55 protein-coding genes and 2 pseudogenes are annotated in these 54,528 nt (G+C 73.3%); 33 read left to right on the forward strand and 24 right to left on the reverse strand.

Going from position 1 to position 54,528, the window contains the following annotated elements; all coding sequences use genetic code 11:
- Positions 1-200: 200 nt before the first annotated feature.
- Positions 201-1,019, reverse strand: coding sequence for a sulfotransferase domain-containing protein (locus tag ACFYZF_RS13045; RefSeq protein ID WP_387019349.1), 819 nt, complete (start codon positions 1,017-1,019; stop codon positions 201-203).
- Positions 1,016-1,792, reverse strand: a complete 777-nt coding sequence (locus tag ACFYZF_RS13050; protein ID WP_387019351.1) for a class I SAM-dependent methyltransferase — start codon at positions 1,790-1,792, stop codon at positions 1,016-1,018. Before ACFYZF_RS13050 ends, ACFYZF_RS13045 begins: the two co-directional genes overlap by 4 nt.
- Before the next feature lie 571 nt (positions 1,793-2,363).
- Here ACFYZF_RS13050 and ACFYZF_RS13055 point away from each other — a divergent pair.
- The gene (locus ACFYZF_RS13055; RefSeq protein ID WP_387019355.1) at positions 2,364-3,971 is read left to right on the forward strand and encodes an amidohydrolase; all 1,608 of its coding nucleotides are present in this window, start codon (positions 2,364-2,366) and stop codon (positions 3,969-3,971) included.
- A gap of 91 nt (positions 3,972-4,062) precedes the next feature.
- Entirely contained in the window at positions 4,063-4,929 is an 867-nt protein-coding gene (locus ACFYZF_RS13060) for a helix-turn-helix domain-containing protein (protein WP_387019358.1), read from the forward strand.
- A gap of 80 nt (positions 4,930-5,009) precedes the next feature.
- Here ACFYZF_RS13060 and ACFYZF_RS13065 read toward each other — a convergent pair whose 3' ends face one another.
- Positions 5,010-5,858 (reverse strand): SDR family oxidoreductase, encoded by an 849-nt coding sequence (locus ACFYZF_RS13065; protein ID WP_387019361.1) that lies wholly within the window; start codon positions 5,856-5,858, stop codon positions 5,010-5,012.
- Between the two features lie 236 nt (positions 5,859-6,094).
- Here ACFYZF_RS13065 and ACFYZF_RS13070 point away from each other — a divergent pair, with 236 nt between their 5' ends.
- The gene (locus tag ACFYZF_RS13070; protein WP_387019364.1) at positions 6,095-7,867 is read left to right on the forward strand and encodes an adenylyl cyclase; all 1,773 of its coding nucleotides are present in this window, start codon (positions 6,095-6,097) and stop codon (positions 7,865-7,867) included.
- Between the two features lie 176 nt (positions 7,868-8,043).
- Here the strand turns inward: ACFYZF_RS13070 and ACFYZF_RS13075 are convergent, their stop codons facing one another.
- Both ACFYZF_RS13075 and ACFYZF_RS13080 read right to left on the reverse strand, forming a co-directional pair.
- Entirely contained in the window at positions 8,044-8,640 is a 597-nt protein-coding gene (locus tag ACFYZF_RS13075) for a ClpP family protease (RefSeq protein ID WP_387019367.1), read from the reverse strand.
- Positions 8,641-9,068: 428 nt separating this feature from the next.
- Positions 9,069-9,320, reverse strand: a pseudogene (locus ACFYZF_RS13080) (helix-turn-helix domain-containing protein); the annotation flags it as partial.
- Between the two features lie 183 nt (positions 9,321-9,503).
- Between ACFYZF_RS13080 and ACFYZF_RS13085 the strand changes: the two are divergent.
- Positions 9,504-10,520 carry a potassium channel family protein gene (locus tag ACFYZF_RS13085; protein WP_387019369.1) on the forward strand — a complete coding sequence of 339 codons (1,017 nt, stop codon included), beginning with the start codon at positions 9,504-9,506 and terminating at the stop codon, positions 10,518-10,520.
- Between the two features lie 84 nt (positions 10,521-10,604).
- On the opposite strand, the gene ACFYZF_RS13090 is transcribed toward ACFYZF_RS13085, so the two are convergent.
- The 3 genes from ACFYZF_RS13090 to ACFYZF_RS13100 all read right to left on the reverse strand — a co-directional run bounded on the left by ACFYZF_RS13090 (position 10,605) and on the right by ACFYZF_RS13100 (position 15,256).
- Positions 10,605-11,639: a 2-oxoacid:ferredoxin oxidoreductase subunit beta gene (locus ACFYZF_RS13090; RefSeq protein WP_387019372.1), complete on the reverse strand. Its 1,035-nt coding sequence runs from the start codon at positions 11,637-11,639 to the stop codon at positions 10,605-10,607.
- Positions 11,632-13,476 carry a 2-oxoacid:acceptor oxidoreductase subunit alpha gene (locus tag ACFYZF_RS13095; RefSeq protein WP_387019375.1) on the reverse strand — a complete coding sequence of 615 codons (1,845 nt, stop codon included), beginning with the start codon at positions 13,474-13,476 and terminating at the stop codon, positions 11,632-11,634. The genes ACFYZF_RS13090 and ACFYZF_RS13095 overlap by 8 nt, the downstream gene beginning before the upstream one ends.
- Positions 13,477-13,831: 355 nt before the next feature.
- Positions 13,832-15,256 carry a hypothetical protein gene (locus tag ACFYZF_RS13100; protein ID WP_387019378.1) on the reverse strand — a complete coding sequence of 475 codons (1,425 nt, stop codon included), beginning with the start codon at positions 15,254-15,256 and terminating at the stop codon, positions 13,832-13,834.
- Positions 15,257-15,386: 130 nt separating this feature from the next.
- Between ACFYZF_RS13100 and ndhC the strand changes: the two genes are divergently transcribed.
- Entirely contained in the window at positions 15,387-15,764 is a 378-nt protein-coding gene (ndhC, locus tag ACFYZF_RS13105; RefSeq protein ID WP_387019380.1) for an NADH-quinone oxidoreductase subunit A, read from the forward strand.
- A 45-nt stretch (positions 15,765-15,809) separates the two neighbouring features.
- Here the strand turns inward: ndhC and folP are convergent, their stop codons facing one another.
- Positions 15,810-16,679: a dihydropteroate synthase gene (gene folP, locus ACFYZF_RS13110; protein WP_387019383.1), complete on the reverse strand. Its 870-nt coding sequence runs from the start codon at positions 16,677-16,679 to the stop codon at positions 15,810-15,812.
- Between the two features lie 168 nt (positions 16,680-16,847).
- Between folP and ACFYZF_RS13115 the strand changes: the two genes are divergently transcribed.
- The 5 genes from ACFYZF_RS13115 (at position 16,848) to ACFYZF_RS13135 (ending at position 20,265) form a co-directional block, all read left to right on the forward strand.
- Complete coding sequence (locus tag ACFYZF_RS13115; protein WP_387019385.1) at positions 16,848-17,522, forward strand: DivIVA domain-containing protein; 675 nt, start codon at positions 16,848-16,850, stop codon at positions 17,520-17,522.
- Positions 17,519-18,016, forward strand: coding sequence for an SRPBCC family protein (locus ACFYZF_RS13120; protein WP_387019388.1), 498 nt, complete (start codon positions 17,519-17,521; stop codon positions 18,014-18,016). The genes ACFYZF_RS13115 and ACFYZF_RS13120 overlap by 4 nt, the downstream gene beginning before the upstream one ends.
- Positions 18,017-18,133: 117 nt before the next feature.
- A complete protein-coding gene (locus ACFYZF_RS13125) occupies positions 18,134-18,715 on the forward strand; it encodes a DNA-3-methyladenine glycosylase I (RefSeq protein WP_387019390.1) in 582 nt (193 codons plus the stop codon).
- Positions 18,716-18,728: 13 nt separating this feature from the next.
- Complete coding sequence (locus ACFYZF_RS13130; protein WP_387019392.1) at positions 18,729-19,445, forward strand: hypothetical protein; 717 nt, start codon at positions 18,729-18,731, stop codon at positions 19,443-19,445.
- Between the two features lie 67 nt (positions 19,446-19,512).
- On the forward strand, positions 19,513-20,265 hold the full coding sequence (locus ACFYZF_RS13135) for an SDR family NAD(P)-dependent oxidoreductase (protein ID WP_387019395.1): 753 nt from the start codon (positions 19,513-19,515) through the stop codon (positions 20,263-20,265).
- 38 nt (positions 20,266-20,303) lie between these two features.
- On the opposite strand, the gene ACFYZF_RS13140 is transcribed toward ACFYZF_RS13135, so the two are convergent.
- Positions 20,304-21,095 (reverse strand): enoyl-CoA hydratase/isomerase family protein, encoded by a 792-nt coding sequence (locus ACFYZF_RS13140; RefSeq protein ID WP_387019398.1) that lies wholly within the window; start codon positions 21,093-21,095, stop codon positions 20,304-20,306.
- 3 nt (positions 21,096-21,098) lie between these two features.
- On the reverse strand, positions 21,099-21,917 hold the full coding sequence (locus tag ACFYZF_RS13145; protein WP_387019401.1) for a PaaX family transcriptional regulator C-terminal domain-containing protein: 819 nt from the start codon (positions 21,915-21,917) through the stop codon (positions 21,099-21,101).
- A gap of 189 nt (positions 21,918-22,106) precedes the next feature.
- On the opposite strand from ACFYZF_RS13145, the gene ACFYZF_RS13150 reads away from it, so the two are divergent.
- Together ACFYZF_RS13150 and ACFYZF_RS13155 are read left to right on the forward strand one after the other, a co-directional pair.
- Positions 22,107-22,274 (forward strand): DUF3117 domain-containing protein, encoded by a 168-nt coding sequence (locus ACFYZF_RS13150; protein WP_007455245.1) that lies wholly within the window; start codon positions 22,107-22,109, stop codon positions 22,272-22,274.
- Positions 22,275-22,415: 141 nt separating this feature from the next.
- Positions 22,416-23,891: a leucyl aminopeptidase family protein gene (locus ACFYZF_RS13155; protein ID WP_387019403.1), complete on the forward strand. Its 1,476-nt coding sequence runs from the start codon at positions 22,416-22,418 to the stop codon at positions 23,889-23,891.
- A 208-nt stretch (positions 23,892-24,099) separates the two neighbouring features.
- On the opposite strand, the gene ACFYZF_RS13160 is transcribed toward ACFYZF_RS13155, so the two are convergent.
- A complete protein-coding gene (locus ACFYZF_RS13160) occupies positions 24,100-24,720 on the reverse strand; it encodes an O-methyltransferase (RefSeq protein ID WP_387019406.1) in 621 nt (206 codons plus the stop codon).
- Positions 24,721-25,002: 282 nt separating this feature from the next.
- On the opposite strand from ACFYZF_RS13160, the gene ACFYZF_RS13165 reads away from it, so the two are divergent.
- Positions 25,003-26,343: a trypsin-like peptidase domain-containing protein gene (locus ACFYZF_RS13165; RefSeq protein WP_387019409.1), complete on the forward strand. Its 1,341-nt coding sequence runs from the start codon at positions 25,003-25,005 to the stop codon at positions 26,341-26,343.
- Positions 26,344-26,414: 71 nt separating this feature from the next.
- The gene (locus ACFYZF_RS13170; RefSeq protein WP_387019412.1) at positions 26,415-26,840 is read left to right on the forward strand and encodes a preprotein translocase subunit TatB; all 426 of its coding nucleotides are present in this window, start codon (positions 26,415-26,417) and stop codon (positions 26,838-26,840) included.
- Between the two features lie 153 nt (positions 26,841-26,993).
- On the opposite strand, the gene ACFYZF_RS13175 is transcribed toward ACFYZF_RS13170, so the two are convergent.
- From ACFYZF_RS13175 to ACFYZF_RS13185, 3 genes and pseudogenes are all read right to left on the reverse strand, one after another.
- Complete coding sequence (locus ACFYZF_RS13175; RefSeq protein WP_387019415.1) at positions 26,994-28,145, reverse strand: Mrp/NBP35 family ATP-binding protein; 1,152 nt, start codon at positions 28,143-28,145, stop codon at positions 26,994-26,996.
- 345 nt (positions 28,146-28,490) lie between these two features.
- Positions 28,491-28,995 (reverse strand): annotated as a pseudogene (locus ACFYZF_RS13180) (DUF1003 domain-containing protein); the annotation flags it as partial.
- The gene (locus ACFYZF_RS13185; protein ID WP_387019418.1) at positions 28,988-30,271 is read right to left on the reverse strand and encodes a magnesium transporter MgtE N-terminal domain-containing protein; all 1,284 of its coding nucleotides are present in this window, start codon (positions 30,269-30,271) and stop codon (positions 28,988-28,990) included. The gene ACFYZF_RS13185 and the pseudogene ACFYZF_RS13180, both read right to left, overlap by 8 nt.
- A gap of 33 nt (positions 30,272-30,304) precedes the next feature.
- On the opposite strand from ACFYZF_RS13185, the gene ACFYZF_RS13190 reads away from it, so the two are divergent.
- Positions 30,305-31,174 (forward strand): PhzF family phenazine biosynthesis protein, encoded by an 870-nt coding sequence (locus ACFYZF_RS13190; RefSeq protein WP_387019421.1) that lies wholly within the window; start codon positions 30,305-30,307, stop codon positions 31,172-31,174.
- A gap of 159 nt (positions 31,175-31,333) precedes the next feature.
- On the forward strand, positions 31,334-31,867 hold the full coding sequence (locus ACFYZF_RS13195; protein WP_387020357.1) for a hypothetical protein: 534 nt from the start codon (positions 31,334-31,336) through the stop codon (positions 31,865-31,867).
- A gap of 63 nt (positions 31,868-31,930) precedes the next feature.
- On the opposite strand, the gene ACFYZF_RS13200 is transcribed toward ACFYZF_RS13195, so the two are convergent.
- Positions 31,931-32,629, reverse strand: a complete 699-nt coding sequence (locus tag ACFYZF_RS13200; protein ID WP_387019423.1) for an HAD family hydrolase — start codon at positions 32,627-32,629, stop codon at positions 31,931-31,933.
- A gap of 98 nt (positions 32,630-32,727) precedes the next feature.
- Here ACFYZF_RS13200 and ACFYZF_RS13205 point away from each other — a divergent pair, with 98 nt between their 5' ends.
- Both ACFYZF_RS13205 and ACFYZF_RS13210 read left to right on the forward strand, forming a co-directional pair.
- Entirely contained in the window at positions 32,728-33,708 is a 981-nt protein-coding gene (locus ACFYZF_RS13205) for a DMT family transporter (RefSeq protein WP_387019426.1), read from the forward strand.
- Between the two features lie 87 nt (positions 33,709-33,795).
- Positions 33,796-35,955: an APC family permease gene (locus ACFYZF_RS13210; protein WP_387019429.1), complete on the forward strand. Its 2,160-nt coding sequence runs from the start codon at positions 33,796-33,798 to the stop codon at positions 35,953-35,955.
- Positions 35,956-35,991: 36 nt separating this feature from the next.
- On the opposite strand, the gene ACFYZF_RS13215 is transcribed toward ACFYZF_RS13210, so the two are convergent.
- Positions 35,992-36,819 (reverse strand): SDR family NAD(P)-dependent oxidoreductase, encoded by an 828-nt coding sequence (locus tag ACFYZF_RS13215; protein ID WP_387019432.1) that lies wholly within the window; start codon positions 36,817-36,819, stop codon positions 35,992-35,994.
- Between the two features lie 132 nt (positions 36,820-36,951).
- Here ACFYZF_RS13215 and ACFYZF_RS13220 point away from each other — a divergent pair, with 132 nt between their 5' ends.
- Positions 36,952-37,908 (forward strand): HpcH/HpaI aldolase/citrate lyase family protein, encoded by a 957-nt coding sequence (locus tag ACFYZF_RS13220; protein WP_387019436.1) that lies wholly within the window; start codon positions 36,952-36,954, stop codon positions 37,906-37,908.
- Between the two features lie 54 nt (positions 37,909-37,962).
- Here the strand turns inward: ACFYZF_RS13220 and ACFYZF_RS13225 are convergent, their stop codons facing one another.
- The gene (locus ACFYZF_RS13225; protein ID WP_387019439.1) at positions 37,963-38,505 is read right to left on the reverse strand and encodes a DUF4190 domain-containing protein; all 543 of its coding nucleotides are present in this window, start codon (positions 38,503-38,505) and stop codon (positions 37,963-37,965) included.
- 187 nt (positions 38,506-38,692) lie between these two features.
- Between ACFYZF_RS13225 and ACFYZF_RS13230 the strand changes: the two genes are divergently transcribed.
- On the forward strand, positions 38,693-39,529 hold the full coding sequence (locus ACFYZF_RS13230) for an SDR family NAD(P)-dependent oxidoreductase (protein ID WP_387020359.1): 837 nt from the start codon (positions 38,693-38,695) through the stop codon (positions 39,527-39,529).
- Positions 39,530-39,542: 13 nt separating this feature from the next.
- Here the strand turns inward: ACFYZF_RS13230 and ACFYZF_RS13235 are convergent, their stop codons facing one another.
- Positions 39,543-39,992, reverse strand: coding sequence for a DUF4190 domain-containing protein (locus ACFYZF_RS13235; protein WP_387019441.1), 450 nt, complete (start codon positions 39,990-39,992; stop codon positions 39,543-39,545).
- Positions 39,993-40,166: 174 nt separating this feature from the next.
- Between ACFYZF_RS13235 and ACFYZF_RS13240 the strand changes: the two genes are divergently transcribed.
- Positions 40,167-41,363, forward strand: coding sequence for an acyl-CoA dehydrogenase family protein (locus tag ACFYZF_RS13240; protein WP_387020362.1), 1,197 nt, complete (start codon positions 40,167-40,169; stop codon positions 41,361-41,363).
- 25 nt (positions 41,364-41,388) lie between these two features.
- Here the strand turns inward: ACFYZF_RS13240 and ACFYZF_RS13245 are convergent, their stop codons facing one another.
- Complete coding sequence (locus tag ACFYZF_RS13245; RefSeq protein WP_387019444.1) at positions 41,389-41,796, reverse strand: CoA-binding protein; 408 nt, start codon at positions 41,794-41,796, stop codon at positions 41,389-41,391.
- Positions 41,797-42,071: 275 nt separating this feature from the next.
- Here ACFYZF_RS13245 and ACFYZF_RS13250 point away from each other — a divergent pair, with 275 nt between their 5' ends.
- Positions 42,072-42,491 (forward strand): thiol-disulfide oxidoreductase DCC family protein, encoded by a 420-nt coding sequence (locus ACFYZF_RS13250; RefSeq protein ID WP_387019447.1) that lies wholly within the window; start codon positions 42,072-42,074, stop codon positions 42,489-42,491.
- Here ACFYZF_RS13250 and ACFYZF_RS13255 read toward each other — a convergent pair.
- The 3 genes from ACFYZF_RS13255 to trxA form a co-directional block, all read right to left on the reverse strand.
- The gene (locus ACFYZF_RS13255) at positions 42,455-43,384 is read right to left on the reverse strand and encodes an MFS transporter permease (protein ID WP_387019450.1); all 930 of its coding nucleotides are present in this window, start codon (positions 43,382-43,384) and stop codon (positions 42,455-42,457) included. The two genes, ACFYZF_RS13250 and ACFYZF_RS13255, sit on opposite strands and share 37 nt — an antisense overlap.
- Positions 43,381-43,821 carry a hypothetical protein gene (locus ACFYZF_RS13260; protein WP_387019453.1) on the reverse strand — a complete coding sequence of 147 codons (441 nt, stop codon included), beginning with the start codon at positions 43,819-43,821 and terminating at the stop codon, positions 43,381-43,383. The genes ACFYZF_RS13255 and ACFYZF_RS13260 overlap by 4 nt, the downstream gene beginning before the upstream one ends.
- A 169-nt stretch (positions 43,822-43,990) precedes the next feature.
- Positions 43,991-44,353: a thioredoxin gene (trxA, locus tag ACFYZF_RS13265; RefSeq protein ID WP_387019455.1), complete on the reverse strand. Its 363-nt coding sequence runs from the start codon at positions 44,351-44,353 to the stop codon at positions 43,991-43,993.
- Positions 44,354-44,900: 547 nt separating this feature from the next.
- On the opposite strand from trxA, the gene ACFYZF_RS13270 reads away from it, so the two are divergent.
- From ACFYZF_RS13270 to ACFYZF_RS13320, 11 genes are all read left to right on the forward strand, one after another.
- Positions 44,901-45,416, forward strand: a complete 516-nt coding sequence (locus ACFYZF_RS13270; protein ID WP_387019458.1) for a MaoC family dehydratase — start codon at positions 44,901-44,903, stop codon at positions 45,414-45,416.
- 71 nt (positions 45,417-45,487) lie between these two features.
- Positions 45,488-46,024, forward strand: coding sequence for a hypothetical protein (locus ACFYZF_RS13275; protein WP_387019460.1), 537 nt, complete (start codon positions 45,488-45,490; stop codon positions 46,022-46,024).
- An 88-nt stretch (positions 46,025-46,112) separates the two neighbouring features.
- Positions 46,113-46,736, forward strand: coding sequence for a TrmH family RNA methyltransferase (locus ACFYZF_RS13280; protein WP_387019463.1), 624 nt, complete (start codon positions 46,113-46,115; stop codon positions 46,734-46,736).
- A gap of 170 nt (positions 46,737-46,906) precedes the next feature.
- The gene (locus tag ACFYZF_RS13285; RefSeq protein ID WP_387020365.1) at positions 46,907-47,590 is read left to right on the forward strand and encodes a DUF6758 family protein; all 684 of its coding nucleotides are present in this window, start codon (positions 46,907-46,909) and stop codon (positions 47,588-47,590) included.
- A 117-nt stretch (positions 47,591-47,707) separates the two neighbouring features.
- A complete protein-coding gene (locus ACFYZF_RS13290) occupies positions 47,708-47,866 on the forward strand; it encodes a hypothetical protein (RefSeq protein WP_165878125.1) in 159 nt (52 codons plus the stop codon).
- Positions 47,867-47,872: 6 nt separating this feature from the next.
- Positions 47,873-48,745, forward strand: coding sequence for a PH domain-containing protein (locus tag ACFYZF_RS13295; protein ID WP_387019466.1), 873 nt, complete (start codon positions 47,873-47,875; stop codon positions 48,743-48,745).
- 105 nt (positions 48,746-48,850) lie between these two features.
- Entirely contained in the window at positions 48,851-49,687 is an 837-nt protein-coding gene (locus ACFYZF_RS13300) for a SigE family RNA polymerase sigma factor (protein ID WP_387019467.1), read from the forward strand.
- A 50-nt stretch (positions 49,688-49,737) separates the two neighbouring features.
- Positions 49,738-50,979 carry a hypothetical protein gene (locus ACFYZF_RS13305; RefSeq protein ID WP_387019470.1) on the forward strand — a complete coding sequence of 414 codons (1,242 nt, stop codon included), beginning with the start codon at positions 49,738-49,740 and terminating at the stop codon, positions 50,977-50,979.
- A gap of 47 nt (positions 50,980-51,026) precedes the next feature.
- Positions 51,027-51,905 carry a PHP domain-containing protein gene (locus tag ACFYZF_RS13310; RefSeq protein ID WP_387019473.1) on the forward strand — a complete coding sequence of 293 codons (879 nt, stop codon included), beginning with the start codon at positions 51,027-51,029 and terminating at the stop codon, positions 51,903-51,905.
- 32 nt (positions 51,906-51,937) lie between these two features.
- Positions 51,938-52,552: a MarC family protein gene (locus ACFYZF_RS13315; protein WP_387019476.1), complete on the forward strand. Its 615-nt coding sequence runs from the start codon at positions 51,938-51,940 to the stop codon at positions 52,550-52,552.
- A gap of 88 nt (positions 52,553-52,640) precedes the next feature.
- On the forward strand, positions 52,641-53,552 hold the full coding sequence (locus ACFYZF_RS13320) for a RecB family exonuclease (protein WP_387019478.1): 912 nt from the start codon (positions 52,641-52,643) through the stop codon (positions 53,550-53,552).
- Positions 53,553-53,667: 115 nt separating this feature from the next.
- On the opposite strand, the gene ACFYZF_RS13325 is transcribed toward ACFYZF_RS13320, so the two are convergent.
- Entirely contained in the window at positions 53,668-54,516 is an 849-nt protein-coding gene (locus ACFYZF_RS13325; protein WP_387019481.1) for an oxygenase MpaB family protein, read from the reverse strand.
- Between the last annotated feature and the right edge of the window lie 12 nt (positions 54,517-54,528).

A 54,528-nucleotide genomic window follows, 5' to 3' on the forward strand; every position in this document is an offset into this window, starting at 1 on the left:
TCCGCTGCTGCCCTCGACGCGCCACCGCGATCGTCCAGGCCATCCTCGTCCTACATCACATCCACACCAGCCGAAACCCACGATGAAAAGGGCTCCCTGTACGAGGTCGTTACCCTGCGTCCCGCCGACCGTGCGCGAGGTCGTAAGTCAAACTGAGCCGAACGCCAGCGTCGTCGGTCACGGGCATCAAGGGAGCGGCCTCAGAGATAGGAGTACTTGGCCAGTACGTCGGCGTGCCGAGCGAGGAAGTAGCGGAGGTGGTCATCGGTGAGGTGGTTCCGCCAGTCTCCAGCAACTCCTTTCCGGAAGTGGCTGCCGTCGTCGGGGACACCCGGCTTCCGGCCGCCGCTCATCCGGGAAAAGCTGTTCGCGTCCAGTACCTCTGCCAGCCTTTCCGTGCCGACCTGCGGCAGGAGCCCGAGGAAACGAAGGATCCCGGTGAACCCGCCGACCTCGTCCGCCATCAGGTCTTCCAGTTTTACCTCGAGAACGTCTGGTCGCTGCGACCACTTCCGGAGGTCGTCGAACAACGGTTCGAGGAAGTCCATCACGGCATAGAGGCCCTGTTCCTTGGAGATCTCGGCGAGCTGTCGACGGTGCCGGGCCAGGGCCGGAAAATCGTCGATGTCGTGTGAGAGAAGATGCGAGAAATAGGCGGAGACCACGATGTCGCGAGGGTCCCGCACCACGTGGAACGATCGCGTGCCCGGTGGGAAGAGATCCACGTGGCGCGGATGGGCGTCGGTGAACGCGAAGGACCGGGCGCCGAGACTGAGCCCTGCGGCCAGAAAATCCGTAGCGTAGAGCTGGTCGATCGGTTTTTCATCGGGGTCGAAGACCAGCCATGAACTGTAGGCGACGTACTTGAGCCCCAACCCGGCGCTCAGTTCCTCGAAGACGCGCCGGATCCAGAGGCTTGCGCACTTGTGATGGCCGAAGTACGCGTACACCTGCCCGAACTCCCGCGACACCGGCGCCTGTGTGTGCGCCATCAGGCCGTTTCCTTTCTCGACAGTCAACTTGCCGGGTGGTAACCGAGGAGCAGTTGTTGGCGGTATCCCGACTCACTCGGCGACAGCCACCGGCATTCGGCGAACCCGGCCGCCTGGGCCAGCGACAGCAGTTCAGCGCGAGGCCAGGCCCGGTAGCGGACCACCCGTTCCTTGACCGTCCACTGCGCCTCCGCCTGGCGTGACATCAGGAAGTAGCGGAGCCGGTACACGTCCGTTGACTGCCATTCCCACGCCTGGAAGGCCAGACGATTGCCGTCGTCCATGATCCTTGGCGCCGTCCCGGTGATTTTGGCCGCGCGGTCGGAATCGTAGTCACGCGTGCTGATCAGCATTACTCCGCCAGGTCGGAGTCGGCTACGCATTGACGAGAAGGCCTGCAGGACATCCTCTGGTTCGAGCAGGTGCGGGAGCGCGTTTTCAAGCGCCAACACAGCGTCGTAATCGGCCGGCACGACCTCTTCCAGGTGCCGGAAGTCCGCTTGCCGGAACTGGATCTGCGTCCCGAGGCGCTCAGAATTCTTGCCCGCCCGGGCTATGGCCGTCTCGCTGAGGTCGGTTCCGGTTACGGCATAGCCCAGGCCGGCGAGCCCGACAGCCTGCGTTCCGATACCACACGCGCAGTCAAGTATCCGGTGGGCCGGAAACGGCAGCGCGGATCGAAGAATGGCGTCGATCCTGCCGGCTTCGTCACGCGTATGATCCTCCCAGTCCGAGTACAGAAGTTCGTAGTCCAGCGCGAGGTTGTCGTAAAAGTCGGTTACTTCTTCTTGCTGTTCCACGGGGCCCTTTCTGTCACGCTGCGCGACTGTTCCCTGACTCGTGACGCAGTTCCGGACCAGTGATCCAATTGATAACATCTTTCCGTGAAATCCGCGAGCCATCCCTCCTTGTCGCTTCCGGCTCCGGCCTGCTCGGGAACGCCGGCACGCCTCGTTCGCATCCTCCGCCCGGAGCGGCGCCGCACGCCGCAACGCGTCACCGGCTCGCCGGGCTACTGACACGGCTACCCGTGCCACGGGTCTCGTCCACGGGAGTGATGGGCGACGTGCCCGCGATGGGCGTATTGCGTAGATAGGGAGCGGCCATCGCGTGATCCTTCAAGACAGTCAGGTCAGCGAAGGAAGAGGAACGCGATGGCCGCAGCTGCGAGCGCGACCCCATACCCAGCGCCCTTGGACGTACCGGTCGAGGCGTTCCGCACCCGATTCCTCGACGCCGGCCCCGGCACCGCCAGCGAGACGGCCCCGGCACCGCCGGCGACATGCGGCACTCTGCCGACGGCACCTCGCGTCGGGGAGTGTGTCCTCTAGCATGGTTGGCCCCCGTCCAACCGTCGAAGCAGGCAGCCCCATGACCGGTACGGTTTTCGAGAACGCCCGGATCCACACGCTCGACCCCGGCCGGCCGCGCGCCGAGGCCATGCTGGTGCGCGGCGAGCGGATCGTCGCCGTCGGAAACCGCGACGAGTGCCGGGACCGGGCCGGCGGCGGAGCGCGTCGGGTCGACCTCGCCGGGATGACCGTGCTGCCCGGGCTGATCGACAGTCACATCCACTCCGCGCTCTACGTGCGTGGTCTGGAGCAGGTGGACCTGCGCGGCACCGCCAGCCTCGACGAGGCGCTGACCCGGATCGGGCGGCACGCCGCCACCCTGCCGCCCGACGCCTGGCTCTTCGGCGGACGCTGGGACAGCCACAAGTGGGCCCGGCCGGTGCAGCCGACCCGGGCCGACCTCGACCGGGTCTGCCCGGACCGCCCCGCCGTGCTGCCCAGCATCGACGGGCACACCACCTGGGTCAACAGCGCCGCCCTGCGGCGGCTCGGCATCGACGCCGACACCCCCGACCCGGTCGGGGGGCAGATCGCCCGTGACGAACGCGGCGAGCCGACCGGCATCCTGCGGGAGGCGGCCGGGGACGCGGCCTACGACATCCTGCGCTCCTCCGTCGCCGGGGACATGGTCGAGCAGTTGCGCACCCACCTGCCCCGGCTGCTCGCCGTCGGCCTCACCAGCATCCACGACCTCGACGGGCAGGACTGCCGGGCCGCCTACGAGACCCTGTACGCCCGGGGCGAGCTGCCGCTGCGGGTGCACAAGTCGATCCCGTCGACCGCGTTGGACGAGGTGATCGACCTGGGCTGGGCGACCGGCGACGGGGACCGGTGGCTGCGTACGGGACCGGTGAAGATCTTCACCGACGGGGCGCTCGGCTCGCACACCTGCCTGATGAGCGAGCCGTACGACGGTGAGCCGGACAACCACGGCATCGCGGTCACCCCGGCGGAGGAGTTCGAGCGGCTGGTGGCGAAGGCGGCCGGGGCCGGCATCGCGGTGGCGGCACACGCCATCGGCGACGCGGCGAACCGGATGGTGCTGCGGGCGTACGCCCGCTGGCAGGAGTCGGCGCGCACCGACCCGACCGTCGCCGGGTCGGCACGGCGGCTGCGGCACCGGATCGAACACACCCAGCATCTTCGGCCGGAGGACGTGCCGCTGCTCGCCCGGCTGGGCGTGATCGCCTCGATGCAGCCGACCCACTGCACCAGCGACATCCCCCTGACCAGCAGGATGCTCGCCGGCCGGGACCTCGCCTCGTACGCCTGGCGGAGCCTGCTGGACGCCGGCGCGACGGTGGCGTTCGGCTCGGACGCGCCGGTCGAGGACCCGGACCCGTTCTACGGCATCCACGCCGCGGTGACCCGGCAGCAGCCCGACGGAACCCCGCCCGGTGGCGTGGACCCGCACGAGCGGCTCAGCCTCGACGCGGCGCTGCGGGGGTTCACCGTCGCCGGCGCGTACGCCTCCTACGAGGAGCACCTGAAGGGGCGACTCAGCCCCGGCATGCTCGCCGACTTCATTGCGCTGCCCAGCGATCCGTACCAGGTCGAGCCCGCGGACCTGCGTGACCTCACGGTGGCGCTCACCGTGGTCGGCGGCGTCGTGCGCTGGCAGCGCTGACCCCCACAGCCCGACCGGATCGGGCACAGGATGTCGGGTCCGGCCGGGGCCGTCCTTCCTAGCGTGGCGGGCATCAGGAAGGGAGATTCGGGTGCTGGACCGGCTGAACGAGGCGATGACGTACGTCGAGCGGCATCTCGACCAGCGGATCGAGGCGGCCGAGATGGCACGGATCGCCGTCACGTCGGAGTACCACCTCCGGCGGATGTTCTCCGCGCTGGCCGGCATGCCGCTCTCCGAGTACGTCCGGCGTCGACGGCTCACGGTCGCGGCCGCCGAGGTACTCGCGGGGGAGGCGACGCTGCTCGACATCGCAGTCCGGTACGGCTACGGCTCGGCCGAGGCGTTCGGCCGGGCGTTCCAGGTGGTGCACGGGGTCGGCCCGGGCGAGGCCCGGCGGACCGGCGCGGTGCTGCGGTCCCAGCCCCGGATCTCCTTCCGCCTCATCGTCGAAGGGAGCACCAGCATGCGCTACCGCGTCACCGAGAAGGACGCCTTCCACCTGGTCGGGCGGAAGGCCCGCGTCCCCCTCGTGCACGAGGGGATGAACCCGGCCATCGTGGCGTTCGTCAGGGGCATCGACGCCGGGACGGTCGAGCGGATCGAGGCCCTCTCCGACCAGGAGCCGCGCGGGATCGTCAACGTCAGCGACAAGCTGGGGGACAACCGGGAGGAGGGCGTCGAGCTGGACTACTGGCACGGCGTGGTCACCGGCGTCACCCCGCCGGAGGACCTGGACGCCATGCCGGTGCCAGCCGGCACCTGGGCGGTCTTCTCCAGCTCGGGCGAGTTCCCGCAGACCCTCCAGAACATCTGGCGGGACGTCTTCACCGAGTGGTTCCCGGCCAACCCGTACCGCAGCCGGCCGGGCCCGGAGATCCTCCAGGCCCGGGTCTCGGCGGACGGCACGCGGGCCGACGCCGAGCTGTGGATCCCGGTGGAGCGGGTCACGGCCTGAGCCGTCCGTCGCCCCGCCGCCCCGCACCGACAGGGCGCGGGGCGGGGCGGCGGACGCCGGCAAACGAATCGAAGAAGGGCTCAGAGCGCCGCGCGCAGCGCCTCGGCGAGGGTGGTCGGCCGGCGGCCGATCAGCTTCGCCAGGTCGTCGCCCTCGACGTACAGGTCGCCCTGGGACAGGCCCCGGTCGCTGTCGGCGAGGAGGGTGGCGAACCTCGCGGGGACGCCCGCGCCGGCCAGCACCTCGGCGTACTTCTCCGCCGGCAGGTCGGTGTACCCGACGGTGCGGCCGGTCTGCCGGGACAACTCCTCGGCCAGCGCGGTGAGGGTGAACGCCTCGCCGCCGAGCTCGTACACCCGGCCGGTCTCGCCGGCGCCGGTGAGCGCCGCGGCGGCGGCCTCGGCGAAGTCCGCGCGGGTGGCGGCGCTGACCCGGCCGTCGCCCGCCGCGCCGGTCACCCCGTACCGGAGGTACGTCGGGAGCTGGTCGGTGTAGTTCTCCAGGTACCAGCCGTTGCGCAGGATCACGTACGGCAGGCCGGCGGCGGCGAGCTCCCGCTCGGTGGCCAGGTGCTCCCCGGCGAGGATCAGGCTGGACCGGTCGGCGTTGGTGACGCTGGTGTAGACGACCAGCCCCACGCCGGCCTCGCGGGCGGCGGCGACGACGTTGCGGTGTTGGGTCTCCCGCTGCCCGACCTCGCTGCCGGAGACGAACATCAGCTTCTCGGCCCCGGCGAACGCGGCGCGCAGCGATGCGGGGTCGGTGTAGTCGGCCCGCCGGGTGATCACCCCGCGTCCGGCGAGGTCGGCGAGCTTGCCGGTGTCCCGGCCGAGCGCCACGATCTCCCCGGCCGGTACGCCCCGACGCAGCAGCGACTCGACGATCAGGCGGCCGAGGTGGCCGGTGGCGCCGGTGACGACGATGGGCATGGTGAACTCCTCGAAGGTGTCGATGATCCGTCGTCCGGTACCAACAGGACGCTCTTCCCATCGCTTCCCGTTGGACGCCCGCTGATCCTCGCCGGCGGTCGGGGCTGGCGTGTCCGGGCGGAAGAGGGTAGAAACATCTCGATCCCCCGACTCGTGAAGGGGTGCCGGACGGCAGATCGAGAGAGCGCTCTCACACTCGCCGCCCGGCCTCCCACCGCCACCCGACAGGCAGGCCGATGACACCTCGCACCCGCCGCCACCTCCTGGCCCTGGCCACCACCGTCTCCCTCGCAGCCGCCGGCCTCGCCCCGGCGTCCGCCCTGGCCCATCCCGGCCACCCCGACGACCGCGACCCGGACCTCGGCCCGTACGTGCACGTCTACGACCCGTCCACCCCGACCGCCGAGATCCAGGCCACCCTCGATGCGATCTTCACGAAGCAGGAACGCAACGAGATGGGCACCGACCGGCACGCGGTGCTGTTCAAGCCCGGCCGGTACGACGTCGACGCGAAGCTCGGCTACTACACCACCGTGGCCGGCCTCGGCCGCTCCCCGGACGACGTCGACATCCACGGGGCGGTCCGGGTCGTCGGACAGCCCGACCCGAACTCGCCGGCCGGCATCTCCGCGCTGACCAACTTCTGGCGCTCGGCGGAGAACCTCTCCGTCACCCCCACCGACTGGTCGAACCAGTGGGCGGTCTCCCAGGCGTCCCCGATGCGCCGCGTGCACGTGCGCGGCACCCTCTGGCTCGAACCGGGCAACGGCGGGTACTCCAGCGGCGGTTACATCGCCGACTCGAAGGTCGACGGGACCACCATCAACGGCTCGCAGCAGCAGTGGCTGACCCGGGACAGCGAGCTCGGCGGCGACTGGAGCAACGGGGTCTGGAACCAGGTCTTCTCCGGCGTGACCGGGGCACCCGCCCAGGGCTTCCCCGACCCCCCGTACACCACGCTCCCGACCAGCCCGGTCACCCGGGAGAAGCCGTACCTGTTCGTCGACGGCAACGACCGGTGGCGGGTGGCCGTACCGGGCCTGCGGCACGACACCGCCGGCATCACCTGGGCGGCCGGCGGCCGGCCGACCCCCTCGCTGTCGCTGCGCGACTTCTTCGTCGCCCGGCCCACCGACAGCGCCCAGCGGATCAACCGGGAGCTGGCGCGGGGGCGGCACCTGCTGCTCACCCCGGGCGTGTACCGGCTGGACCGGGCGCTGCGGGTCACCCGGCCGGGCACCGTCGTGCTCGGACTCGGCATGCCGAGCCTCGCCCCGACCAGCGGCGACGCCGCGCTGCGGGTCGCCGACGTCGACGGGGTACGCGTCGCCGGGTTGCTGGTCGACGCCGGCCAGCGCGGGTCCGACGTGCTCGTCGAGATCGGCCGGCGCGACGGTCGCCGGGACCACGCCGCGAACCCGACCTCGTTGCAGGACGTCTTCTTCCGCATCGGCGGCCCCTGGGTCGGCCGGGCCCGGACCAGCCTCGCCGTGCACAGCGACGACACCCTGCTCGACAACATCTGGGCCTGGCGCGGCGACCACGGCAACGGCATCGGCTGGACGGCGAACACCGCCGACACCGGCGTGCTGGTCACCGGCGACGACGTGACGGCGTACGGGCTCTTCGTCGAGCACTACCAGCGGTACCAGACGGTGTGGACCGGCGAGCGCGGCCGGACCGTCTTCTACCAGAGCGAACTGCCCTACGACCCGCCGAGCCAGGCCGCCTGGGCCAGCCCGACCGGTCGCGGCTGGGCGTCGTACAAGATCGCCGACTCCGTGCGCCGACACGAGGCGTGGGGGCTCGGGGTGTATTCGTACTTCAACCAGGGGGTCGACATCCGGGCGGACCGGGCGATCGAGGCGCCCCGCCGGCCGGGCGTGCGGTTCCACGACATGATCACCGTCTTCCTCGACGGCAGCGGCGGCATCGAACGTACGGTCAACGACGCCGGCACCCCGGTCGTCGGCACGTTCGGCACCAGCCCGGTGGTCAGCTACCCCTGACCGGACGCCCGCCCGGGCGGACCCGGCCCCCGGGTCCGCCCGGACGCGGCTTCAGATGCGTGTCGGACACGGCCGAGCGGCGCGCCCGCCGGCCCATCGGTGACCACCGAACGGGCCGCCCCCGGCCCGCAAGGGTGCACGCCGGGCCGCCCCGTGCCGGCCCGCCGCCGGGGCCGTCACGCCGAGAGCTGGTCGACCCGGGTGAGCACCTTGTCGATCAGGCCGTACTCGCGGGCCTGCTCCGCGGTGAACCACCGGTCCCGGTCCCAGTCCTGCTGGATCTCGTCCAGGCTCCGCCCGCTGTGTCGGGCGATCAGCTCCTGCATGGTGCGCTTGACGTGCAGCATGTTCTCCGCCTGGATGGTGATGTCGGCGGCCGTGCCACCCATCCCGCCCGACGGCTGATGCATCATGATCCGCGAGTGCGGCAGCGCGTACCGCTTCCCGGCCGTCCCCCCGCAGAGCAGGAACTGCCCCATCGAGCCGGCGAAGCCGAGCGCCAGGGTGGCCACGTCGTTGCGGATGTACCGCATCGTGTCGTACACGGCCATCCCGGCGCTGACCGAGCCGCCCGGTGAGTTGATGTAGAGGTGGATGTCCCGCTCGCTGTCCTCCGCGGCCAGCAGCAGGAGCTGCGCACAGATCTGGTTGGCCGACTCGTCCGTGACCTCGGTGCCGAGGAAGACGATCCGCTCCCGCAGCAACCGTTGGAACACCTGGTCGCCGAAGGCCGGCTGCCCGCCGTCCAGCATCCGTACGTCGTACCTGATCATGTCGACCTCCGCCGCGCCGGTGGGCGATTTCGACCGCCCCGGGGACCGGCCCGTCCAGCGTGCGCCCGCCGGGGGTGGCGACCCCAGCGCTTCTGCCGCTGGCAGATTCGCCGACGGCAGAACCGGGCGGGACGCCGGCAGCCGGGCGAGGCAGCCGGGCGAGGCGGTCGGGCGACAAGGTCGGGCGACGCGGTCGGGCGACGTCCCTAGACGGTCACCGGCCGCCGCAGGCCCGCCGGGGCCCGCCCGCAGTGCACCAACCCGGCGGTACGCGGACCGACGGCGAGCGGCGTCCCGGGTAGCGCCCGGTGCACGTCGGCCCCCCGCCGGGTGCCGGTCAGCCGGTCACCAGGCCGCTCCAGCCGGGCCATCCGGTCGCCGTACCGGGGCAGCGGCACCGCGACGGTGTGCGCCACGGCAGCCCGGGGGCCCACCGGGGTGCGCGGCTCGACTCGGCGCAGGTCGTCCCGGGCCTCCTCCAACAAATCGGACAGGCGGATGCCGAGGGCCCGGCAGATCGCCGCGAGCACCTCCGACGACGCCTCCTTGCGGCCCCGCTCGACCTCGGACAGGTAGGGCAGCGACACGCCGGCCGCCTGGGCGACCTCACGCAGGGTGCGGCCCTGCCTCGTCCTGATCCGGCGGAGCACCCCGCCGATGATCCGTCGCAGCAAAGACATGCGGCCTCACCCCCGGTCGTCTCTCCGCAGACAGCCCCATCATGCCCGGTGCGGGGCCGCCGGGCAGCCCCGGTCCGGCGAGCCGGTGCGGCCGGACGCGTCCCGGTGCACCCCGGGGTGCGGATCCCCGCGTACCGGCTATGTTGTGCACGTGCAGGCGACGGAGGCGGAGCAGGTTCGACGGTGATCCATTTTCCCGCGCAACGACGGGGCCCGCTGAGCGCGTTGAGCTTGCGCCTCGCCGCCGCCCTGGGCTTGGTCCTCGCCGTGGTCGCCGCGGTCTATCTCGACCGGGACGGCTACCGCGACGTCAACGAGGACGGCCTCACCCTCCTCGACTGCTTCTATTACGCGGTGGTCTCCCTCTCCACCACCGGCTACGGCGACATCACCCCGGCCGCCCCGTCCGCGCGGCTGGTCAACGTCCTGTTCGTCACCCCCGCCCGGGTGATCTTCCTGATCATCCTGGTCGGCACCACCCTGGAAGTCCTGACCGAGCAGTACCGGACCGGCCGTCGCCTGTCGCGGTGGAGGAGAAGCGTGAAGGACCACGTCATCATCTGCGGCTACGGCACCAAGGGCCGCAGCGCCGTCTCGGCGCTGTTGGAGAACGGCCTGGACAGGTCCCGGATCGTGGTGGTCGAGCGCAGCCCGACCGCCCTGCGGCAGGCCACCTCGGCCGGGTTGGTCGCGATCGAGGGTTCGGCGACGCGTTCGTCGGTGCTGATCGAGGCGCACGTGAAGAACGCCAAGTCGGTGATCATCGCGACCGACAGCGACGACGCCTCGGTCCTGGTGGCACTCACCGTCAGGCAGCTCACCGCCGGCCAGGTGCGGATCATCGCCGCGGTTCGGGAGGCCGAGAACGCGCCCCTGTTGAAGCAGAGCGGCGCCCACCACGTGATCGTCTCGTCCGCCACGGCGGGGCGGCTGCTCGGGCTGTCGACCTCCGCGCCGCCGCTGATCGACGTGGTGGAGGACCTGCTCACCCCGGGCCAGGGCATGGCGCTGGCCATGCGCTCGGCCGAGCGCAGCGAGGTGGGCCGTTCGCCCCGCGAGCTGGAATCCCTGGTCATCGCGCTGGTCCGCCGGGGCAAGGTGGTCACGCTCAGCGACCGGGCCGGCGCGCTGATCGAGACCGGCGACATGCTCGTGCACGTCCGTGACGACCGCCCCCAGCAGGCGAGCACGTCGGGCTGACGAAAGTGCCCGCAACCTGCGAAGGTTGCGGGCACTTCCCGTGTCACGGGGCGGCGGCGACGCCGTGCCGCCGTCAGCGGCGGGTCAGCGGATCGTCCAGGTGTCGCCGCTGGCGAGCAGGCCGGCGAGCTGCTGCTCCGGGGTCTCGGTCACTGCGGCCTTCGCCGCCGCGAGCTGCTCCTGCACCACGCTGTCGTAGGACGGGCGGTCGACCGAGCGGAACACGCCGATCGGGGTGTTGCGCAGGTCGAGCCCCGGCAGCCGGGACAGCGCGAACGCGTACGCCGGGTCGTTGACCCTCGCGTTGTGCACGACGATCTCCTCCGGGCCTACCGAGGCGGTCTCCCGAACCTCCAGGCCGAAACCGCCCGGGGGGTGCACGACGCAGAACTGCCCGTCGGAACCGAAGGTGATGGGCTGCCCGTGCTCCAGCCGGATCAGGAAGTCGTCCCGGGTGCCCGGCTCCTTGAGCTGCTCGAACGCGCCGTCGTTGAAGATGTTGCAGTTCTGGTAGATCTCCACGAACGCCGAGCCCTGGTGCTCCGCCGCGGCCCGCAGCACCGACTGGAGGTGCTTGCGGTCCGAGTCGATGGTGCGGCCGACGAAGCTGGCCTCCGCGCCCAGGGCGAGCGAGAGCGGGTTGAACGGCGCGTCCGCCGAGCCGGCCGGGGTCGACTTGGTGATCTTGCCAACCTCGGAGGTGGGCGAGTACTGCCCCTTGGTCAGGCCGTAGATCCGGTTGTTGAACAGCAGGATCTTCAGGTTGACGTTGCGGCGCAGCGCGTGGATCAGGTGGTTGCCGCCGATCGACAGCGCGTCGCCGTCGCCGGTGACCACCCACACCGACAGGTCCGGGCGGGACACCGACAGGCCGGTGGCGATCGCCGGGGCGCGGCCGTGGATCGAGTGCATCCCGTAGGTGTTCATGTAGTACGGGAAGCGCGACGAGCAGCCGATGCCGGACACGAAGACGGTCCGCTCCCGGGGAATGTTCAGCTCCGGCATGAACTGCTGCACGGCGGCCAGGATCGCGTAGTCACCGCAGCCGGGGCACCAGCGCACCTCCTGGTCGGACTTGAAGTCCTTCGCGGTGAGTTTGAGGGCGACGGGCTCAGACATTCTTCAGGACCTCTTCCAACATCGTCTCCAGCTCGACGGCGGTGAACGGCAGGCCGCGGACCTGGTTGTAGCCGATGGCGTCGACCAGGTACTTGCCCCGGATCACCTGGGCGAGCTGGCCGAGGTTCATCTCGGGAATGACCACCCGGTCGTAGGAGCGCAGCACCTCGCCGAGGTTCGCCGGCATCGGGGACAGGTGCCGCAGGTGCGCCTGGGCGACGGACAGGCCGCGCTGGCGCAGCCCCCGGCAGGCGGCGCCGATCGGCCCGTACGTCGAGCCCCAGCCGAGCACCAGCACCCGGGCGTCGCCGTCCGGGTCCTCCACCTCGACGTCCGGCACCGGGATCGTCTCGATCCGGGCCGCCCGGATGCGCACCATGAAGTCGTGGTTCGCCGGGTCGTACGAGATGTCGCCGGTCTTGTCGGCCTTCTCCAGGCCGCCGATCCGGTGCTCCAGCCCCGGTGTGCCGGGGACGGCCCACGGCCGGGCCAGGGTCTCCGGGTCCCGCAGGTACGGCAGGAAGGCGCCGTTCTCGCCGTTGGGCTCGGTGGCGAACTCGACCCGCAGGTCGGGCAGGGACTCCACGTCGGGCAGCAGCCACGGCTCGGAGCCGTTCGCGACGTAGTTGTCTGACAGCAGGATCACCGGGGTGCGGTACGTCAGCGCGATCCGGGCCGCCTCGATGGCCGCGTGGAAGCAGTCCGAGGGCGACTTCGGGGCGATCACCGCGACGGGAGCCTCGCCGTGCCGGCCGTACAGGGCCATGTTGAGGTCGGCCTGCTCGGTCTTGGTCGGCAAGCCCGTCGACGGGCCGGCCCGCTGCACGTCCACGATGACCAGCGGCAGCTCCAGCGCCACCGCGAGCGAGATCGTCTCGCTCTTGAGCGCCACGCCGGGGCCGCTGGTGGTGGTGACGCCGAGCGACCCGCCGTACGACGCGCCGAGCGCCGCGCCGACGGCGGCGATCTCGTCCTCCGCCTGCATGGTGATCACGCCGAGCCGCTTGTGCTTGCTCAGCTCGTGCAGGATGTCCGACGCCGGGGTGATCGGGTACGCCCCGAGGAACACCGGCAGGCCGGAGCGCACGCCCGCGGCCACCAGGCCCAGCGACAGCGCCGCGTTGCCGGTGATGTTCCGGTACGTGCCCGGCAGCATCTTCGCCGGCTTCACCTCGTACCGCACCGAGAACGAGTCGGTCGTCTCGCCGAAGTTCCAGCCGGCCTTGAAGGCCGCGATGTTCGCCGCGACCAGCTCGGGACGCTTGGCGAACTTGCGCTCCAGGAAGCGCAGGGTCGAGGAGTACGGCCGGGAGTACATCCAGGACAGCAGGCCGAGGGCGAACATGTTCTTGGCCCGCTCGGCATCCTTCTTGGACACCGCGTTCTCGGCGAGCGCCCGGACCGTCATCGAGGTGAGGGCGACCGGGTGCACCACGTAGCCGGCGAGGGAGTCATCGTCCAGCGGGCTGGACTGGTATCCCACCTTGGCCAGGTTGCGCTTGGTGAACTCGTCGGTGTTGACGATGATGTCGGCGCCGCGCGGCAGGTCGGCCAGGTTGGCCTTGAGCGCAGCCGGGTTCATCGCCACCAGCACGTTCGGCGCGTCACCCGGGGTGAGGATGTCGTAGTCGGCGAAGTGCACCTGGAAGCTCGACACGCCCGGCAGGGTGCCTGCGGGGGCGCGGATCTCGGCCGGGAAGTTGGGCAACGTGGAGATGTCGTTGCCCAGCTGCGCCGTCTCCGAGGTGAACCGGTCGCCGGTCAGCTGCATGCCGTCGCCGGAGTCACCGGCGAACCGGATGACCACCCGGTCGAGTTGACGGATCTGCTTGGTCACGCCTGAACCTCGCTTCGCTCGGCGCGGTGGCGCGGGCGGCTGAACATGATGGTGACCTTGCCTTGCCCGGCCACGCGACCTCCTTGACGCACCGCTGCCCCGCACCGCCCGTGGCCGGTCCGGTCCGCTGTAGTTCCTCACCCGAGAGCCTACGTCGATTGGGGGGTCGAACTCGCCCTGTGGTCCGCCGAATGGGATCGAATTCGGTGCGCTTATGCCCTGTTTGATGCTGTTTTGACGCGCCCGCCGTAATCAGAATCACCGGTCCGCCTCGGCTTTCGGCGGAGGACCGTGGGCGGGCCCGGACCCACCGGGGCGACCGGAGTCGGGGGGTCGGTGGCGGGCGGGTTCCGGGTCAGTCCGACGGGGCCGGGGCGGGATCGGCCGGGCCGGCGAGCCGGCGGCGCAGCGAGGTGGTGGCCAGCACGAGCGCCAGCACGACCAGCAGCACGGAGACCACGATCAGGATGACCGCGTTGCGTTGCACCGAGGTGAGACCGCCGGCCGGGCCCGGACCCACGCCGGCCGCGGCCAGCACGCCCTGGGAGCCGCCCGGGGCAGGGGTGGCGATCGGGGTGGACATTGCGGCCGCCGCGGTGATCCGGAAGCTCATCTGGAGCTGCCGGGCCTGCCCGCTGCGTGGGTCGACCCGGCCGATCACGGCGCCGGCCAGCGGCGCCTTCCGCTGGGCCTCGGCGGTCGCGCTCACCGGGAGCCGGACGGTGACGGTGCCGCCGGCCGGCACCGTGCCGACGTCGCAGCGGGTACGGGCGGGGCTCAGCGCGACGCAGCCGGCGGGCGGGGTCGGCACGGTCACCCCGGCGGGCAGGACCACCTCGACCCGGCCGGCGGCATCGACCTTGCCCGTGTTGCCCAGCCGGACGCCCAGCTCGCTGGCGGCCCCGCTGATGTCGAAGGCCACCCCGTCGGCGTCCAGGGAGATGCCCGGCACGGGCGGCCCCGGCGGGAAGAGCACCGCGAAGCCCTCGTTGTCCTCGGGCGAGCCGGCCACGCCGGGGGCGCTCGCGCTCACCCGGACCGCACCGCTGAGCGGCATCTGCCGCCAGGCGGCGCCGTCGACGCGCACCTTGACCAGGGCGCTGAACCGGTCGCCGGGCGCGGCCTGCCACCCGCCGCAGTGGTGCTCGCCGCCGCCGGCCTCGGCGCACCCGGGGGTGCCGGCGTCGGTCAGGCCCGCCGGGAGGGTGTACGAGAGCCGGATCAGCTCCGCCACCTCGCCGGTGTTGGTCACGGTGACCCGCAGGGTGGTCGTCGTGTTCTCCGCGTTCCAGTACGCCTCGGTCAGCGTGACGTCCTCGGTGCTGACCCGCACGCCCAGCCGGCTCGGCGCCGGTGCACCCGCGCCGGGGGCCGACGGGCGGGGCGGCGGGGCGGAGGTCGCCGGCGGCGGGAGCGACGGAGCGGTGGCTGCTGGAGCGGTGGTGGCCGGCGGATCGACGGGCGCGGCCGGCGTGGTGGCCGCAGGCTCGGTGGGCGTGGGCGTCGGGGCGGTGGTCTCCGCTGGTGGCGGCACGGTCGGCGGTGCCTCGGTGGGCGCCGGGTCGGTCGCGGTGGGCTCGACCGGAGGCGTCTCGCCGCCGGGCTCGCCGGCCGGGTCCCCGGGCGGGTCGGCCTGCGCGACCGCCGCGCGGGCCCCGGCGGGGGCGGCGGTGGCCCAGCCGGGCAGCGTCGCGACACCGAACGCGATGGACGCCGCGAGCAGTACGGCGACACGTCGATCGGCTACCCGCCGAACGGGGCGTACGTCCACGCGGGCCATCTCTCTTCCGGGACCATCAGGGCGAATTCATTATTCGGTAATACTTGCCGCAGGACACCAGTCCCGCCGGGAAACATTTCCGTAACATGTCCGGTATGCGGCCGGGTGGGACACGGTAGGCTGACTCACCGTGACCGGCTACCTGGGCTCGTATGCGACGCTCGGGCTGTTGCTGCTCGCCGGCGTCCTCTTCTTCGTCATGGCGTTCTCCGCGAACCGGGTGTTACGCCCCGCCCGCCCTGCGGATCCCCCCGGCAAGCGGGCGAGCTACGAGTGCGGCCTCGACCCGGTGGGCGGCGACTGGGCGCAGATGCAGATCCGCTACTACGTCTACGCGTACCTGTACGTGCTGTTCGCGGTCGAGGCGGTCTTCCTCTTCCCCTGGGCGGTGGTCTTCGACCGGCCCGGCTTCGGCCTGGTCACCGCCGCCGAGATGGGCATCTTCGTGGCGGTGCTGGCGCTGGGCATCCTCTACGCCTGGCGTCGGAACATCCTCCGCTGGACCTGACCCGCCGGCCGCGCGTCGACCCGTGCGCCCGGCACCGGCGGGCGCTCAGGCCAGGCCGCGTCGGGTGGCGGCCGGCGGGCGGTCGCCGCGGATCGACGCCACCATGTCCAGCACCCGGCGGGTGGGCAGCACCTGGTGGGCGCGGAACACCCGGGCACCCAGCCAGGCCGACACCGCGGTCGCCGCGAGGGTGCCCTCCAGCCGCTCGGCGACCGGCAGGTCCAGCGTCTCGCCGATGAAGTCCTTGTTGGACAGGGCCACCAGCAACGGCCAGCCCGTGCCGGACAGCTCGGCGAGCCGACGGGTGATCTCCAACGAGTGCCGGGTGTTCTTGCCGAAGTCGTGCGCCGGGTCGATGAGGACGCCGTCGGGGCGTACCCCCAGGGCGACCGCGCGCTCGGCGAGGCCGGTCACCGTCGCGACCACGTCGGCCACCACGTCGTCGAAGGCGGCCCGGTGCGGGCGGGTGCGCGGCGCGAGCCCCCCGGCGTGCGAGCAGACGAGCCCGGCGCCGGTCTGGGCGGCGACCCGGGCGAGCGCCGGGTCCGCGCCGGACCAGGTGTCGTTGAGCAGGTCGGCACCGGCCGCGATCGCCTCCACCGCCACCTCGGCCCGCCAGGTGTCGATGGAGATCACCACGTCCGGGAAGGCGGCCCGGACCGCGGCGATGGTGCCCACCGTGCGCCGGATCTCCTCGATCACGTCCACCTCGTCGCCGGGGCCGGCCTTCACCCCGCCGATGTCGATGATCTCCGCCCCGTCGGTGACCGCCCGCTCCACGGCGCGCAGCGCGCTGTCCTGGGCGAAGGTGGCGCCCCGATCGAAGAACGAGTCCGGGGTGCGGTTGACGATGGCCATCACCGCCAGTTCGCCCGGCGCGAACGTGCGACTTCCGAGCCGAAGCGCCCCGGTCATGCTCGCCTCCCGATCTCGCCACGGCCGTGTGACCCGGCCCGCCCTGCGACGCTAGCCGGTCGGCCGGAGTCCGGTCCGCCCGGTACGACCGCACAGATCCGCACCGATCTGTGGGAGGACCGCCCGGCGGGGTCGCTCCGGGCGCGTCCGCATGCCACGATCTCCTACATGGGTCAGGTGCTGCTCCTGCTGGTCGTCGCGCTCACCGTCGCGGCGGTGGTCTTCGGGGTGACGGTTCTGGTCACCGGCCGAGATTCCGGCCTGGCGCCGGTCGAGCCGGACGGGCGGGCGGTCCCGCTGCCCGCCAGCCGGCCGCTGCGCGAGTCCGACGTGGGCGACGTCCGTTTCGACACGGCGGCGCGGGGGTACCGGATGGCCCAGGTCGATCAGGCGCTGCGCCGGACGGCCTACGACATCGGGTACAAGTCCGAGCTGATCGGCGTGCTGGAGGCGGAGGTCACCGCGTTGCGCGAGGGACGGGCCGCGGACGCCGACGAGCTGCGCCGCACCCGCGAGCAGGCCGCGTCCGCCGCCGAGGCGGCCGACGCCACCCCCGTCGGCGACCCCGGCGAGGTCGCGTCCGCCGACGTCGACGCCGACGGCCCGCCGACGGCGGGTGCTGGGGCCGACGGCCCGGCTGCGGCGTCCGCTGGGGCCGACGGCCCGGCTGCGGCGTCCGCCGATGACGACGAGCCGGCTGCGGTGGGCCCCGCCGACGAGCCGGTAACGGTGCCCGAGCGGGCCATCGACGCCGACGCCCCGGAGGCGGCCCCTTCCAGGGCCGGCGAGCCGGCGGACCCGGCCGGTGGGCGGGGGCCGGCGGCCCGGTCGGAGCCGGCGTGACCGGCGGGGCGGACGGCGACAGCCTGCGCGAGGCGGCCCAGCCCGGCGCGGGCGAGGTCACCGCGACGGTCATCGTCAACGCCCCGGCCGAGCGGGTGTTCGCCGCCCTCGTCGCATGGGAGCGGCAGTCGGACTGGATTCCGTTCACCACGGTCAAGGTGGTCGAGGGCGACGGTGGTGAGGGCAGCCTCGTGGAGGCGGTCACCGTGCTGGGCCCGGCGGTCCTGCGGGACGAGATGCGGGTGGTGCGGGTCGACGCGCCCTACGAGGTCGGCGTGGTGCACTGCGGTCGGCTGCTACGCGGCCCCGGGGTGCTGCGCTGCACCCAGATCGAGGGCGGCCGGACCCAGGTGGTCTGGCACGAGTGGTTCCACCTCCCCGCCGGCGCTGCCGGCCGGGTGGCCTGGCCGGTGCTCTGGCCCGGCTCCAAGGTCGGCCTCACCCAGGCGCTGAAAAAGTTCGGCCGGCTGGTCGAGCAGGGCCGCCTGCCCTGACGGCCGGCCCCCGGGGCGCCCGCCAGGTCGGTGACAACGCGGTTTCCCGGTGCCCGGACACCCCGGTTACGGCGGCACGGCGGCGGGCCGTCGGCATTCCGGTCTAGCGTGTACGCCGTGACTGACCTGGTGATCGACGCGGACGGCCTGCCCCGTTGCGCATGGGGGGCGAGCACCCCGGACTACGCCGCCTACCACGACGGAGAGTGGGGTCGGCCGCTGCGCGGCGACGACGCGCTCTACGAGCGGATGACCCTGGAGGCGTTCCAGTCGGGGCTGTCCTGGCTCACCATCCTGCGCAAGCGTCCCGCCTTCCGGCTGGCCTTCGACGAGTTCCGCATCGAGGCGGTGGCGGGCTACGGGGAGGCGGACGTGACCCGGCTGCTGGCCGACGCCGGCATCGTCCGGAACCGGGCCAAGATCGAGGCGACGATCGCCAACGCCCGGGCCGCCCTGGACCTGCCCGACGGGCTCTCCGCCCTGCTCTGGTCGTTCGCGCCGTCTCCCCGGGCCGCCCGGCCGGAGACGCTCACCCAGGTGCCGGCGCTGACCCCGGAGTCCACCGCGATGGCCAAGGCGCTCAAGAAGCGTGGGTTCCGGTTCGTCGGCCCCACCACGTCCTACGCGTTGATGCAGGCCACCGGAATGGTGGACGACCACCTGACCGGCTGCCACGTCAGTGCGGCAGAGCCGGCGTGATGGGATGGTTTACATGACCGACACCGATCGCCGCGTGAGCGGCACGATCCACGTCCGGGGTGAGGGCGGGCCGGGTGACGGTGCCTGGGCCGTGCTCCTCCCACCTGGGCGGTACGACGCCGAGCGGCTCGTCCACCACGACACGCTGGAGCTGGCCGGGCTCGACGCCGCCGGTGCGGCCTACCGGGCGGATGCGGCCCCCGCCGGGCCGACAGCGCCCGCCAGCCCTCGCCCCGCCGGGCCGACAGCGCCCGCCGGGCCCTGTCCCGGCGATCCGGTGGCGGTGCTGGCCGAAGGGCCGCTGCGGCTGGTGGCGCTGGGTCGGGTCGCCCGGCCCACCGTCGAGCGCCGGGAGGACCCGGACGACCCCCAGTCCGATCCCGCCGCCGGCCCGCTCGTGGTCGCGTACACCCGAAGGGCCTTCGACGAGCCGGTGGCGGCCGAGGGGCTGACCCTCGACGGGCCGGTCACCGCGCTGCCCGCCGGCGCCTACCGGGAGCTGGCCGAGCGGCTCGGGCCACCGCCGGCGCGCCGGCGGTGGCTGGTCAGCCTCGACCTCCCGATCGAGGCGGAGACCCCGGCCGAGGCGGTCCGGTTGTTCTGGTCGTACGTGCGCGACCTGGGCCCGCAGGAGCTGCCCGCGTTCGTCTCGCCGTCCGGGAACGAGCTGGCCATGCAGGCGTTCGTGCTCGGCGCCGAGGCCAACCAGGACCCGGAGGAGGACGACTAGGCAGGGGCTCGCCGGGTAACGAGGGCTCGTGACGGGCCGGCATCGACGCCCGGCCGGGGGAGGTGCGATGCGGTTTCAGGACAAGGTCGCGTTCATCACCGGTGGCGCCTCCGGGCTCGGTGAGGCCGCCGCCCGGCGGTTCGCCGCCGAGGGGGCCAGGGTGGTGATCGCCGACATCAACGCCGCAGGCGGGCAGCGGGTGGCCGGCGAGCTGCCCGACGCGCTCGCGGTCACCGTCGACACCGGTGAGGCGGCGTCGGTCGAGCAGGGCTTCGTGGACGCCGTGCAGCGTTACGGCCGGATCGACGTGATCTTCAACAATGCCGGCATCGACGGCAGCCAGCAGCCGCTGCACGAGATGGACCCGAAGAACTGGGAGCGGGTCAGCCGGATCAACGGCGACGGCGTCTTCCACGTTCTCAAGTACGGCATTGAGGCGATGCTGCACGGCGACGGGGGCGCGATCGTCAACACCTCCTCGACCACGGGGCTGGCCGCCCAGGAGAACATCTCCCCGTACACGTTCACCAAGGCCGGCATCATCGGGCTGACCCGCTCGGCCGCCGTCGAGTACGCGACCCGAGGCATCCGGGTCAACGCGGTCGCCCCGTCGGTGGTGATGACCCCGCTGGTGGAGCACTTCATCGCCAGCGCGCCGGACCCGGCGCAGATGCGCCGGCAGATGGAGTCGTTCAACCCGAAGCCGGGCATCCCCACCCCGGACGACGTGGCCGGGGTGGTGCTCTTCCTCGCCTCCGACGACGCGGCCTGGATCACCGGCCACACCGTCCCGATCGACGGCGGCTACGTGGCCCGCTGACCGCCGGCCCCACCGGGCCGCCCGCCCACGGATCGCGTTCAGCGTCCCTCGAAGACCGGTTTCTGCTTGTTCACGAAGGCCGTGGTGGCGGCCCGATGGTCGGCGGTGGCGCCGCAGATCGACTGGGCCTGCGCCTCAGCAGCCAGGGCATCGGCGAGGGTGCCGGCGTCGGCGACGGAGAGCTGGCGCTTGATCGCCCCGTACGCGACGGTCGGTCCGGCGGCGAGCCGGGCGGCCAGTTCCTGCGCGGCGGGCAGCACCTGCTCGTCGTCGTCGACCAGCCGGGTCAGCAGGCCCAGCCGGTGCGCCTCCTCGGCGGACACCGGCTCGGCGAGCATCAGCAGCTCGACGGCCTTGGCGTGGCCGACGAGCCGGGGCAGCGTCCAGGACGCGCCGGTGTCGGCGGCGAGCCCCACCCCGGCGAAGGCCATCAGGAAGCGGGTCTTCGGCCCGCCGACGCGGAAGTCGGCCAGGAGGGTCAGCGACGCGCCGGCCCCGGCGGCCATTCCCCGGACCGCGGCGACCACCGGCTTGGGCAGGCTGGCCAGCCGGGCCGCGATCGGGTTGTAGTGAGCTTGGACGGTGGCCAGCGGGTCCACCCCGGCCGATTCGAGGGTCTGCACGTGCTCGCGCAGGTCCTGGCCCGCGCTGAACGACCCGCCCGCCCCGGCCAGCACCACGGCCCGGCAGCTGCGGTCGGACTCCAGCCCGGCCAGGGCGTCCCGGAGCGCCTCCTTGAGCGCCACGTCGAGCGCGTTCATCGCCGTCGGGCGGTTCAGCGTCAGGGTGACGACGGAGTCGGTGCGGTCGACGAGCAGCGGCTCGGTCACGTTCTAACGACCCTTCTGACGGGGGGTGCGGTTCGTGGCGTCGAGGCACTGCTCGACGTACCGGTCGGCGGCTGGCCGCAGCCGGGTGGCGTGCCGGTCGAAGAAACTGGCCGCGGCGGTGCCGGGCCAGCGCTCGGGCAGCAGCGCCGGGGGGAGCTGAGGGTCCCGGAAGAGGAAGGTACGCCACGCGTGCACGAGCCGGAACCTTGCCGCGTACGCCTCCTCGTCGTCGCTGCGGGTGGTCACCATGGCCAGCAGCGGGCGCTGCTCGGCGACGAACTGCTCGTAGGCCCGCCCGATCTCGCTGAGGTCCCACGCCCGGCGGACCACCTCCACCGCGCCCCGGGTGCCGGCGGCGTGGGACGCGGTGAACCGCTCGTACCGCACGCCCGCGTCGTCGAGCAACAGGTCGACGTCCTCCGCCGGCCGGGTGGCCACCCACGTCTGCTCGTCGAGGGTGCCGTAGCCGAGGAAGCTCAGGTTCGCGGCGAGCCGCTGCCGTTCCCGGCGGGAGGTGGGGGTCGACAGGACGAGCAGGTCGAACCGTCCGTCCCAGCTGACCCGGCCGGTCCGGTAGATCCGGGCAGCCGCCTCGTCGAGTCGTCGGGCGGCTTTCGGTGTGATCGAATATCCCGGCCCGGAGACCAGGCGGAGCGGGTCGAGCCAGCCCTGGCGGACCATCCGGCTCACCGCCGTCCGCACCGCCGGAGGTGCGATCCTGAGCGGAGCGAGCAGCTTGACCAGGGCGGCGACCGGCGCGCGGCCACCTCGGGGTCGGAGGTGGTCGCCGTACAGGTCGAAGAGTGCCGACCGTGCCTGCATGACCGCACATTGTGACAGGCCTTCTCAGGATATGCTAGATGCTGTTACATCAAAGCTGCTTCGGTTTGGGTCCGGCGGTGTCCATCAGGGAAAATCGTCATCGGTGCCGCCGTGCAAGTTGCGGCGGGCGATGGCGAAGAGGCTGTGGGGCAACCCACCGACCCTGGCGTAGGTCTGAGGGGAGACAACATGGCGGCGATGAAGCCGCGGACGGGCGACGGTCCGCTGGAAGTCACCAAGGAGGGCCGGGGCATCGTCATGCGGGTTCCGCTGGAGGGTGGTGGCCGGCTCGTCGTCGAGATGACTCCCGACGAGGCCAACGCGCTCGGTGACGCACTGAAGGCAGCTGCCGGCTGACCGAGGAGCGGTCCGGCCGACGGTCGTCGAGCGGACGGTTCGTACAACCCTGAGCCACCGGCCCCGCCGGTGGCTCAGGGCCTTCATCTTTGGTACGGGTGCCGGGCCCGTTCTCCCGGTCGTTCTGGAGGTCCTTGCAGCGTGCTGGCCATCCGTCTGGTGAGCGGGCCCGAGCGGTCCGACTCCCTGGCCCTGCCCATCCGACCCGCGCAGGCCGCCGAGGGCGGGGACGCCCCAGCCACGCTGCCGGCCGGCCTGCCCGTGCCCGACGACGACGTGCTGGCCGAGGCGGCCGCCCTCGCACCTGCGGCCCGGGCCACCGGCCGGGCCGGCGAGGTGCACCTGCACCTGCGCCCCGGGCGCACCCCGGGGCGGCTGCTGCTGGCCGGGATCGGGGCCGGCGACGAGGCCGGATGGCGTGCGGCGGGGGCCGCATTGGCCCGGACTGCGGGAGGTGAGACACATCTCACGGTCGGGCTGCCGGGCGACGCCCCGGCCGAGGCGGTGCGTGGCCTCGTCGAGGGGCTCCTGCTGGCGTCCTACCGGTTCCGGCTGACCGAGGCCGGCGAGCGCCCCGCCCTGGCCGGCGTCGACCTGCTGGTGACCGACCCGTCCCGGTACGCCGGCGTGCTGACCACGGCCGAGGTCACCGCGCGAATGACCCACCTGGCCCGGGACCTGACCAACACCCCGTCCTCGGTGAAGAACCCGCAGTGGTTCGCCGAGCAGGTCGAGGCGGCGGTGGCCGGCCAGCCCGACCTGCACGTGCGCGTGCGGCAGCCGGACGAACTGGCCGCCGAGGGCTTCGGCGGCATCCTCGCCGTCGGGGGCGGCTCGGCCAGCGGCCCCCGCCTCGTCGAGTTGGACTGGCGGCCGGCCGGGGCGCGTACTCATGTGGTGCTGGTCGGCAAGGGGATCACCTTCGACACCGGCGGCATCTCGATCAAGCCGGTGGCGGCGATGAAGCTGATGCGGAAGGACATGGCCGGGGCCGCCGCGGTGGTAGGCGCCACCCTGGGCGCGGCGGCGCTGGGGCTGCCGGTCCGGGTCACCACCCTGGTGCCGCTGGCGGAGAACGCGGTCAGCGGGTCGGCGTTCCGCCCCGGCGACGTCGTCACGCACTACGGCGGCGTCACCAGCGAGACCACCAACTCCGACGCCGAGGGTCGGCTGGTGCTCGCCGACGCGCTGGCGTACGCCGCCGCCGAGCTCAAGCCCGACCTGCTGCTCGACCTGGCCACCCTGACCGGCGCGAACGCGGTGGCGCTCGGCAAGCGCACCGGCGCCCTCTACTCCGACAACGACGAGCTGGCCGCCGACCTGCTGGCGGCGATCGACGCGGCCGGCGAGGCAGCCTGGCGGATGCCGCTGCCGGCCGACTACGTCGAGCACCTCGGCAGTGAGGTGGCCGACCTGTACAGCGCCCCCAACCAGGGCGCCGGCTCGGTGCTGGCCGCGCTCTATCTGCGCGAGTTCACCGGCGATCTGCGGGGGCGCTGGCTGCACATCGACATGTCCGCGCCGTCCTGGGCCGACGGCGACGCCGCCGAGCTGGCCCGGGGGGCCACCGGCTGGGGCGTCCGGGGCCTGCTGCGCTGGCTCGGCACCCTTGACTGACCGCCCCGCCGTCGCGCCCACCGGCCGGCGTCCCTGACCGGCCCGGCGTTCCCGATCGGCCCGGCGTTTCCGACCGGCTGGCTTTCGCGCCGGGCGGCCCGGCGTCGCCGCTGAGCGGTGCACCCGGCTGCGGATGGCGGGGCCGCCTACCGAACCGGGGCGGTCCGTGAGGCTCAGCGGCCGACAGGGGCGCGCGGGTGGTGGCCGCTCAGCACTTGACCGCGGCGAGCAGGCCGTGCCCGACGGGGAGCAGCGCCGGCGTCCAGTGCTCGGACTCCCGGATCGCCTTGATCGTCTCCCGGGTGGTCACCGTCTCCACGTCCCGGGCGGACGGGTCGCCGATCCGACCGCCGGCCAGGGTGCCGTGCAGCGCGAGCACCCCGCCGGGGCGCAGCAGCCGCAGCGCCGCGTCCACGCAGGAGCTGAAGCTGGTGGCCTCGGTGTCGACGAAGACCAGGTCGTACGCGCCGTCGGCGAGCCGAGGAAGGACGTCCAGCGCCCGGCCGGTGATGATCCGGGTACGCCCGGCGGGGAAGCCCGCCTCGGCGAAGATCCGGCGGGCGATCCGCTGGTGCTCCACCTCCACGTCGATCGTGGTGAGGACGCCGTCCACGCGCATGCCGCGCAGCAGCCACAGCCCACTGACCCCGGTGCCGGTGCCGATCTCCACCACCGCCCGGGCACTGCCGGCGGCGGCGAGCAGCCGCAGTGCCGCCCCCGCACCTGGGGTCACCGCGTCGAGGCCCACCTCGTGGGCGAGGCTGCGGGCGGTCCGCAACACGAGGTCCTCGGTGACGTACGACTCGGCGAACTGCAACGTTTGGAGCATCGAGCTGCCGGAACTGGCGGCCGTGGCGATGGGACACCTCCGTCAGGGGCGGGTTGGCGCTATGAGCCTAGAGGCGGGGCCGGACGGATGCAGCCGCGAGTCCGGTCTCGGACGATCATGTGGACGTGCCGGACGGGGGTTGCTGGCCGACGATCACCGACGGCAACCGCTGACTGCACGCGCGGCGTTCGTGTAATCCTGGATGCGGTATCCCCCGTCGTCGGGATCGGCCTCCCGTGCCGGTCCGAAGCGGGGGAGCCGGGGGACGACTGGGAGGCCTACGTGACCGACGGCTGGGACTGGCGCCAGCCCGGGGGAACTCCGACGCCGGCGGGCCCGCCGGGGAGCGGGGCGACGCCGGCGGGGTCCCCGAGGGCGTCCGACGGCCCTCCGGGCGGCCCGACGAGTTCGCCCTGGTGGTCCGATGCGCTCGCCGACCCCTGGCGGGATCCGTACGCCCCCGCGGCGGTGGTCGTGCCCGGCCCGGTCGGGGGTGCCGACACCGAGCCGGAGCGGGTCACCGACCCGGACGCGCCCGGCCGGCCGGCTCTGCGCCAGTTGCTGCTGATCCCGCTGATCACCGCGCTGCTCGCCGGCACCCTCGGCGGCGCCCTCGGGTACGCCTTCGCGGTGCGCGGCGGCGTGGCCGGCGGGTCCGTGCTCGGCGCCGGTGCCGGCGCCGCCGACCCGCCCGCGCTCGCCCAGCGCCGGCCGGAGTCGCTGGCCGGGGTCGCCGAGAAGATCCTGCCCAGCGTGGTGACGGTCCGGGTGGCCGGCCTGGGCGGCACCAGCGAGGGTTCCGGCTTCATCGTCAGCACCGACGGACACGTGGTCACCAACGACCACGTCGTCGCCGGCGGCACTGGCAAGGCGACGGTGGTCCTCAACGACGGCAGCACCGCCACCGCCACCGTGGTCGGCCGGGACCCGGAGTCCGACATCGCGGTGATCAAGGTGTCCCGTACCGGCCTGCGGCCGGTGGAGTTCGGCGACTCGGACGCACTCGCGGTCGGCGATCCGGTGTTGGCCGTCGGCTCGCCGCTGTCGCTGGCCAACACGGTGACCGCCGGCATCGTGAGCGCCGTGGACCGGACGATGCAGGCCGGCGAGCCCGGCGGCCCGACCCGCTACTACGCGGCCATCCAGACCGATGCCGCGGTCAACCACGGCAACTCCGGCGGCCCGCTGGTGGACGGGGCGGGGCGGGTGGTCGGGGTGAATTCGACGATCAAGTCGCTGGTGGCGAACGGCCAGGAGGCCGGCAACATCGGGCTCGCCTTCGCCATCCCGATCAACCAGGCGAAACGGGTCACCCAGGAAATCATCGGCACCGGCAAGGCCCGGCGCACGGTGATCGGCGCCCAGGTCGGCGGCACCGGCGCGGCCAGCGGCGGCGCGGGCGGCGTACGGCTGGCGGCGGTGGAACCGGCCGGCCCGGCGGCCGGGGCAGGGCTGCGGGCGGGGGACGTCATCCTGCGGCTCAACGGCCGCCCGATGGCCGACTCCACCGACCTGATCGCTCTGGTGCGGAAGTTCGCCCCGGGGTCGGTGGTGACGGTGGAGTATCGACGGGGGTCGAACCGGCAGAACGCGTCGGTGACCCTCGCCGCAGACGCCAAGTGAGACCCGTTACCCCCTCCCGGTCGGGCGTCCGACGTGCGTAGTCTTGGCTGACGCCGACGAGGAGGCCAGCAGTGTTCGACAACCTGAACTGGTGGGAGATCGGTGCGCTGCTGCTCCTGGCGCTGCTGATCTTCGGTGACCGGCTGCCCGTCGTGATCAATGACGGGCTGCGGATGGTCCGCAACCTGCGCGCCATGGCCCGCAACGCGACCGGCGACCTCAGCCGCGAACTGGGCACCGACATCCAGCTTGAGGACCTGCACCCGAAGGCGTTCATCCGCAAGCACCTGCTCAGCGAGGAGGACGAGCAGGCGATCCGGAAGCCCCTCCAGGGCGTGTACGACAACCTGCGGGCCGACGTCACCGGCGTGCACGACGACCTCAAGGACGTGGCCGCCGCGGCGGACCTGCGGACGAAGACCCCTGGCGGTTCGACCGCGGGTGGCCCCGCGACGGCCCCCGCCCCCCGCACGGCCAGCTACGACGACGCCACCTGACCGGCTAGCGCAGCCGGCCCTTGCCGAGCAGCTCCGACTGCCGCCGGCCGGTGCTGAAGCCGACGTCCGGCAGCCCCCGGGCTGGGAGCCGAACGGGGGCGGCGCGCCCCGTACGGAGCGCGCCGCCCCCGTTCGATACGACGGCTGGCCGGGTCAGCGGCCGGCGGGCTTCAGGCCGAGCGGCTTGCCGAGCAGGGACTCCCGCCGCACCGCAAGCCGGTCGGCGACCCCGTTAAGGGCCTTCGCCGCCGGCGACTCCGGCTCGGCCAGCACGATCGGGTTGCCGGCGTCGCCGGACTCCCGGACCCGGGTGTCCAGCGGGATCTGCCCCAGCAGTGGCACCTGGGCGCCGATCGTCCGGGTCAGCGACTCGGCGACCACCGCGCCGCCGCCGGAGCCGAAGACCTCCATCCGGGTGCCGTCGGGCAGTTCCAGCCAGGACATGTTCTCGATCACGCCGACCACCCGCTGGTGGGTCTGCACCGCGATCGCGCCGGCCCTCTCGGCCACCTCGGCGGCGGCGGCCTGCGGGGTGGTCACCACGAGGATCTCCGCGTTCGGCAGGAGCTGGGCCAGCGAAATGGCCACGTCGCCGGTGCCCGGGGGCAGGTCCAGCAGGAGCACGTCCAGCTCGCCCCAGTAGACGTCGGCCAGGAACTGCTGCAACGCCCGGTGCAGCATCGGGCCGCGCCACACCACGGCGGCGTTGCCGGCGGTGAACATGCCGATCGAGATGACCTTCACGCCGTGCGACTGCGGCGGCATGATCATGTCCTCGACGCGGGTGGGACGGGCGTCCGTGCCGAGCATCCGGGGCACCGAGTGTCCGTAGATGTCGGCGTCCACCACGCCCACCGACAGGCCCCGGGCGGCCAGCGCGGCGGCCAGGTTGACCGTGACGCTGGACTTGCCCACGCCGCCCTTGCCGCTGGCCACCGCGTAGACGCGGGTGCGGGAGCCGGGCTGGGCGAACGGGATCACCGGCTCCGCGGCGGCGCCACCGCCGCCCCGCAGCTTCGCCTGGAGATCCTGGCGCTGCTCGGGGCTCATCACCCCGAACTCGATCTCCACCCCGGTCACCCCGGGCACCGCGCCCACGGCGGCGGTGATGTCGGTACGCAGCTTGTCCTTCAGCGGGCAGCCGGCCACGGTGAGCAGCAGCTCGACCCGGACCACGCCGTCGTCGCCGACCTGGGCGGAGCGGACCATGCCGAGATCGGTGATGGGCCGGCGGATTTCCGGGTCGTCGACGGTGGCCAGGGCGGCCTGGATGGCGTCCTCGACGGTGCTGACGGGTGCTGACATGCCCGCAATGCTACGTCGGGGGCGATCCGTGCCGGCCGCCGCCGGGACCGGTGTGAGCGAATCGATGGACAGGGTTCCCGTCCCGTCAGCGTTCCCGGGCTGGGCCCTCCGGGCGGCCGTCCCGGGCAAAGTCGCCGTCCAGTTCGTCGATCGGCTCGTCGAGCGGCTCCCCGGCCCCAGGCGTCTCCCCGGCCTTGAGCGTCTCCCTGGCGTCACGCGTCTGCCTGGACTCAGGCGTCTCATCGGACCCCTGGCCCTCCCTGGAACCACGAGGCTCCCCGCGACCACGTCGTTCTCCGCGAGCGCGGGGCTCCCCGGCCTGGTGGGGGGCCGGCTTGTCCTGCTGCCGGCGATCCAGCCGTTGCCGGCGCTGGCCGGCCTCGTCCAGCTCCTCGGCCAGCCGGGCCAGCTCCGAGCGGAGGAAGTCCCGGGTCGCCACCTCGCCCAGCGCGATCCGCAGCGCGGCGACCTCCCGGGCCAGGTACTCCGTGTCCGCCTTCTGCATCGTCGCCCGGCGCCGGTCCTCCTCCATCCCCACCCGGTCCCGGTCCGTCTGCCGGTTCTGCGCGAGCAGGATCAGCGGCGCCGCGTACGAGGCCTGGAGGGAGAGCACCAGGGTCAGGAAGGTGAAGGTGTACGGGTCGAAGCGCAGGCTCGCCGGGGCCAGCGTGTTCCAGACGAACCAGGCGGCGATCACCACCGTCATGTAGACGATGAAGTTGGCCGTGCCCATGCCCCGGGCGATCCCCTCGGACCAGCGGCCGAACGCCTCCGCGTCGAACCGGGGCAGCTTCACACCCCGGGGCTCGCGCGGTTGGTCCAGCCGCTCGGCCCGACGCTGCTCACTCATCCGCGCCGTCCAGCACCACGGGCCCGCTCGGGGCGGACTCGGCGTCCCGGTCCCGCCAGTCGCGCGGCAACGAGTGGTCCAGCACGTCGTCGACCGTGACCGCGCCGACCAGGCGGTTGCTGCGGTCCACGACCGGCATGGCGACCAGGTCGTACGTGGCCATCCGGCGGGTGATCTCCGGCAGCGGCGTGGCGGGGCGCAGCGGGTCGATGTCGTTGACCACCACCCCGCCGAGCAGGTCGGCCGGCGGCTCGCGGAGCAGCCGCTGGAAGTGCACCATGCCCAGGAAACGCCCGGTCGGGGTGGTCATCGGCGCGCGGGTCACGAAGACCTGGGCGGCCACCGCAGGGGAGAGGTGCTCCTCCCGGATCCGGGCGAGGGCCTCGGCGACCGTGGCGTCCGGGGGCAGGATCACCGGCTCCGAGGTCATCACACTGCCGGCCGTGCCGGAGGTGTACTTCAGCAGCTGGCGTACCGGGTCTGCCTCGTTCGGCTCCATCAGGTCGAGCAGCATGTCCTGCTCGGACGGGGGCAGCTCGTTGAGCAGGTCGGCGGCGTCGTCCGGGTCCATCTCCTCCAGTACGTCCGCGGCCCGCTCCCGGTCCAGCGCGGCGAGGATCTCCACCTGGTCGCGCTCGGGCAGCTCGCTGAGCACGTCGGCCAGCCGCTCGTCGTCCAGCGCCGCCGCCACCTCGTTCCGTCGGGCGTCGGGCAGGTCCTGGAGGGCGTTGGCCAGGTCGGCCGGGCGCATGTCCTCCAGTACGGCGAGCAGGTTCGCCGTACCCCGGTTCTCGCCGATGCCGCTCAGGCCGCGCACCCGGTCCCAGTCGACCTGCTGGAGGTGGCCACGGCGGGTGAGTCGGCCAGTGTGTTCGCGGACTGCCACCCGGCTCAGCGACCACTCGCCGCCCCGGCTGCACTCCATCGCCACGTCGACCACCGCGCCAGGCTGGCCGCCCGGGTCGATCTGCACCCGCCGGTCCAGCAGCTCCTGGAGCACCAGCAGCTCGTTGGGGCGCTTCTCGAACCGGCGCAGGTTGAGGGTGCCGGTGCCGAGCACCACCGCGTCGGCGTCGATGGAGGTGATCCGGTTGATGGACAGGAAGATCCGCCGGCGCATCGGCATCTCCGCCACCAGACCCACGACCTCGGGGGGGCGCTGGGTCGGCCGGATCCGGGCAACCGCGTCCCGCACCCGTCCTACCTGGTCGCCGTTCGGGTCGAAGACGGCGACTCCGGCGAGTCGGGCGATGTAGACCCGGTTCGGCGTGCTCACGGGCACCAGCCTAAGCGCCTACTGTTTATCAACATGTCGACCTTGGCGTACGAGATCGTGGACGTCTTCACCGACCGCCCCTTCGCCGGTAACCCGCTGGCCGTGGTGTTCGGCGCCGAAGGGCTGGCCACCGAGCAGATGCAGGCGCTCGCGCTGGAGTTCAACCTGTCCGAGACGGTGTTCGTGCTGCCTCCCACGCAGGCCGGGGTCACCTACCGGGCGCGGATCTTCACCCCGACCGACGAGCTGCCGTTCGCCGGGCACCCCAGCGTCGGCGCGGCGGTGACCGCGAGCCGGCGCGGGATGTTCGGCGTGGGACAGGTCACCCAGGAGTGCGGGGCGGGGGCGCTGCCGATCGAGGTGACCGCGACCGGCGCGACGCTGACCGGCGGCATTCCCACCCTCGGCCCCGAGCTGGACCTGGAGCCGCTGCTGGAGACGACCGGCCTGACCGCCGACGACCACGCCGGCCCGGCCCCCCGGGTGGCCGGCTGCGGGCTGGAGTTCCCGTACCTGCCGGTGCGGCCGGACGCGGTGGCCCGCGCCCGGGTCAACGCGGCGGCGGCGGAGCGGTACGGGATCGAACATGTCAGCGTCTTCTCCTGGGAGGCCGACTCGCAAACCGCTCACGCCCGGGTGTTCGTGCCCGGGCACGGTGTCCCGGAGGACCCGGCGACCGGGTCGGCCGCCCTCGGGCTCGGGGTGTGGCTGGTCGCCAGCGGCCTGCTGCCGGGCGACGGCCGTTCCTCCTACGACGTCCGGCAGGGCGCCGAGATCAACCGTCCGTCCTTCCTGGCCTGCACGGTCACGGCGGCCCACGGCGCCGCGGTCGGCGCCACGGTGACCGGCGACGTGATGGCGGTGGCCCGGGGCGAGATCGCCGTCCCGCCCTTCGTCGGCTGAGCGGCGCGCCGGGCCCGCGTCGACGGTGCGCTGCGGTGCGCGTGCAGTTCACTGTGGTGTGGTGCGTGTGCGGTGCGGTGCGGCGCGGTGTGTGTTCGGGTGCGGCGGGCCGGCAAGGTCCGACCCGTGGTGGCGGTGCGGTCGCGCGGGCCCGAGGACATGCGGGAGGATGCCGGGGTGACGGACGAGGTGGACGAGCGGGTCGCGACGCCCCTGGTCGACGAGGCGGTGAAGAAGGCGGCTGTCGCCTGGGTGGGCGTCGCGGGCGAGCCGGCGCGGGCGCTGTGGTGCGTACCGTTCGAGGGGTCGCTCCTGGTGGTGAGCGGTCCCGGCGAGCAGGCGGCACCAGGCCTGGCGGAGGCGGCCGAGGCGCAGGTCACCCTGCGTGGCGACCACGGCGGGCGGATCGTGGCCTGGCCGGCCCGGGTGGCCCGGGTGACTCCCGATAGCGAGGAGTGGACGGCCCTGGCCCCGACGGTGGCCGCCAAGCGGCTGAACGCCCCCGGCCCCACGGCCGACCTGGTGCGGCGGTGGGCCGCCGAGGGCTGCGCCCTGGTCCGGCTGGTTCCGACCGGCGAGCCCACAGCCGGCGCCCGGCTCCCGGACTCCTCGCTCGCTGAGCCGCCCCGACCGGCCCCGGTGGTCCGGGTCACTCGCAGTCCGTTCCGCCTGCACCGGGTCCGCCGCCGCTGAACCGCCCCCGCTTGCCGCAGTGGGGCACTGCCAGCAGGTCAGAACGGCCGGCCGGGTGGCGGGTCAGGCCGGCACGGCGGCCGGGTCGACCAGCTCGATGACCTCGGTCAGCGAGCGGAGCACCGGCCCGGTCCAGTCCGGTTCGGCGTCGAACACCATGTGCTCGGCCAGGTCCGGGGCAGCCAGCCGCACCGCCGTCAGGCCCGCCTGCTCCGCGCCGGTGAGCTCCCGGCTGCCCCCGTCGCCGACGTACAGGCAGTCGGTCGGCGGCAGCCCCAGCAGCCGGCACGCGGCCAGGTAGAGCGCCGGGTCGGGCTTGCAGCGACCGAGCTCCACCGAGAAGACCCGCACGTCGAGCAGCGGGTCGACGGCCAACTGGGGCAGGAACGCCGGCAGTTCGTGGGTGCAGTCGCTGACCAACCCGGTGCCCAGGCCGCGCTGGCGCAGCGCCGCCAGCACGGGCACCGCCTCGTCGCGCAGCCGGGTGTCGGCCCGGACCGCCCGGTGTCGGGACCGGACCGCCGCGCGCAGCGCGCTCTCCGGCGGGTTCACCCCGGCCTGGTCGCAGACCCAGCGCAGGGTCGCCTCGGCGTCGCCGAACCGACCGCTGGCGCGCTCGTAATAGCTGCGGTCGAGCACGGCGGCGAGTGCCTCGACCGGGCAACCGAGCAGTTCGGCGGTGGACCGGTGGGCCGTGCCGCGCTGTACGGAACGGGTGAGTGTGCCGAAGAAGTCGAACAGCACCGCATGAAAGACGGGCATGGGGAGGTGCCTCCGGGCGTCGAGGGGAGGGTCGCCGACGGAATTCCATGATCGTAACGGAGTGCTGACGTTCTGTGCTGTCCCGTGCCGTGTGAGGATTGCTTTCCGTGTCCGTACCCCCGCAGCACCGCCCGCCGGTCGACGCGCCGACCGTCGGCGTCGTCGCCCTGGCCGTCGTCGCGGTCTCCTCGTCCGCGCCGCTGATCGCCTTCGCGGCCGCGCCGGCCCTGGCGATCGCCTTCTGGCGGAACCTGCTCTCGGTCGGCGTGCTCGGCCCGTTCGCGCTGGCCCGGCGGCGGGCCGAGTTCCGGGCGCTGACCGTCGGCGCGGGCCGGCGCGAGGGCTGGTACTGCGTGCTCTCCGGGGTCGCGCTGGCCGCCCACTTCGCCACCTGGATGCCGAGCGTCCGACTCACCTCCGTTGCCGCAGCCACCGCTCTGGTCGCCACCCAACCGGTCTGGCAGGGGCTGATCGCCCGGGGTCAGGGGCGCCGGCTGCCGGCGGCGGTCTGGGCCGGCATCGGGGTGTCGGTTAGCGGCGCGGCGCTCGCCTCGGGGGCCGACTTCGGCGTCTCCGGCCCGGCGTTCGCCGGCGACCTGCTCGCGCTGGCCGGCGGCATGTTCGCCGCGGTCTACACCGCCCTCGGGGAGCGGGCCCGCAGCACCGTCAGCACCACCACGTACACCACCGTCTGCTACGGGGTGTGCGCGCTGGTCCTGCTGGCGGTCTGCCTGGTCGGCGGGGTGCGGCTGGGCGGCTGGGACGTCGACACGTGGCTGGTGATCCTCGCCCTGGTGGGCGGCGCCCAGCTCCTCGGTCACTCGATGTTCAACTACGCGCTGCGCCGGATCCCGGCGACCACGGTCAGCGTGCTGATCCTGCTGGAGGCCCCTGGGGCCGCCCTGATCGCCTGGGCCTGGCTCGGCCAGCTCCCCCGGGCCACCGCGTTGCCCGGGCTCGCGCTGCTGCTGGTGGGCGTCGTCGTGGTGGTGCTCGGTGGGGCGCGGGCCGGCCGCCGGGTCGTCCCCACCCCGCTGCCCGCTGACGCCACCCCGCTCGCCGAGCGTCCGCCGGCCTGACTCCGCGTACTTTCGCGGCGAGTGTCGCGGTTCCGCCCGCCCCGGCGCACCTCTTCGGCGACAGTGCGAGGGGAGAGGGGCGGTGGGATGGGCGAAGGCGGTGGGGAGGGGACGGTCGTCACCCCGGCGGCGGAGTTCCCGCCCCTGGGGCCGGAGGAACTGGGATCGCTGCGCCGGATCGGGGAGCGGTGGCAGGTGACCCGGCCGGACCGGCCGGGGCCGGCGGGTGAACTGCCGGTGGACCCGACCCTCGGGCGGTACCGCCGCCGACCCCTCCCGAGCCGGTTCGGCCGGCTGGCGCCGATCGAGATGTTCCAGGCCGGGGAGCCCGACGAGCTGGTCGCCACCGAGCCGGCGAACCTGCCCGGATCCCGCCTGGGTCGCGGCCTTGGCCGGCTCCGCCGGGTGCTGCTCGGCCCACCGCTGAGCAGTGCGGCCGTGCTGTACGAGCGGATGCGCAAGCTGGTCGCCCTGCCGGTGCTCTCCTCCGACCTGCTCAGCTCGGTGGCGTACGGGCCGGAGGCCATGCTGACCGTGCTGGTGCTGGCGGGCGGCGCCGCGTTGGGGTTGTCGTTGCCGCTGGGCGCGTTGCTGGTGCTGCTGATGGTCGCGGTCGGGATCTCCTACCGACAGACCATTCCGGCCTACCCGCACGGTGCCGGCTCGTACATCGTGGCCGGCGACAACCTGGGCACAGGTGCCGGGCTCGCCGCGGCGGCCGGGCTGATGATCGACTACGTGCTGACCGTGTCGGTGTCGGTGTCCGCCGGCATCCACGCCGTCACTTCGGCCCTGCCGGGGCTCACCGGGCTCGCCGTTCCGCTCGGTGTGCTGATGATCGCGGTGCTGCTCGCCGGCAACCTTCGCGGCGTCCGTACCGCCGGGAACATTTTCGTGCTCCCCACGTACGCCTTCGTCGTCGCGCTGCTGGCGGTGCTCGGCGTCGGCTTCCTCCGGGCAGCCGGCCGGGGGTTCGCGGTGCTGCCGCCGCCGGACGTGCCGGTGGCCGAGGGGTTGGGCCTGCTGCTGGTGCTGCGGGCGTTCTCCTCCGGGGCGGTGTCGATGACCGGCATCGAGGCGGTGTCCAACGCGGTTCCGGCGTTCCGGCCGCCGGAGTGGCGCAATGCGCGTACCACCCTGAGCTGGATGGTCGCCATGCTGGTGGTCCTGTTCGCCGGCATCGTCGTGCTGATCCACCTGAACGGCCTGGCACCCAGGCCGGGGGAGACGATGCTGTCCCAGCTCGCTCGGAGCAGCTTTCCCACCGGCCCCTGGTACGCCCTGGTGCAGGCGGCCACCGCGCTGATCCTGCTGCTGGCCGCGAACACCGCCTTCAACGACTTTCCCCGGCTGCTGTTCTTCATGGCCCGGGCCGGGCACGCCCCGCGCCGGTTCCTGCACATGGGGGACCGGCTGGCGTTCGGCAACGGCCTCGTCGCCCTCTCCGTCACGGCGGCGCTCGTCTTCCTCGCCTTCGGCGGGCACACCGAGGCGCTGATCCCGCTCTACGCGGTCGGGGTGTTCCTGGCGTTCACCCTCTCCCAGGCCGGGATGGTGGTGCACTGGCGACGTCGGCGCGGGCCGCGCTGGGGACGCCGGCTGGCGGTCAACGCGCTCGGCGCGACGCTGTCCGGGTTGGTCCTGCTGACCGCCGCGGTCGCCAAGTTCGCCGAGGGCGCCTGGGTGGTGGTCGTCGCCGTGCCGTTGCTGGTGCTGCTCTTCCACCGGGTACAGCGGCACTACCGGCGGCTGGACGGGGCACTGGCGCCGCGCCCGCCCGGAACTCCTTCGGCGTCCCCCGGGCCGTCCCTGCCGGCCGAGGGGCAGGAGGTGCCACAGCAGATCCGGCACCTGGTGGTGGTGCCGGTGGCCCGGCTCAACCGGGCCTCGCTGCGTGCCCTCGCGTACGCGGCGTCGCTCGGGCAGCCGACCCTGGCGGTGCACCTCGCCCCGAACGAGGAGGAGGCCGACCGGTTCCGTGGCCAGTGGGAGGCGTGGGGGGACCACCTGCGACTGGAGACGATCGTGTCGCCGTACCGGGCGGTGATCGGGCCGCTGGCCCACTACCTGGAGGCGCTGCACGCCTCCAGGGCCGATCTGGTGCTCACCGTGATCGTGCCCGAGGTGGTGCTGCGCCACCCCTGGCACCGGCCGCTGCACAGCCAGGTGGAGCGGCGGCTGCGCCGGGCGCTGCGGGAACTGGCCGGGGTGGTGGTGACCAGCGTCCCGGTGCACCTGCCCGGGTGAGGCGGGCGCGACCGGCACCGCGTGGCGGCTGGCGGGCTACCCGGCGTCGACGCCGACCGCCTTCGCGCTGGCGGCCCAGAGGCGGGCGGCGAGCTGTGGGTCGGCGGCCTTGCGCAGCGGGCGGCGGGGCCGCCGGTCGGCGTAGTAGCCGCCGGACGTCAGCCTGGCCGGCTCCTGGTCGGCGAGCCAGACCAGCGTCTCGGCACCCTTCTCCGGGCTGCGGAACGGCAGGATCCGCATGCCCAGGGCCACCAGCCGGCTGTCCGCGCCGAACCGGGTCCGCACCACCCCCGGGTGGAAGCAGTACGCGGGGATCTCCGGCCACCGCCGGGCCGCCTCGGCGGTGAACAGGATGTTCGCCTGCTTGCTGGTGCCGTACGCGCGCATCGGCCGGTAGCCGCGCAGCGTGGCGTTGAGGTCGTCCGGGTCCAGTACGCCGCTGCGGTGCGCCCCGGAGGCGGTGACCACCAGCCTGCCGACCCGATCCCGTAGCAGGGTGCTGAGCAGGAACGGGGCCAGGTGGTTGGCCTGCATCGACAGCTCGAACCCGTCGATCGTGGTGACCGGACGCAGCACGATCGCCCCGGCGTTGTTGGCCAACACGTCGATCCGGTCGTACGCGGCGCGCAGCCGTTCCGCCAGCCCCCGCACGTCGTCGAGGACCGCGAAGTCGGCCCGGAACAGTTCGGGCCGCTCGCCGCTGGCGTCCCGCACGCGGTCGCCGGCCGCCTGGAGGCGGGCCGGGTCCCGGCCGACCAGTGCCACCCGGTCACCACGGCGCGCCAGGTCCACGGCGGCGGCCAGTCCGATGCCGGAACTGGCTCCGGTCACCACCACGATCCGACGCCCAGTGAGATCTTCCACAGGTCCATTCACCCCGGTCACGGCACGAGGCTACCGTGACGTCACAAACACCTTTGCGATCGTTAAGTCCGCCGGCGCGGCGGGCCCCGTCAGCCCGTCGGCCGGTCCGCCGACGCGGGAAGGAGCGCATCCATGGCCGCTGTCGGTCGTCCCCGCCGATCCTGCCTCGCCGTGCCCGGTTCCAGCGTCAAGATGCTCGGCAAGGCCCAGGGCCTCCCCGCCGACCAGGTCTTCCTGGACCTGGAGGACGCGGTGGCCCCGCTGGCCAAGCCGGACGCGCGCAAGAACATCGTGGCCGCGCTCAACGAGGGCGACTGGGCCGGCAAGACCCGGGTGGTCCGGGTCAACGACCTCACCACCCCCTGGACGTACCGGGACGTGATCGAGGTCGTCGAGGGGGCCGGCGCCAACCTGGACTGCGTCATGCTGCCGAAGGTGCAGAACGCCGCCCAGGTGCAGTGGCTGGACCTGACGCTCACCCAGATCGAGAAGACCCTCGGCCTCCAGGTCGGCCGGATCGGCATCGAGGCCCAGATCGAGAACGCCGCCGGCCTGGTCAACGTCGACGCCATCGCCGCCGCGTCGCCCCGGGTGGAGACCATCATCTTCGGGCCGGCCGACTTCATGGCCTCGATCAACATGAGGTCCCTGGTGGTGGGCGCGCTCATCCCCGACTACCCGGGCGACCCGTACCACTACATCCTGATGCGCATCCTGATGGCCGCCCGGATGCACGACAAGCAGGCCATCGACGGCCCGTTCCTGCAGATCCGGGACGTCGACGCGTTCCGGGAGGTGGCCGGGCGGTCGGCCGCGCTGGGTTTCGACGGCAAGTGGGTGCTGCACCCCGGGCAGATCGACGCCGCGAACGAGGTCTACTCACCGGCCCAGGCCGACTACGACCACGCGGAGCTGATCCTCGACGCGTACGAGCACTACACCTCGGAGGCGGGCGGCCGGCTCGGCGCGGTGATGCTCGGCGACGAGATGATCGACGAGGCGTCCCGCAAGATGGCCCTGGTGATCGCGGCCAAGGGGCGCGCGGCCGGGCTGACCCGCACCTCCAGCTTCACGCCCGAGGCGGGATGAGCCGGTGCCACCCCGGGGCCCGGGGCGGCACCGGACCGTCGTGCCGGCCGCGCGTCAGTAGGTGCCGCTGCTGCTCGTGCTGCCCGCGTAGATCGCGATGCCGATCATCACGAGGTAGAAGATGATCCCCAGCACCATCAGGCCGGTGAGGATCCAGCCGACGATGATGGCCGCCTTCGCCATCCCCTCACCGCTCTCGCCGGTCTGCCGGATCTGCTTCTGGGCGACGTGACCCATGATCGCGCCGACCGGCGCGGTGATGCAGGACGCGATGCCGACCAGGGCGAGCACCAGTGCCGCGATGGCCAGGCCGTTGGTCCTCGGCGGCTGCGGGTACCCGTACCCGGGGTAGCCGGCCGGCGGGTAGCCGGCGGGTGCGTAGCCGGGCACGGCGTACGGGTCGGCGGCGGGCGCGGGCTGCCCCGACTTCATCCCCGCGTACGGGTCGACGGGCGCGTACGGGTCGACGGGCGCGTACGGGTCCGCGCCCGTCGGCTGGCCGGGGATCGGCTGCCCGCTGACCGGCAGGATGGGGTCGACGGGTGGGGTGGACGGCTGGGACCAGGGGTCGGTGCCGGACGGCGGCGGATATGTCATCGGTTCTCTCCGTCTGTCGAGGGTGCGCGGTCAGGGTAGCCAGGCCCGCCCAGAATGAGAGGCCCCCGTTACCGGGTGCCGCGTTGCCCGGCGGGGGCGTAGCGGGCAGGATCTCGGCATGGCAGCAGACGCGCGGTCCGCGGACCGTTCCGGGAGCCGACCGCGGCGGGACGCGAGCCGACCGGGCCTGGCCCGGCGCGGCCGGGTCACCGCCGCGACAGCCCCGGCCGACCAGGACGCCCCGGCGCCGCTGGCCGACCCCGTAACCATGCGGCTCGACGGCAGGGTCGCCCTGGTCACCGGGGCTGGCAGCCCCGACGGCATCGGGTACGCCACGGCCCGCCGGCTGGCCGACCTGGGCGCCCGGGTGGCCATCGTGTCCACCACTCGGCGCATCCACGAACGGGCCGGGGAGCTGGGGGTGACCGGGTTCGTCGCCGACCTCACCGACGAGTCGGAGGTCGGGGCGCTCGCCGACGCGGTCGCCGAGCAACTCGGCGACGTGGAGGTGCTGGTCAACAACGCCGGGCTGGCCAGCCGGGCCAGCCCCGAGGTGCTACGCCCGGTGGCCCAGCTCAGCTACGCGGAGTGGCACGGCGAGATCGAGCGGAACCTGACCACCGCGTTCCTGTGCAGCCGCGCGTTCATCGGCGGGATGGCCGAGCGTGGCTGGGGGCGGATCGTCAATTTGGCGGCCACCGCCGGCCCGGTCAACGCCCTGCCCACCGAGGCGGCGTACGCCGCCGCGAAGGCGGGCGTGGTCGGCCTGACCCGGGCGCTGGCGATGGAGATGATCGCCGACGGGGTGACGGTGAACTCGGTGGCCCCGGGGACCATCCACACGGCCGCCTCCACGGTGGCGGAGATCCGGCAGGGGCTCGGCACCCCGGTGGGCCGCCCCGGCACCCCGGACGAGGTGGCCGCCGCGATCGCGTTCCTCTGCTCGCCCGCCGCGTCGTACATCACCGGGCAGATGCTGGTGGTGGACGGCGGGAACAGCGTGCGGGAGGCACAGTTCCGCTGACCCGCCCCGGGCGTCAGTTGTAGGAGCTACCGCCACCGGAGCTGCCCCAGATCGCCAGCGCCATCCAACCGCAGCAGGCCAACAGGCCGATCGCGGTGAAGAGGTAGCCGAGGATCAGGCCCCAGGTGGCGAGCTGGTCGCCCTCCTCGCCGGTGCGCCGGAGCTGCTGCTTGGCCACGTGCCCGAACACGATGCCGGCAGGCGGGAAGACGAACGCGAAGACCAGCGACAACACGGCGAGGATGTTCGTCGCCCGGCCGGGCGGCGGCTGGCCGGGGTACTGCCCAGGCTGGCCGTACTGCCCTGGCTGGCCGTACTGCTCGTATCCCGGGGGCGGGCCGTACTGGCCCGGTTGCCCGTACTGCTGCTCGTATCCCGGGGGCGGGCCCGACCGGCCGGGCTCGCCGGGCGGCGGCTCGTACGGCGACGGCGGCTGGTCCGGCTCCTGCGGTGGACAACTCATTCGGCCCCTCCCGCGCACCCTCGGTGACCTGCCCTGTTGCGGACGCTACCCGCAGCGGTGAACCTTTTCACAGCGGTTGTGTGGACAGGTTGCCTTGGCCTCGCCGGCCGGGAGGCCGATACTTACCGAGCGTTCAGTTACCCATGAGTAATGCGCCGATCCCCGGAGGCTGAGATGGCCCGACTCGCCCAGACGCCCGGCCTGACCGACGTACAGCGCTCGATCCTGGAAACCGTCCGGGAATTCGCCGACAGGGAGATCATCCCGCACGCGCAGCGGCTGGAGCACGCCGACGAGTACCCCACCGACATCCTCGACGGGATGCGCGAGATGGGGCTGTTCGGCCTCACCATCGCCGAGGAGCACGGCGGGCTCGGCGAGTCCCTGCTGACCTACGCCCTGGTGGTCGAGGAGCTGTCCCGGGGCTGGATGTCGATCTCCGGCATCGTCAACACCCACTTCATCGTGGCGTACCTGATCTCCCAGCACGGCTCGGCCGAGCAGCAGGCCCGGCTGCTGCCGCGAATGGCGACCGGCGAGGTGCGCGGCGCGTTCTCCATGTCCGAGCCCGAGTGTGGCTCCGACGTCTCGGCGATCAAGTCCAGGGCGGTCCGCGACGGCGACAGCTACGTCCTGAACGGCCAGAAGATGTGGCTGACCAACGGGGCGTACTCCTCGGTGGTGGCGACCCTGGTCAGGACCGACACCGGCGCCGACTCGGTGTACGGCAACATGAGCACCTTCCTGCTGGAGAAGGAGCCCGGCTTCGGCGAGACCGCGCCCGGCCTGACCATCCCCGGCAGGATCGAGAAGATGGGCTACAAGGGCGTCGAGACCACCGAGATGGTCCTCGACGGCGTCACCGTCCCCGCCGCCGCCGTGCTCGGCGGACCGGACAAGGTCGGCCGCGGCTTCTACCAGATGATGGACGGCATCGAGGTCGGCCGGGTCAACGTCGCCGCCCGCGCCTGCGGCATCTCCATCCGCGCCTTCGAGTTGGCCGTCGCGTACGCCCAGCAGCGGAAGACCTTCGGCCAGCCGCTGGCGAAGCACCAGGCGATCGCCTTCAAGCTCGCCGAGATGGGCACGAAGATCGAGGCCGCGCACGCCCTGATGGTCAACGCCGCCCGGCTCAAGGACGCCGGCCAGCGCAACGACGTCGAGGCCGGGATGGCCAAGCTGCTCGCCTCCGAGTACTGCGCCGAGGTGGTCCAGGAGGCGTTCCGCATCCACGGCGGCTACGGCTACTCCAAGGAGTACGAGATCGAGCGGCTGATGCGGGAGGCCCCGTTCCTGCTCATCGGCGAGGGCACCTCGGAGATCCAGAAGACGATCATCTCGCGTGGCCTGCTCAAGGAGTACAAGCTCTGAGCCGGTCGCCCCGCCGACGCTGGGATCAGCCGAGGCGGGTCAGCCCGGCGGCGGCGCGCTCGACGATGAGGCAGCGGTCCTCGACATAGTCGATGCCGGCCTTCTCGGCGATCCGCCGCGCCTCGGGCGAGACGATGCCGAGCTGCAGCCAGACCGCGGGCGCGCCGATCGCCACCGCCTCGCGGACCACCTCGACCGCGTCCCGGGCGGGACGGAACACGTCGACCAGGTCGACCGGGTGCGGAATGTCGGCCAGCGACGCGTACGCCCGCTCGCCGAACAGTTCGTCGACCATCGGATTGACCGGGATGATCCGCCAGCCGTGCCGCTGCATCTGCGCCGGCACCCGGTGCGCGGCCTTGCTCGGGTCGCGGGACGCGCCCACGACGGCGATCACGGCGGAATCGGCGAGGATCTGCTGAGCGGTACGCACCCGCCGACTCTAACCCCGTCGCTCAGCCCTCCGGCCGCGAGCACGCTACGCAGCCGGGCGTGCTCCTGCGGCGCGTGCCGGACGGGTCGCGCCGGGCAGCGCCGGCGGCAGGGGTGGGGCCGCCGGCGCTGCCCGCTCGGAACCGCCCTCGTCCGGGGGAGCGGAGAGGTTGTCCCAGCGCATGGCCATTATTCGAACACGTGTGCGAAATAAGCGCAAGTGACCTACCGGACACCAGAACCCCGGCGGTCATCCGGCCGGGGGAGGATGGAGCCATGGAGACGTCGACCTTCGTCTACGACGGCGACTGCGCGTTCTGCACGAAGTGCGCCCAGTTCATCGAGCACCGCATCCCCACCGGGGCGCGGGTGCTGCCCTGGCAGTTCGCCGACCTCGAAGCGCTGGGCCTGACGGAGGCCGCGTGCGAGGAGGCCGTGCAGTGGGTCGGCGCGGACGGCTCCCGGGCCGCCGGCCCGGACGCGATCGCCAGGCTGCTCGGCGACAGCGGTCCGCTCTGGCGGGTGGCCGGGGCCGGCCTGCGGTTCCCGCCGGTCCTCGCGGCGGCCTGGCCGGCGTACCGCTGGGTGGCCCGCAACCGGCACCGGCTGCCGGGCGGCACCGCCGCGTGCTCGTTGCCCCAGGAGGCGCGGGAGCGGCTCTACGGGCCGGCCGGCCGGCCCACCACGGACGCCTGACCCGGACTGGCCGTGGCCGGGGCCGCCTGCGCCGGCTCCGATCCGCCGTTCCCGCGCGGGCCGGGTCGGCGGCGCCCGCCGAGCCGTCGGGCCCAGAGCACCGGGCGCACCCGCTCCAGCGGCAGGAAGCCGGCCATCGCCACCAGGTGCGGCGCGAACGAGATGGTGATCGTCGCCATGGTGACCAGGTGGAACGAGTAGAAGAAGCCGATCATGGCCTGCCGCCAGCGCTCGGACAGCAGGAAGACCACCGGGCTGAGCAGCTCGAAGGCGAGGATGCCGAACTGCGCCACGAGCAGCAGGTACGGCACCCCGGCGATCAGGTCGGCCAGGTCGGTGCCGCGCCGGATGATCGCCCGAGCCAGCACCGAGCCGGTGGCCCAGTCGAGCCCGCCGAACCGGAACTTGGCGAACGCGGCCAGAAAATACGTGCAGATCACCGCGATCTGGGTGACTCGCAGCGCCCAGCCGCCGGCCTCGGTGCGCGTCGGGTCGCCGTGCCGGGCCCGCCCGGCGGCGGGGAGCACGGCGAGCGCGACGAGCAGGCCGAACCGGTCGTGGTCGACCTTGCCGTAGCTCATCGCGATGATCATCCACTGCAGGTAGAGCGCGAAGACCGACCAGCCGAGCAGCCGGTGGGCGCGCCCCGTCGCGGCGAGCGCGGCGAGGAGCAGCAGGGCCCAGAAGATCGCGGCGACCAGCGCCGGGGTGGGGGTGGGCAGCGGGAGCGCCCGCCCGACGAGCAGTGGCTGGTAAAGCTCGCCGGGCACGCTGGCCCGGGTGCGCACCCAGGGGGTGAAGAACACCAGGTCGGCGGCCACGAAGAGGTAGATCAGGGTGCGGAAGGCGGCCACCCGGCCGCGCGGGACCGCCTCGGTCAGCCAGCCGATCACCGGTCCGCCTGCCAGCTGACCACCGTCTCGTCGGCCCAGCGGCCGGTCGGCCGGCCGCCCTCGATGCCGTACCAGCGGATCACGATGCGCACCTCGACGAGCCCGGCGGCGTCGGGGTGGCGCTCGGCGTACGCGTCGGCGACCTGGCGCAGCCGGTCCGGCTCGGCGACGTACCGGCTCTGCTGGCCCTCGATCTCGGCGCGGCGGATGCCGGTGGCGTCCTGGCCCAGGTCGACCACCGCGCCGGTGCGGTCCACGCCCTCGACGCGGGTGTCCGGGGCGGGGGCGTCGGGCGGGTCCGAGGTGGAGTACATCCGGAACGGGCCGAACGGGAAGTGGTCGTCGCTGCCCCAGGCCGTGCCGGCGAGCAGCATGGCGAGGCCGAGCGCGGTCGCGCCCAGCCGGACCGCCCGGCCACGCCGGGTCAACGTCTCCATCGGTTCAGGACCATACGGGATGGATCGGCTGGCAGGGGTCCCTCCGTCGGCCGGTCGGCACCGGCCGTAACGGTACTTTCCGACCACCGCGACGACCGGTCCCGGCGACGGCCCTACCCGGGACGCGACGACGGCCGGGCCCGGGGGCCCGGCCGTCGCGGTGGTCGGTTCAGTGGTTGTGCTCGGCCAGCTTCTTGCGGACGTCGTCCATGTCGAGGCCCTGAACCTGCTCGATGAGGTTCTCCAGGGCGGACTCGGGCAGGGCGCCGGGCTGGGAGAAGACGATCACGCCGTCCCGGATCGCCATGATCGTCGGGATGGAGCGGATGTCGAACTTGGCGCCCAGTTCCTGCTGCGCCTCGGTGTCGACCTTGCCGAAGACGATGGCCGGGTGCTTCTCGGAGGAGCGCTCGTAGACCGGGGCGAACCGCTTGCACGGGCCGCACCACTCGGCCCAGAAGTCGACGAGGACGATGCCGTCGCTGCCCGCCACCTCGTCGAAGTTCCCCGTGGTCAGCTCAACGGTTGCCATTTGCACTCTCCGATCACCGAGGAATCAACTACGCCTCCTGAAACCAGGACGGGTACCCACGAATTCCCGGCCGACCGGTGCCGAAACCCGCAGGCCGGCGGGGAGGGAGCCCGGGGCATCGATCCGCATCTGTCGGCCCCGGCGTGTGGCATGCACATGCATGACGCATTTGCGTGACGAGCCGTGATGGGAGCGCTTCCACGATCGTCTGCCCAGGCGGCGGCACTGCGCTGGTGATCTGATGCCTGACTAGCGCCGATCCGACCTGCGGAGATCGCTCCGGAACCGGTTGACGGTCACGCAGAGTATTGTTACGAAAAGATAAATGTGACGTCGGTCTCTGTTCGTTTGGCACCGCCGTACGGCAGAATCTGTCGCATCAGAGCGTGGGCGGCGGGTGCCGGGGAGGGCCCCGCCGCTCATTGCGTCTCCCCCCAAGTGCCGCCGCCGGTGTGACATTTCCTCGGCCGGCCGGCCTCGGCCCCCGCCTTAACACTCGATAAGGCATGCTGGCCCGAACTCTGTCGCCGCCGTTAAGGGGACATCGATGCAGTTCGGCCGCTACTACGAGGAGTTCGAGGTCGGCGCGGTCTACCGGCACTGGCCGGGCAAGACCGTCACCGAGTACGACGACCACCTCTTCTGCCTGCTCACCATGAACCACCACCCCCTGCACCTGGACGCCCACTACGCCGAGTCGGCGAGCCAGTTCCAGCGCAACGTGGTGGTCGGCAACTACATCTACTCCCTGCTGCTCGGCATGTCCGTCCCCGACGTCAGCGGCAAGGCCATCGCGAACCTCGAGGTCGAGTCGCTGCGGCACGTGGCCCCGACCTTCCACGGCGACACCATCTACGGCGAGACCACCGTGCTGGACAAGCGCGAATCCGGCTCGAAGCCCGACCGGGGGGTCGTCTCCGTGGAGACCCGCGGTTACAAGCAGGACGGCACCATGGTCTGCGTCTTCCGCCGCCGGGTGATGGTCCCCAAGCGGGAGTACGCGGCCAACGCCGTCGGAGAGGGCGTCGACCCGGAGCGGCCGAGCTTCCCCGAGCCGCGCTGACCCTCCCGTCCGGCATCGGGCCCCTCCCGCCCTCTTCCGCGGGTTGGGGCCCTTTCCCTGGTCGGAGGCTTATGCTGGCGCCGGAGGTCCCCATGAGCCACTCCGTCGCCGGAGAGCCGCCCTCTGCCGGCCGCCGCGCCGCACCGCTGACCACCGCCGTCTACTCCGCCGCCGAGTGGGATCTGCTGACCGGGCTGCCCGGCCGCGTGCTCGTCGCCGCCGCCACGCCCGCCCCCGGACGCCCGGCGCGGGGCGTCGTCGCCGGGCTCGCCGGCCTGGACGCCGTGGCGGCGGGCCGTGCCTCCGACAGCGACCTGGTCCGTGCCGTGGTGGCCGCCATCTACGCCCGACACGACGGGGCACCCGCCCCGGCCGGCCGGCTCACCGACCTCGTCGATCTGCTGGCCGCCTGCCGGGCCTCGGTGCGGGTGCTGCGCCGCCGGGCCGACCCCGCCGACTCGGCCGCGTACCGGCAGTGGGTGCAGTCGGTGGCGGCCCGGGTCTGCCGGGTCACCGTCGGCGGGGTCCCGGCCCCGGCGGACGTGCCCACCGCTCCGGCCGACCGGCGCTTCCTGGACCGGCTCTGCGGTGCGCTCGACCTGGGCTGATCAGGCCGCCGTCCCCGCCGGCCCGCGACCGGCCCCGCGGGCACCCCACGGCCGGCGGCCGGCGGGCGGACCGTACCCTCTTCAGACCGTGACGGGTGACCAGCTCGAAGTCGGCGTGGGGCCGTGGCCCGGCGACCGGCCGGACGACCCCCGGTACGACCCGGAGCTACTGTCCGAGGGCGACCGGCGCAACGTGGTGGACCGGTACCGGTACTGGCGGCGGGAGGCCGTGGTCGCCGACCTCGACCGGCGCCGGCACGACTTCCACGTGGCCGTCGAGAACTGGCAGCACGACTTCAACATCGGCACGGTGGTCCGCAACGCCAACGCCTTCCTCGCCGCCGAGGTGCACATCGTCGGGCGGCGGCGGTGGAACCGGCGCGGTGCCATGGTGACCGACCGGTACCAGCACGTCCGGCACCACGAGACGATCGACGAGTTCGTCGCCTGGGCGGTGGGGCGGGACCTGCCGGTGGTCGGCATCGACAACCTGCCCGGCTCCCGACCGCTGGAGACGACCACCCTGCCGCGCCGCTGCGTGCTGCTCTTCGGCCAGGAGGGCCCGGGGCTTTCCGAGACCGCCCGGACGGCCTGTGACCAGCTCTTCTCGATCGCCCAGTACGGCTCGACCCGATCGATCAACGCCGGGGTGGCCAGCGGCATCGCGATGCACGCGTGGGTCCGGGCCTACGCCGGCCCGCCGCCCGACTGAGCCGGTGTCCACACCGGTCCGCCGCCCGGATCCGGGCGGGGCGCCGGCCCGGTGACCCTGCGCCGCGGTCGGGCACGGTCGGTGGAATCCCGCCCCGACGCGCCGGGGAAACGGCCGCTCGACTTGACTGCCCGGCCGTCCGGGGTGACGGTGGAAACGTGAGTGTCACGGTGAGTTGTCCGAGGTGTGGTGGATCCGTGCGGGAGCCGGACCTCATGCACACCGAATGGCGGTGCCTGCGCTGCGGCCCGGTGCCACCGTTGCACGTGCCCGAGAACATCGGCGCGGAGATCATGGCCAGCGTGGTGGACCGGGTCGCCGCCGCCGCGCCCGGGGCGGAGCCGGCCACGCCGGTGTGGTGCCCCTGGCCACTGCCGCCCGGCTGGACCCTGACGGGCGTGGCGTACGCGGGCGACGAGCGGACCGGGGTACGGGCCACCGCGATCGCCTGCGCCGGTCCCGAGCCGCTCGGCGGCGGCCCCGCCGATCTGGTCTTCGTGGCCGAGGAGCCGGGCGTGGGCCTGGGCACCCGGCTGGCCGGGCTGGCGGGCCCCGATCCGGGCCCGCAACTCGCCGAGGCGTTGAACGAACCCGGCCCCGGGCATCCGGAGCACATCGGACAGGCCAGGATCCGGGTGGCCGGCCATCCGACTCCACTGTGGCTCGTGAATTCTCCGACAGATCGAAGCGCGTACGCCGGCGAGGCTCGGGGAATGTGGCTCCATGCGATAGCCTGGCCGGCGAGTGCGGGGCATCTGCTCGCCGAGGACGTGGAGTTGCGCGACCTCACGGAGTGGACGCCGTCCGAGCTCGTGTACGGCGCACCGTCCCCGTACCTGCACGGGAAGGCCTGACAAGTCTCCCGTTCTGTCGGGGAACGGACGCAAAGATTCACTGTACGACACCTTACTGATACTCTGGGTGCCGCTGCGGTAAATGGACCCGGCGCCAGCGCGAGAGGATGGCCCGCCATGGTCAAGAAGGTCCTCACCTGGGCCGGTATCGCATTCTTGATCTTCTTTGTCGCCTACCGGCCGAACTCGGCCGCAGACGTCTTCAAGTCGATCGGTGGCGGCATCATGGACATCGCCCAAGGCTTCGGCGACTTCTTCACCAGCCTCATCGCCTAGCCGCCGATGGGAAGCCCCTCCGGCCCCCCCTTCGATCCCGACGACCCCGACCGGGGGCGCCGGGAGCGAGACACGGAGCCGATTCCCCGGGTCCGGCCCGACGACGTGCCGGGTTCCCGTTCTGGTCCCTCAGACGGCCCCCCGTTCTCCGACGACGTCGGCTACGGCGACGGTCCGTACGCGGGCGAGGAGCGCTCCGGGCGTGCCTGGGTCCGCGACCCCGAGGCCGGCTACCAGGCGCCGCAGATCTCCGAGGAGGAGCTGGCCGGCCTGCGGGTCGACGCCTCCGGCATGCCGCTGGGCCCCCGGCGGGTCCTCCCGCTGGAGGACGAGCCCAGCTCGCTCGTCGCCCGCTACCTCTTCCCCACCGAGCGGTACCGGGGCGAGTGGAAGCGGCACTGGATCCACCTCACCACGCCGATCCTGGTGGGCATCGCCGCGACCTTCGTCCTCGGCTACCTCTCCGGCTTCCTCGCCGGGCGGGACGTGGGCGCGCTGACCACCATCGCGGTGCTGCTCTGGTTCGCCGTGATGGGCTGGGTCGCCTGGCGGGTCGCCGACTGGTGGTACGACCGCTTCATCCTGACCAACAAGCGGGTGATGGTCGTCAACGGCATCATCACCCGCAAGGTCGCGATGATGCCCCTGGCCCGGGTCACCGACATGAAATACGAGCAGAGCCCGACCGGCCGCGCGCTCAACTACGGCACCTTCGTGCTGGAGTCCGCCGGCCAGGACCAGGCGCTCCGCGAGATCAAGAACCTGCCCAACCCCAACGAGCTCTACCTGCGCGTCGTCGAGGAGATGTACGAGCCGCAGGCAGTCGAGGCGCGGTTGGGCAAGGAGGCGGACGAGGCCAAGGCCGACGACGGCGCCTGACAATTCCGTCCGAACATCGGAGAACAAGGCACCAATCGCCGTCGACCGACGCGCCCCGGCGTGGCAGCCTGCCAGCAGGGCACGGGGGCGCGGCGGGAGGTGGGCGTGGCCGGTAGGGACCCGCTGGAGGAGGATTTCCGTGAGTTCGTCGAGGCCCGTTCCGGTGCCCTGCTGCGCACCGCGTACCTGCTCACCGGGGACTGGGCCACGGCCGAGGACCTGCTCCAGACGGCCCTGACCAAGACGTACCTGGCCTGCCGGCGGCTCGGCGGGATCGACGCGATCGAGCCGTACGCCCGCCGGGTCATGGTCAACACCTCGACGAGCTGGTGGCGGCGACGCTGGCACGGGGAACGGCCGACGGAGGTGCTGCCCGAGCGGGCCGGGACCGACGAGATCGAGCAGCAGCTCGACCGGGACGTGCTCTGGCGGCACCTCAGGGCGCTGCCCAGCCGGCAACGGGCGGTGCTGGTGCTGCGCTTCTACGAGGACATGTCGGAGGCGCAGACCGCCGCGCTGCTGGAGATCTCCCCGGGAACGGTGAAGAGCCAGACGTCCCGGGCGCTGGCCACCCTGCGCCGCCGACTGGGCGAGCAGGCGGCCCTCGACCTGCCCGACCTGCCCGGGTCGGCGCGGTCCGCCGGCCGGGAGGCGCCGCGTCGCCCGTCCCGGGCTGCGGCGTCCGACGCCCCCGTCCCGGGCCGCGCCGGGCCGCGCCCCGGCGCGTCCCGGACGCCGCCGCTCCGTCCCGCCCCGGCCGGGGAGCCGTCCCGCGTGCCCGCGCCCGCCTCGTCCCGCGTGCCGGCCGATGCCCAACGTGCCGCCGGGGCCCCACGCCGCAGCGGCCACCCGAAGGACTCGGCGCCGGTGGCCGCACCCACCCCGCCGGTCGCCGACGCCGTCGGGGCGTCGACCCGGGCCGTCGGCGCGGAGAGGCGGTGAGCGGCGTGCCGATCCCCGCTGACAACCGGACGAGGGGCCCCGGGCGTCCAATGGATGTGCCGACAGAGGAGCTGGAGCGCGCGGTCCGGGAGACCCTGTCCCGGCAGGCCGCCACGCTCCGACCCCTCGCAGTGGACCCGGCCGGGCTGGCCATCCGGCGCGCCAACCGCACTCGTCGCCGCCGCACCCTGACCGGCATCGCCCTCGCCGGGGCGACCACCGCGCTGGTCGGTGCCGGCATGGCACAGTTCGGTGCGCAGGCGGGCCACCCGACCACCCCGACGGTGGTGCTCGGCGACCCGCGTGGGGCCACCGCCAGCCCGACCACGCACCTGGTGGCGAGCCCGTCGGCCGGGTCCGCCCGACCGCTCCCCGGCCCGGGCGGCACCGCCGTTGACCTGATCGTCGGCACGACCCTGCGCACCACCCGGGGCGAGAGCATCCCGCTCGGGCTGGGCGCGGTCGACCGGGCCCAACGCATCCCCGACCAGGGCGGCTGGCTGGTGGTGAGCGGTCCGACCGCGGCGGGCCGGACCCTGCTCTCCGTGCGGCCGGACGGCAGCAGCCAGGCGCTCCTCGCGGGCGCGGAGGCCATTGCCGTCGCCACCACCGGCCGGCAGGTGGCCTGGCGGGACGGGGACCGGATCACCCTCGCCGGAATCGTCGGCGACCGGCTGGTCGCGGTCACCAGCACGCCGGCCCGTGGGCCGTCCGTCCCGGTCGGCTTCGTCGGCGACGCCGTCCTCGTGCGCCTCGACCCCAGCCGTCCCGGGTACGCGGTGTGGCGACCGGCCGCGGGCGGGCTCTCCGCCGGGACCGGGGACGACGTCCTAGCCGTCCACGGGACGCTGCCGGACGGCCGGGCGATCGGCGTGGTCACCACCGGTACGCCCGGCCGGCCCTGCCTGGCGCTGCTCGACCCCGCCCGGAACCTCGCCGTGACCCGTACCGCCTGCGGGCCGGTCCTCGACGCCGACGGGTTCGGCGTGGTCTCCGCCGACGGGCGCTGGCTGCTGGCCAACGGCCGCACCGGCGCGTCGAAGGCCACCGGGGCGCTCCTGGTCGACCTGGCCACCCTCGACGGGACGCCGGTGGCCCGCCGAGCCGGTCCGGCGGTGGCCGGCGCGGCGGCCTGGACCCCGACCCGGACCGCCGGGTACGTCGACGGGCGCGGCTGGCTCGTGCAGGTGCGCACCGACCGGGTGCTCGCCGGGGAGCAGGCCGACGCCGCCCCCGTGGCCGGCGTCGATTCGGGCGGCCGGCCGGTGGTCGTCACCGACGTGATCCCCTGACCTCCCGCCCTGGCCGGGGCCGTGCCGGCGGCGGGTAGCGTCGGGCGATGACCGCGCACCCCGGGCCGGCGGCCCGCATCGACCTGCACACCCACTCGACGGCCAGCGACGGCACCCTCACCCCGGACGAGCTGGTCCGGGCCGCGGCCGACGCCGGACTGGACGTGCTGGCGATCACCGACCACGACACCACCGCCGGCTGGGCGCCTGCCGTGGCGGCGCTGCCTCCCGGGCTGACCCTGATCCGTGGCGCGGAGATCTCCTGCCGCTGGTACGGGGCCGAGCCGGCGGTGGCGCTGCACCTGCTCGCGTACCTCTTCGACCCGGACCACCCGGAGCTGGTCGCGGAGTTGACCCGGATGCGGGCCGGCCGTGAGGTGCGCGGGGAGCGGATCGTCGAACTGCTGCGCGCCGACGGCGTCGAGGTGAGCTGGCCGGAGATCCTGGCCGGGGCGGCCGGTGGGACGGTGGGCCGGCCGCATATCGCCCAGGCGCTGATCCGGGCCGGGCTGGTGACCACCACCATCGAGGCGTTCGGGTCGGCCTGGCTGGGGGAGCGCTACCGGCTGCCCAAGGAGGACCTCGACGTGTTCCGGGCGGTCCGGCTGGTCCGGGCGGCCGGCGGCGTACCGGTCCTCGCCCACCCGAGGGCCAGCCGGCGGGGGCCGATCGTGCCGGACGGGCTGATCGTCGAGCTGGCGGCGGCCGGTCTCGCCGGCTTGGAGGCCGACCACGAGGACCACTCGCCCGCCGAGCGGGCGCACGTGCGGGCGCTCGCCGCCGAGCTGGGCCTGTTCGTCACCGGCTCGTCCGACTTCCACGGCACGCACAAGACCGTCCAGCTCGGCGCGTTCACCACGGCCGTCGAGGTGTACGAGCGGATCCTGGCCGAGGCCGGCGGGGTGACGCCTGTCGCTTCGACCTGATCCGCCTTCACCCGCGCGGCTACCGTGTCCGGGTGGATCCCAAGCTCTTCGGCGAGGTCTTCGTGACCCTGCTGGTCATCGTCGACCCGCCGGGCATGATGCCGATCTTCCTCGCGCTCACCGGGCCGCTGTCGGCCCGGGACCGGCACCGGGCGGCGTGGCAGGCCGTGGCGCTGGCGCTCGGGGTGATCGTGGTCTTCGCCGTGGCCGGGCAGACCCTGCTCGCCTACCTGCACGTGGACCTGCCGGCGCTCCAGGCGGCCGGCGGGCTGCTGCTGGTCCTGGTCGCCCTGGAGCTGCTCACGGGCAAGGCCGACGACCCCACCCAGCAGTCCACCTCGAACATCGCCCTGGTGCCGCTGGGCACCCCGCTGCTGGCCGGGCCGGGCGCGATCGTGGCGACCATGCTCTTCGTCCAGCAGGCCGACCGGGCCGTCGACTACGGCGCCATCGCGGCGGCCATCGTCGCGGTGATGCTCACGGTCTGGCTCGTGCTGCGCTTCTCCGGCGGGATCGTCAAGATCCTGCGGCCCGGCGGGATCGAGGTGCTCACCCGGATCGCCGGCCTGCTGCTCGCCGCCATCGCGGTGCAGCTCATCGCGGATGCCATCGCCGCCTTCGTCACCCAGTACGTGAACATGGCCTGACCCGGCCCGCCCCCGGCCGCCCGCCGTCTGCCCCGACCCGCCGACCGGGTCGGGCGGACCGTCGTACCGGGGTGGCAGGATCGGTGGGGTGCGACGAGCCTCCTCACCCGGACGATCCACCTCCGGACGGGCCCCCCGGGCCCGCGCCGGCCAGCCCGAGCAGCTCGGCTTCGACGGCATGCCGGAGCGGCTGTTCGTCTGCACGCCCAGCAAGCTCGGCGCGTACGCGGACTGCCCCCGCCGCTACCGCTACTCGTACGTCGACCGGCCGGCGCCGCCGAAGGGCCCGCCCTGGGCGCACAACTCGCTCGGCGCGAGCGTGCACACCGCCCTGAAGAACTGGTACGCGCTGCCCGCCGACCGCCGGCGACCGGAGGCGCTGGTCGCGCTGCTGAAGGGCACCTGGGTCCGCGACGGTTACCGCGACGACGAGCAGGAGCGGGAGGCGTACCGGCGGGCGCTGGGCTGGCTGGAGTCCTACGTCGCCACCCTGGACCCGGAGGCCGAACCGGTCGGCGTCGAGCGGGTGGTGGCGGTCAAGACGGCGGTGCTGGCATTCAACGGCCGCACCGACCGGATCGACTCCCGACCCGGCCCCGACGGCCCGGAGCTGGTGATCGTGGACTACAAGACCGGCCGCGCCGGGACGGACGCCGACGACGCGCGCGGCTCCCAGGCGCTGGCCCTTTACGCGTACGCCGCCGAGCGGGTGTTCCGCCGGCCGTGCCACCGGGTGGAGCTGCACCACCTGCCCACGGGGACCATCGCGGCGCACGAGCACACCGCCGAGTCGCTGACCCGGCAGCTCACCCGCGCCGAGGAGACCGCGCGGGACACCATGGTCGCCGAGCGGGCGGTCGCCGACGGGGCCGACCCCGACGAGGCGTTCCCCACCACGCCCGGGCCGCGCTGCGGCTGGTGCGACTACCGCCGGACCTGCCCCACCGGCTCGCAGACGCCGGGCAAGGAGCCCTGGGCGGCGATGGAGCGCACGGCCTGACCGCCTGACGGCCTGACCGGCACCGCGCCGCCTGACGGCCTGACGGCACCGCGCCGCCTGACGGCTCGGCCGGCACCGCGCCGCCGCGGTGGAGGCGGGCCAGGACCGGCGGGCGTCAGGCGGCGACGCCCGCTGCCCGCGCCTTTGCGGCCTGCTGCAACGGACCCTCCCGCCAGCGGCGCGGCAGGGCCGCCAGGGCGAGCCGCAGGGCGCGCACGCTGAGGTCGGCCGACAGTTCGGTGGTCGGCAGCCCCAGCCCGCCGTACATCCGGCGGGCCCAGGGCGGCAGCAGCGCGAACGCGGTGCCGGCGACGCCGAGGTACGCGAACCGGGCCGGCCCGAGGCTCAACCCGACCCGGGCCGGGAGGTTGAGCTTCCACGGGATCGGCGGAGCGGTGAGGAAGACGGCCGTCTCCGCCGCCTCCCGGGTGATCCGCAGGTCCGGTCGGATCCGCCGGTAGTACTCCGCCACCTCCGCGGCGGTGCCGGGCACGTCCGCCGGGTCCAGCCCGACCAGGGCTGCCACCCGGCGCTGCTCGCCGTAGTAGCCGTCCACCTCGGCGTCGGTCAGCCGCAGCCCGGCGCGGCGGGCAGTGCTGAGGAACGACTCCACCTCGGCCACGTGCACCCAGCGCAGCAACTCCGGGTCGTCGACGCGGAACTCCTCCCCGGTGGCCGGGTCGGTGGCGCGCAGCCGGGCGTGCAGCCGGCGTACCCGCGCCCCGGCGGCCTCGGCCTCGGCGGTGGTGCCGTAGATGGTGGTCGCCACGTACGTGGCGGTGCGGACCAGCCGCCCCCACGAGTCGGCGCGGTAGTCGCTGTTCTGCGCCACCCCGGCGACGGCCCGGGGATGCAGCGCCTGGAGGTAGAGCGAACGCAGGCCGGCGACGATCAGGATCGGCTCCTCGTGCACTTTCCACGTGACCGATCCCGGACCGAACAGGCCGAGGTCATCGGAGTCCACCCGACCAAGGGT

Source organism: Micromonospora sp. NPDC001898 (assembly GCF_042891255.1).
Lineage (GTDB): Bacteria > Actinomycetota > Actinomycetes > Mycobacteriales > Micromonosporaceae > Micromonospora.

What these genes read in the sequence shown, in the direction of transcription:
- ACFYZF_RS13055 (WP_387019355.1), top strand. Translation starts at nt 2,364, where the DNA reads ATGACCGGTACGGTTTTCGAGAACGCCCGGATCCACACGCTCGACCCC.
- ACFYZF_RS13065 (WP_387019361.1), bottom strand. Translation starts at nt 5,858, where the DNA reads ATGCCCATCGTCGTCACCGGCGCCACCGGCCACCTCGGCCGCCTGATC.
- ACFYZF_RS13070 (WP_387019364.1), top strand. Translation starts at nt 6,095, where the DNA reads ATGACACCTCGCACCCGCCGCCACCTCCTGGCCCTGGCCACCACCGTC.
- ACFYZF_RS13075 (WP_387019367.1), bottom strand. Translation starts at nt 8,640, where the DNA reads ATGATCAGGTACGACGTACGGATGCTGGACGGCGGGCAGCCGGCCTTC.
- ACFYZF_RS13090 (WP_387019372.1), bottom strand. Translation starts at nt 11,639, where the DNA reads ATGTCTGAGCCCGTCGCCCTCAAACTCACCGCGAAGGACTTCAAGTCC.
- ACFYZF_RS13100 (WP_387019378.1), bottom strand. Translation starts at nt 15,256, where the DNA reads ATGGCCCGCGTGGACGTACGCCCCGTTCGGCGGGTAGCCGATCGACGT.
- folP (WP_387019383.1), bottom strand. Translation starts at nt 16,679, where the DNA reads ATGACCGGGGCGCTTCGGCTCGGAAGTCGCACGTTCGCGCCGGGCGAA.
- ACFYZF_RS13115 (WP_387019385.1), top strand. Translation starts at nt 16,848, where the DNA reads ATGGGTCAGGTGCTGCTCCTGCTGGTCGTCGCGCTCACCGTCGCGGCG.
- ACFYZF_RS13130 (WP_387019392.1), top strand. Translation starts at nt 18,729, where the DNA reads ATGACCGACACCGATCGCCGCGTGAGCGGCACGATCCACGTCCGGGGT.
- ACFYZF_RS13135 (WP_387019395.1), top strand. Translation starts at nt 19,513, where the DNA reads ATGCGGTTTCAGGACAAGGTCGCGTTCATCACCGGTGGCGCCTCCGGG.
- ACFYZF_RS13145 (WP_387019401.1), bottom strand. Translation starts at nt 21,917, where the DNA reads ATGCAGGCACGGTCGGCACTCTTCGACCTGTACGGCGACCACCTCCGA.
- ACFYZF_RS13150 (WP_007455245.1), top strand. Translation starts at nt 22,107, where the DNA reads ATGGCGGCGATGAAGCCGCGGACGGGCGACGGTCCGCTGGAAGTCACC.
- ACFYZF_RS13160 (WP_387019406.1), bottom strand. Translation starts at nt 24,720, where the DNA reads ATGCTCCAAACGTTGCAGTTCGCCGAGTCGTACGTCACCGAGGACCTC.
- ACFYZF_RS13175 (WP_387019415.1), bottom strand. Translation starts at nt 28,145, where the DNA reads ATGTCAGCACCCGTCAGCACCGTCGAGGACGCCATCCAGGCCGCCCTG.
- ACFYZF_RS13190 (WP_387019421.1), top strand. Translation starts at nt 30,305, where the DNA reads ATGTCGACCTTGGCGTACGAGATCGTGGACGTCTTCACCGACCGCCCC.
- ACFYZF_RS13195 (WP_387020357.1), top strand. Translation starts at nt 31,334, where the DNA reads ATGCGGGAGGATGCCGGGGTGACGGACGAGGTGGACGAGCGGGTCGCG.
- ACFYZF_RS13200 (WP_387019423.1), bottom strand. Translation starts at nt 32,629, where the DNA reads ATGCCCGTCTTTCATGCGGTGCTGTTCGACTTCTTCGGCACACTCACC.
- ACFYZF_RS13210 (WP_387019429.1), top strand. Translation starts at nt 33,796, where the DNA reads ATGGGCGAAGGCGGTGGGGAGGGGACGGTCGTCACCCCGGCGGCGGAG.
- ACFYZF_RS13220 (WP_387019436.1), top strand. Translation starts at nt 36,952, where the DNA reads ATGGCCGCTGTCGGTCGTCCCCGCCGATCCTGCCTCGCCGTGCCCGGT.
- ACFYZF_RS13225 (WP_387019439.1), bottom strand. Translation starts at nt 38,505, where the DNA reads ATGACATATCCGCCGCCGTCCGGCACCGACCCCTGGTCCCAGCCGTCC.
- ACFYZF_RS13235 (WP_387019441.1), bottom strand. Translation starts at nt 39,992, where the DNA reads ATGAGTTGTCCACCGCAGGAGCCGGACCAGCCGCCGTCGCCGTACGAG.
- ACFYZF_RS13240 (WP_387020362.1), top strand. Translation starts at nt 40,167, where the DNA reads ATGGCCCGACTCGCCCAGACGCCCGGCCTGACCGACGTACAGCGCTCG.
- ACFYZF_RS13250 (WP_387019447.1), top strand. Translation starts at nt 42,072, where the DNA reads ATGGAGACGTCGACCTTCGTCTACGACGGCGACTGCGCGTTCTGCACG.
- ACFYZF_RS13260 (WP_387019453.1), bottom strand. Translation starts at nt 43,821, where the DNA reads ATGGAGACGTTGACCCGGCGTGGCCGGGCGGTCCGGCTGGGCGCGACC.
- trxA (WP_387019455.1), bottom strand. Translation starts at nt 44,353, where the DNA reads ATGGCAACCGTTGAGCTGACCACGGGGAACTTCGACGAGGTGGCGGGC.
- ACFYZF_RS13270 (WP_387019458.1), top strand. Translation starts at nt 44,901, where the DNA reads ATGCAGTTCGGCCGCTACTACGAGGAGTTCGAGGTCGGCGCGGTCTAC.
- ACFYZF_RS13275 (WP_387019460.1), top strand. Translation starts at nt 45,488, where the DNA reads ATGCTGGCGCCGGAGGTCCCCATGAGCCACTCCGTCGCCGGAGAGCCG.
- ACFYZF_RS13290 (WP_165878125.1), top strand. Translation starts at nt 47,708, where the DNA reads ATGGTCAAGAAGGTCCTCACCTGGGCCGGTATCGCATTCTTGATCTTC.
- ACFYZF_RS13295 (WP_387019466.1), top strand. Translation starts at nt 47,873, where the DNA reads ATGGGAAGCCCCTCCGGCCCCCCCTTCGATCCCGACGACCCCGACCGG.
- ACFYZF_RS13305 (WP_387019470.1), top strand. Translation starts at nt 49,738, where the DNA reads ATGGATGTGCCGACAGAGGAGCTGGAGCGCGCGGTCCGGGAGACCCTG.
- ACFYZF_RS13310 (WP_387019473.1), top strand. Translation starts at nt 51,027, where the DNA reads ATGACCGCGCACCCCGGGCCGGCGGCCCGCATCGACCTGCACACCCAC.